The sequence below is a fragment of the Elusimicrobiota bacterium genome (genome assembly GCA_016182905.1).
GTDB lineage: Bacteria > Elusimicrobiota > Elusimicrobia > UBA1565 > UBA9628 > GWA2-66-18.
In genome coordinates this window covers 1-50,782 of record JACPFR010000036.1, presented here as the reverse complement: position 1 = coordinate 50,782, position 50,782 = coordinate 1, and the positions used below count along the sequence as shown (strand labels likewise).

Below are 50,782 nucleotides of genomic sequence, written 5' to 3'. Positions count from 1 at the left end.
GCCGCGCGACGGCGCGCGCGTGCTCGGCCAGCGCCGGCGGGGAGGCGGCGGAGCTTCCCTCCTTCTTCAAGGCGCCGAGGACGGCGCGCGACCGGCGCCGCGACGGCTTCCCGGGAGCGCGCATGGTCCTCATCGCGCGCTCCGGCGCCGGCGGCCGAGGCCCTTCTTGGCGGGGACGCGCACGCCCGCGCGCCGGGCCTTCGACAGGCCGATCGCGATGGCCTGCTCGACGCTGCGCGCGCCGTGCTTCCGCTCCCGGATATGACGTATCTCCTCGCGCACGAACTCCCCGGCCTGCGACGCGGGCGTTCGGCGCCGCCGCGCGCGTTCCAACGTGGCTTTCTCGGGCATGATCCGACCTCCTTGCTTCCGGACGCAATCTACCTTTGATGCGGACGGCCCTCCTATGGCGGACGCGTCACGGTTTCAGGACGCAAAAGCGGCATGGCCTCGAAGTAGAGCGCGACGTCGCGCATCTCCGCGCGGGTCAGGCGCGCGGCGACCGACGCCATGAGATGGGCGTACGCGGAGCCGCCCCGGATCCCGTCCTGGAAGAGCCGCAGCTGCAGCTCGAGATAGGCGGCGGGCTGGCCGGCGAGCGCGGGGTAGGCCGGCTTGACCGGCTCGCTCTTCGGGCCGTGGCACTTGAGGCAGGACGGCACCCGGCGCTCCCGGATGCCGCGCTCCGCGATCGCGCGCCCCCGCGCGACGGCCGCCTCCTGCCGCGTCCCGGCCGCGGCGGAAGGACGAAGGCCCGCATAGTACGCGGAGAGGAGGCGCATCTCCTCGGCGCCCATCGCCGCGGCGATCGGCCCCATGGTCCCGCTGCGGCGGGCGCCCCGCGCGTAGGCTTCGAGCGCGCCGCGCAGGTAATCCTCGCGCTGGCCCGCGAGCCGCGGGAACAAGGGGCTTCCCCGGCCGAGCCCGTCCTGGCCGTGGCACCGCGCGCAGGACCGCGCCGGCCCCGACGGAGCGCCGTCGCCGTGGACGAGGGCGCGGTAGCCCGGGCCGTCGAGGCGCGGAAGCTCGCGCAGGAACGCGACGACGGCCCAGACCTCGTCGTCGCGCCCCGGCGCGGGCCACGCGGGCATCCCGGTGAACTTCACGCCGTGCTTGACCACGTAGAACAGCTGCTCGGGCGTACGCCGTGCCGCCCGTTCGGCGAGATTCGGCGGAGGCGGAGACATCGCGCGCGCGATCGGAGATCGCGGGAGTCCCGGCGCTCCATGGCAGGAGCGGCAGCCGGTCTCGTAATGACCCGCGCCCTTGAGCAAGAGGCCGGGGACGTCGAGCCGCGCCGCCTCCACGCCCAGGCTGTGCGTCGCGATCGAGCGGCGCATGGCGAACTGCAGGAACGCCTCCGTGATCCGCCAATGCCCCGCGCTCGCTCCGACCGGCACGAGGCCGCTCGCGACGACGAGCAGGCTCGCCGCCGCCGCGGCCGCGAGCGCGGCGGCGACCGTCAGAGGCGTGAGCTTCATGCCGACGCCTCCCGCTTGCGGGCGCGGAGCAGCCCGGCCGTGAGCCGCAGCCCTCCGGCGAGGTAGACGACGCCGCCGACCCCGAGCATGATGGCGCCGCCGAGATGCTGGTCCTCGAGCGGAGTAAGCCCTCCGCCCGCGTGCGCGTAGAGCGCGCGCGGGGAAAGGGCGAGCAGGGCCCCGAGCAAGGTCATGTGCATCGAGGTCAGCAGCAGGGCCGCGATCCCGGCTCCGGCGCGCTCCTCGCGGCGGGCGCGGTCCCCGCCGAGGACGGAGAGCCAGACGAGGAGTCCGGAGGCGAGGAAAGCGCCCTGCTCGGCCGCGAAGCCGAGGGCGCCGTGGCGCGCCGCGTGGTGCAGGGCCGGAGCGTGGAAGGCCCAGACGACGACGAGCTCGACGAGCGACAGCGGCACCGGCGGGAAGAGCGCGGGCGCGCGCCGGACCGGATCGAACGGGCCGCCCGCGAGCCCGAGCGCCAGCAGCGGCGCCGCGACGGCGACGACGCCCATGTGCAAGGTCATGTGCGCCGAGAAGGACCCCCCCGCCAGGCGCGGCAGCGGCCCGAGCCAGAGGGCCGTCAGCGCGGCGGCACCGAGCAGGAAGGTCACCGGCAGTCCTCGAAGAAGACGGCGGCGGCCGCGACGAAGACGACCGCCGTCGCGCTCAGAACGGAGAGCAGCAAGGTCGCGAAGCCGAGGAACCGGTGGCGGTCGGCGGGCGTGTCGAAGTCGTGCGAGAGCGGCTCGCGGCCGAACCGGTGGCGGCGCAGGCCGCCGAAGCCGACCAGGAATATCCCCGCGAGCGCGGCGGCGGTGAAGACGGCGATCGCGAGCCGCACGGTCCCGAAGGAGCGCGCGCCGGCCTTCGCGCACCAGACCGCCGCCGTCGCGTAGCAGAGCAGGAAATGGCCGGCCCAGATCGCGGGCGCGGCGGCGAGCCTCCACAGGCTCTCCTTTTCCTCCGGCGGATTCTCGTTCATGCGCTCATCTCGCCAAGGGGAAGCCCGAGATCACGGCGACGGTGACGACGGTCGTGATCAAGGCGAAGTGCCAGTACAGCGCCGTGTTCACGATGTCCATGTCGTGACGCGCCGTCAGCCGTCCGGTCAGGCCGCGCGCGAGGCAGTACAGCTGCATCAGCCCGCCCGCCGCGACGTGGAGCGCGGTCCAGAGCGCGAGGACCCACACGGTCGCGGCGTAGACGTCCTTCGTCGGGTCCAGCCCGGTCAGCCTTGGGCCGGCGGCGAGGGCGCCGGCGCCGGCGAGGCCGAGGGCGAATGCGGCGGCCAGCCCCGCGTAATAGGACCTGGCCCGGCCCCTCCGGTTCCAGCGGGCCGCGAGCGACGTCAGCGCCCAGGACCCGAGCACGAGCCCCGCTCCGAGGCACGGCCAGAAGACGCCCGGCCCCGCGGAGTCCTTCGGCGGGAAATCGGGACGCAAGGTCCAGTAGAAGAAGTAGCCGAACACGAGCGACGCGAAGGCGGTCAGGTCCGCCAGCATCGTGATCAGCATCGCCCACCAGCCGACCGAGGACGGGCCCGAGGCGTACAGCGGCAAAGTCACGCCCAGGCCGACGTCCTTCTCGGCCCTCGCCGGGATCGCCGCGGTGCCGGTCCACATCCAATGCCAGACGACCGCCGCGCCGAGGAGCGCGCTGACGAGGGCGGCTCCCCACCGATGGTAGGTGCCGAGGACGAAGAATCCTCCGATCGTGAGCGCCGCCCAGAACGTGACGAAAGTCGGGCCGCCGAGCTGCAGGCACTGGACCGGCCGCGCGTCGATGACGGTGGTGACGATCGTCTCGCGCCTGACGTCGTCGGCGTCGGGAAGGTAGAACCGGCCCTGGTCCACGTCGCGCATGAAGTCCGGCTGGTCCCACAGCGGGTAGCGGCCGTCGATCTCGGGGATCGAGCGCACGCCCCAGGGCTGGGAAGGATTCTCCGCCAGCCACTCGAGCGTCCCCGCGTCCCACGGGTTGCGCTTGGACAGGGGCCTTTGGGACTTCGGCCGCAGGATGTCCCACGCGATGATCGCGAGCCCGGCCGCGAGGACGAAGGCTCCGATCGTCGAGAGCAGGTTGAGGCCGTCGAAGCCCATGCCCGCGGGATAGGTGAACACGCGCCTAGGCATGCCGCGCAGGCCTGTCACGTGCATCGGCAGGAATGCGGCGTTGAAGCCGGCGAACATCAGCCAGAAGGCGATCCGGCCCAGGCGCTCGGAGAGTTCCCGGCCCGCGATGAGCGGATAATAATAGTAGCAGCCCGCGATGACCGGGAAGAGGGCGCCGCCGACCAGGACGTAATGCAGGTGGCCGACGACGAAGAACGTGTCGTGCGCCTGGAAGTCGAAGGGCGCCAGCGCCAGCATCACGCCGGTCAGCCCGCCGACGACGAAGACCGCCAGGCCCCCGAAGGTGAAGAGCATCGGCGTCGAGCGGACCGCGCGGCCCGCGGCCAAGGTCGCGATCAGGCAGAAGATCTGCACTCCGGTCGGGATCGCCACGGCTTCCGAGGCCGCCGAGAACAGGCCGAGCGAGATGCCCGGCAGGCCGGTCGTGAACATGTGATGCACCCACAGGCCGAAGCTCAGGAAGCCCGTGCCGACCGCCGAGAGCACGATCCAGCTGTAGCCGACGATCGGCCGGCGCGCGAAGGTCGGCACGATCATCGCGAGCAGCGCGATCGACGGCAGGAAGACGATGTAGACCTCGGGATGGCCGAACAGCCAGAACAGGTGCTGCCACAGGAGCGGGTCGCCGCCGCCGGCCGGGTCGAAGAACGGCCAGCGGAAGGCGCGCTCGAGCTCGAGCAGCAGGCTGCCGGCGATCAGCGGCGGGAACGCGAACAGGACCATGACCGCGGCGACGAGCACGTACCAGCAGTAGAGCGGGATCAGGTTGATGCGCATGCCCGGGGGGCGGCACTTGAGCACGCCGACGATGAGCTCGACCGCCGCGGCGATCGCCGCGATCTCGATGAAGGAGAAGCCCAGCAGCCAGATGTCCGCGCCGATCCCGGGCTGGTAGGCCGAGGTCAGCGGCGGGTACATGAACCAGCCGCCCGCCGGCGCGGCGTTGAAGAAGAGCGAGCCGCACAGGAAGAGCCCCCCGATCAGGTAGCACCAGTAGCCGAACGCGGACAGGCGCGGGAAAGGCAGGTCGCGCGCGCCCAGCATCTGGGGCAGGAAGATGATCGCCACCGCCTCGAAGATCGGGATCGCGAACAGGAACATCATGACCGACCCGTGGACCGTGAAGACCTGGTTGTAGGCCTCGGCCGAGAGGAGATCGTTGCCCGGGACGGCGAGCTGCAGCCGGATCAGGAGAGCGAGCACGCCGCCGAAGAGCAGGAACGCGAAGGCCGTCGCCGTGTACCACAGGCCGACCTCCGTGTTGTTGACCTCCGACCAGTAGCGCCAGCCCTCCGGCGTGCGCCACGCGTCGAGCAGGCGCTCCTCCTGCGCGCGGCGCAGCTCCGGGGGAGGCTCGTGCTCGAGCGGCTCGGGATCGCGCGGGGTCATCGCAGCGATCCGAGCCAGGCGACCAGCTCGCGCAGCTCCTCGGGCGGCAGCATCCCGAAGTGCGGCATGGCCGCCCCGGGCTTCACGCGGTCGGTCCGCTCGAGCCAGGTCCTCAGGCCCTCCGGCCCGTTGCGCAGCGTCCCGGCCCCGACGCTGAGCCGTCCGCCCACGTGCGTCAGGTCCGGGCCCACCGCGCCGTCGGCCGTGGTGCCGCGCACCGCGTGGCAGGCGGAGCAGCCGTTGGCCATGAAATGCGAACGGCCGGGCGCCGCTCCGGCGAGCGCGGGCCGCCGCTGGAGGTCGAGCCAGCGGGCGAAGCCCTCCTTCTCCATGACGATCACGTCGAACGCCATCAGCGCGTGGGAGGCCCCGCAGTACTCGGCGCAGACCCCGCGGAAGGTCCCGGTCCGCGTCGGATGCAGGACGAGGCGCGTGCGCCGGCCGGGGATCATGTCCGTCTTCCCCCCGAGGGCCGGGATCCAGAAGGAGTGGATCACGTCGGCGCTGTCGAGCACGAACTCGACGGGCTCGCCGACCGGCAGGCGGACCTCGTTGGCCGCCTCCACCTTCCCGCCCGAAGGCGGATGGTAGACGACGCGCCACCACCACTGCTCGCCGGTGACCGCGATCCGCAGGCTTCCGGCGGGCGCGCGCGCCAGGAGGCCGGGGAGGATCCTGAGGCCGTGGACCAGCAGCGCCGCGAGGACTAAGGTCGGCACCAGCGCGCCCCCTCCGATGATCAGCCGCCTGGCCCGGCGCTCCGGGTACGCCTCCGGGCGGGCGCTGACGGCGTGGATCGTGAGGGCCGTCAAGGCGATGCACACGACGACCGAACCCCCGGTCATCAGCCAGAAGAGGCCGGCGATCCGTTCGGCGCCGACGCCCGCCGGGTCGAGCGCCGACTGGCTCCCGGCGCAGGCGGCCGTGCACAGTGTCATCCACGAGCAGACGATCATGCGGCGGTCGATCATGGCGCCGTGAATAGGCTGGGATATCCTCCGGAGCTACACTAGCGAGGATGGCGCCGGTCTACCATGACGGTCATGTCATGCTTTCGCGACGGGACGGGCGGACCCACTTATACAGGACCGGCAGCACGATCAAGGTCAGCAAGGTCGAGGTGAGGAGGCCGCCGATGACGACGGTGGCCAGAGGCCTCTGCACCTCGGCGCCGATGCCGGTGTTGAGCGCCATCGGCACGAAGCCCAGGCCCGCGACCAAAGCCGTCATGGCCACGGGGCGCAGGCGCGTGAGCGAGCCTTCCTTGGCCGCCTCCGCGTAGGTCCGTCCCTTCTCGCGCAGCTGATTGAAGAAGGTCACGAGCACCATGCCGTTGAGGATGGCGATGCCCATCAGCGCGATGAAGCCCACCGACGCCGAGACGCTCAGCGGTATGCCGCGCAGCGCCAGCGAGAAGATGCCGCCCGTCATCGCCAGCGGGATGCAGGTGTAGACGAGGACGGCGTCGCGCAGGTTGCCGAAGCTCCACCAGAGGATGACGAGGATCGCGAGCAGGACCGCGGGCACGATCAAAGAGAGCCGCGCCTGGGCGCGCTCCAGGTTCTTGAACTGCCCCCCCCAGGACATCGTGTAGCCCGGCGGCAGCTTCACCTCGCGCTCGACGGCGGCGCGCGCCTCCGCGACGTAGCTCGAGATGTCGCGCCCGGCGAGGAACACGGCGACCGCCGCGTAGCGCTGTCCGTAGTGGTGGGCGATGGTCGTGACCTCGTCGTTGGTCTCGAAGTCGACGACCTTGTTGAGCGGGATCGAGCCGCCGTCCATGCCGACGGGCAGGGACTTGATCGTCTCGACGTTCTCGCGGTGCTCCTCCTCCACCCTCAGCACCACGGGGAAGCGCCACTGCGCCTCGTAGAAGCTGCCCACCTCGCGGCCGGCCATGGCGGCCTCGAGCAGGCCGTTGACGCGGCCCAGGTCGAGGCCGTAGCGCGCGATGGCCCCGTAGTTCGGCCGCGCGCTGAGCACCGGGCTTTTCCGCAGCGCCGTCAGGGGGTCCATCTCGGCCTCGTCGGTCCCCGGCACTTCCTCGAGGACTTCTCTCGACCGCTCGAGCAGGTCGATGAGGACGGAGAGGTCCGGGCCGTAGATGCGCAGGCTCACGTCGGCCCTGCTCCCCTCCAGTATCTCGCCGAAGCGCATCTCGATGGGCTGGGTCTCGGCGATCTCCTGGCCGGGGACCTCCTTCTCGATCGCTTCCTTGATGGCCGCGTACACCTCCGCCTTGGAGCGCTCGCGGTCCCGCTTCAGGATCACGAAGGTGTCCGCGAGATGGACGCCCATCGGGTCGGTGGCGGATTCGGGCGTGCCCAGGCGGCCGAACACGCGCGCGACCTCGGGGAACTTCGCGATGACGCGCTCGCTTTTGCGCTGCATCTCGAGCGAGGCGTCCACGCCGATGTCGGAGTCGCGCGTGAAGTTGATCACGATGTCCCCCTCGTCGAGCGGAGGCATGAAGTCGGCGCCCATGCGGCCGTAGGCCAGGAGCGAGCCGGCGAGGAGAAGGCCCGCCGGGACCGCGGCCAGGACCGGCCGGCGGAGGCAGGCCACGAGCGCCGGTTCGTAGACCCGCAGCAGGCGCGCGTAGAGCGGGCTCTCGCCGCCGCCGTGGACGGCGGGCGCCTTGAGGAACAGGTAGGCGAGCACCGGCATGAGGAGCACGGCGACGAGCAGGGAGGCTCCCAGGGCCATCAGGACCGTGATCGCCATCGGGTGGAACAGCTTGCCCTCCACGCCCTCGAGCGAAAGGATCGGAACATAGACGAGCATGATGATGAGCAGGCCGAGCGAGACCGGCTTGATCACCTCGGCGGCGGAATCGATGAACAGCGCGAGCCGGGTCTCCCGGTCGAGCGGGCCCTTATGAGCCTCGAGGCGGCGCAGGGCGTTCTCGATCATCACCACCGCGCCGTCGACGAGCAGTCCGAAGTCGATGGCGCCCAGGCTCATCAGGCTCGCCGAGACCCCGAACAGGCGCATGCCGATCGCGCCGAACAGCATCGAGATCGGGATGGCGAGCGAGACGAACAGCGCCGCGCGCAGGTTGCCGAGGACGGCGAGCAGGATCACGACGACGAGGACCGCGCCCTCGGCCATGTTCACGACCACGGTCCTGAGCGTGGCGTCGACGAGGTCGCTGCGCGTGTAGAGCAGCTCGACCTCCACGTCGTCCGGCAGAGGGGCCTCCTTGAGGGCGCGCTCGGAGTCGATCGCCACCTGGCGGGAGTTGGCCCCGCTGAGCATGAGCATGATGCCCATGACCGTCTCCTCGCCGTTCTCCGTCGCGCCGCCCATCCGCTGGGCGAAGCCTTCCTTGACGTCGGCCACCGCCGACAGCGGGACGGGCTTGCCGCGCACGTCGAGCTTGACGGGGATGACGCGGATCTCGTCGAGGCTCCTCAGCCGGCCGGAGGCGCGCACGATCACCTGACGGCCCTTGGGCTGGATGTAGCCGCCGCCCGAGTTCTCGCCGACGCCTTCCAGGCGTTCGGCCACCTGCTCGATGGTCACGCCGACCTTTTCGAGGCGCTCGGGGTGGATATCGATGTGGATCTCCTTCTTGTAGCCGCCCGTCGCGTCGATCTCGGCCACGTTCTTGATCGAACGCCGAAGATAAGGCACGAGGACGAAGTCCTGGATGGTCCGCAGGTAGAGCAGCCGCTCGCGTTCGGGCTTGGCGGCGAGCGGCGTGCCGGGCTTGGCCTTGACGGCGTACATGACGACCTCGCCGAGGCCGGTGCTGATCGGGGCGAGGTGGGGCGAGAGACCGGCGGGCAGCTCGCCGCTCGCGCCCTGGAGCTTCTCGCTCACCTGCTGGCGCGCCCAATAGATGTCGGTGCCGTCCTCGAAGGTGACGACGACCTGCGACAGGCCGTACTTGGACAGAGACCGGACGTCTTTGACATGGGCGATGCCGCTCATGTCGGTCTCGATCGGGAAGGAGACGGTCTTCTCGATCTGCTCCGGGTCGAGCGCCCCGGTCTTGGTGTTGACCATGACCTGAACGGGCGTGATGTCGGGCACCGCGTCCACGGGCGTGACGGAGACGGCGTACAGCCCGGCCGCGCAGCCGAGCGCGAAGAAGAGGATCACGGCGAGCCGGTTCTTGAGAGTCCAGTCGAGAAGGCGAGTCATGGCGTTCTCCTAAAACGAGGCGAGCTTGGTCAAAGCGTCGCGGTCCGCGGTCAGGACGAACAGCTCCGCCGCCTTGGCGGCGAGGTCCGTCTGGGCGTCGAGGGCGCGGCCGAAGGTCTCGGCCGCGGAGCCGTCGAGCTCCAGGAGGGTCAGCAGGTCCACCTGGCCTTTGCTGAAGCCCTCGTCCGCCGCCCGCAGCTGAGCCTCGAGGTCCGTCAAGGTCTCGGGCGTGTACTTGAGGACGACCTGCCGCGCCGCCTCGTACTCCACCAAGGCGTGGAGCATGTCGGCCTGGAGCTTGCGTTCCGCGAAGCCGAGCAGGCGCTCCTCGGCGAGCTTTTTCTTCTCCGCGCTCCTGATCCCGGAGCGGTTGGCGTTCCAGGACGGGAAGGCGAAGCTCAGACCCACGCCGTAGGTCTTCTCCGTCTCGGCGGCTTTGGCCCTCTCGTAGGAGGCGACGAGAGAGGCGTCCGGCAAGCCTTCGCGCGAGGCCAAGGCCCGGTCCAGCCCCGCTCCGCGGACCGAGAGCCTTTGGACGCGGAGCTCCGGGTTATCCGCCAAAGCTTTGTCCAGCCACTCCTTCCCGTCGAGCCGCCGGGCGCCCGAGAGCCACGGGACCTCGACGTCGGGGGTTTCCCCCGGAGCGAGGGGCGCGTACGTCCTCAGCTTCTCGAGGGAAGCCTTCGCGCCGGCCTCGCTCTGGATCGCGTCGGCGGCGAGGTTGTTGAGTCGGTGCTGGACGATGCGGCTCTCCGCCTTCCGCTGCGGGGTCGGGAACACCCGGCCGCTCAGGTAGGACTGGATCAGTTCGAAGCGCTTGCGGCGGCTCTCGGCGAAGGCGGCCTTGCGGCGCCCCGAGGCGTATTCGAACGCGCCTTGGGCGACGGCGGCCGTGACGAGCACCTCCGACGCCGCGCGCTTGACGCGCGAGGACTCCGTCTCGAGGTCGAGAAGCCGCCCGCGCAGGCCCGGCTCCCCCGTCAGGGGCAGAGGCACGGAGGCGGACAGCTCGTAGGCCGGGCCGCTGCCCGCCGGCTCGCTCTTGCGGCCGAGCAGGATGCCGGCGGAAGGCCCCTCCCAGACGCGGGCCTGCGCCGCGGAGAGGCTGTTCTCCTCGACGCGCGCGTCCTGGGCGGTCAGGAGCGGCGTCGATTTCAGGGCCAGGCTCACCAGCTCCGCCAGCGCGTACCTTTTGGCTGACGGCGCGGCCTCCTGGGCGAAGACCGGTCCGGCGAGAAGAATGGCTGCGGCGGCGGCGAAAAGAGTGGACATGGAGCCTCGGTTGATGCGGGTCGCCCTGCCGGAAAACAACCGGCAAGAATGGAGAATGCGTCAGGGACGGCGGCGTCGGGGCGCGGCGGTCAGGCCGCGAGGCGGGGCGGGCGGAAGATCGAGGAAGGCGGCAGGTAGGCGTACGCGGAGCGTTCGTACGAGGCGTACTTCGCCGGAACGGGGGCGATCGCGATCTCGGCGACCCCCTGCGGGGCGAGGTGCGGGCCGCAGAAGCAGGCCTGGCAGGCCTCGGTGGTGTCGCAGAGGCCCGCGACTTCCTGGGCGCAATCGAACGCGAACAGGCCCAGAACCGCGAACACCAGCCCCTGAAAGATCCAGCGTCTCATCGGGCGGCAGTTTAACAGATGCGGCCGGGAGCGTCAAGCGAGCGTCACCCGTCGGCGATTGACGCCGCCGGGACAAATCCGATATATTTGGTCAGGATTCAATATTCGTCAGGAGGCGCGATGAGCAAGCTCGAGTTCGGGTTCCGCTGGCTGCACGTGTTCATGGGAATCGTCTGGATCGGTCATCTCTATTTCTTCAACTTCGTCAACCTTCAGCTCCAGGGCAAGATGGACGACCCGACCAAGAAGCTCGTCAACCCCCACCTGATGCCGCGGGCGCTGTGGTGGTTCCGCTGGGGCGCGATGGTCACCTTCCTGTCGGGCCTGGTCCTGTTCGCCCAGATCTTCATGTACACCCCCGACCTCGGCTGGGGCGCGAACCTGATCTTCAAGGGCGCCGAGGGCCTGACCGACCGCGCGCGCTGGATCATGTGGGGCATGACGTTCGGCTCCATCATGTGGTTCAACGTCTGGTTCGTCATCTGGCCCGCGCAGAAGAAGCTCCTCGGCGGCACGGCCGGCGACGCGGCTCCCGCCCTGCGCACCCGCGCGGCGCTGGCGTCGCGCATCAACACCTACCTGTCGGCCCCGATGCTCGTCGGCATGCTCGGCGCCGGCCACGCGGGCATGCCCTTCAGCTACGGGGCGCTGCTGACCGCGGCGCTGCTCGGCCTGGCGATGATCAAGGCCGCGTACGTGCACTCGACCTTCGTCGGGCAGACGGTCTGAGCGTGTCCGGCATCCGGAACAAGCCGTACGTGTGCGAGGAGCAGCCGGGCCGAAAGGCCTGGTGCGCGTGCGGCGAGTCGGAGAAGCAGCCCTATTGCGACGGCTCCCACGCGCGCAAGAACACCGGGAAGTCCCCCATCGTCGTGGAGCTCACCGAGGCCAAGAAGGTGGCCTGGTGCGGCTGCCGCCAGTCGAAGAACAAGCCGTTCTGCGACGGGACCCACCGGACCTTGCCGCCGCTGCCTTAAGAATACGCCGTAAAGAAAAGAAGCCCCGGCTCTCGCGAGTCGGGGCTTCTTCTTTTTGAGGGACTGTTTCCGGAAACAGTCCGCGTGAAGATCCGCGGACTCGCACCGGTGCGAGTCCGGGCTAGACGGGGCGCGACTTCACGAGCTCGAGGAACTCCTTGCGGGTGCGCGCGTCCTTCTTGAACACGCCGAGCATGCACGAGGTCGTCGTCGGCGAGTGGTGGCTCTCCGCGCCGCGCATCTCCATGCAGAGGTGTCGCGCCTCCATGATGACGCCGACGCCGATCGGCTTGAGCTTGTCGGCGAGCGTGTACGCGACGTCCGTCGTCAGGCGCTCCTGCACCTGCAGGCGGCGCGCGAAGACCTCGACGATCTTCGGGATCTTCGAGAGCCCGATGATCCTCTTGTTCGGCAGGTAGGCCACGTGCGCCCGGCCGAAGAAAGGCAGCATGTGATGCTCGCACATCGAGTAGAACGCGATGTCGCGCACGATCACCATCTCGTCGTAGCTCTCGGTGAACAGGGCCTCGTTGATCAGGGCGTCGAGGTCCACGCGGTAGCCGCTCGTCAGCTCGCGCAGCGCCTTGGCCACGCGGTTGGGGGTCTTGGCCAGCCCCTCGCGCCTGGGATCCTCGCCGAGGTCGGCGAGGATCTCTTTATAGTGGCTTTCGATGCGAGCGATGTCCGGCTCGGCGCCGAGGCGCGGCGCCTTGGACTTGATCCGGCTCATGGTCGCTTCCCCGGTCTATCGACGCGACCATTTCCTGCGCTATGCTCGGTCACAGCGCCCCCAGCCACTCGAGCAAGGTGCGCACCGGCGAGCCGGTCGCGCCCTTCGGGGCGTAGGTCGCCGACTCGCCGCCCGTGAAGGCCGTGCCGGCGATGTCGAGGTGGGCCCACGGCTTGCCGTCCACGAACTCCTGGAGGAACAGGCCGCCGATGATGGAGCCGGCCTCGCCGCGCGCCTTGGAGATGTTGAGGAGCTCGGCGATGTTGCCCTTGATGTTCTCCTTGTAGTCCTCGACGAGCGGCAGCTCGCAGAAGGCCTCGTCGGCGCGCTTGCCGGCGGCCTTCACCTGGCCGATCAGCTTGGGATCATTTCCCATGATGCCCGCGACCTTCGAGCCGAGCGCGATGACGACCGCGCCGGTGAGCGTCGCGAGGTCGACGATCGCCTGCGGTTCCTGCTTCGCCGCGAGGCACAGCGCGTCGGCGAGGACCAGCCGGCCCTCGGCGTCGGTGTTCCAGACCTCGATGGTCTTGCCGTTCATGGCCTTGAGCACGTCGCCGGGCTTGTAGGCGTCGGGCCCGGGCATGTTGTAGGTCGCGCCGATGATGCCGTGGACCTCGACCTTCGGCTTGAGCTCGGCGATGACCTTGAACACGGCGAGGACGGAGGCGGCGCCGGCCATGTCGCACTTCATGTCCTCCATCGACTGCGCCGGCTTCAGCGACAGCCCGCCCGAGTCGAACATCACGCCCTTGCCGACGATGGCGACGCGCTTCTTGGTCGCGGCCTTGGGCTTGTAGACCAGGTGGATCATGACGGGCGGCTGCGCGGAGCCGCGCGCGACGCCGAGGAAGGAGCCCATGCCCATGTCGGCGCAGGCGACCTTGTCGAGGATGGTGACGCTCACGCCGGCCCCCTCGAGGGTCGAGGCGAGGTCGGCGACGCTCTGCGGCGTCTTGTCGGAGGGGCCCCGGTTGACGAGGTCGCGCGCGAAGGAGACGGCGGACGCGTAGGTCGCCGCCTTGGCGCAGGCCTTCTCGAGCGCGACGCGCGAGCCGGAGTCCTGCACGACGATCGTCGCGGAGGTCAGCTTGTCGGCGTCGCCCTTCTTGTACTCCTCGAACTTGTAGGAGGCCAGCAGCAGGCCCTCGGCGATCGCCTGCGGCTGCTCGGAGCAGAGGACCGCGATCTTCTCGCGCTTGGAGCGGATCGCTCCGAGGAGCGATCCGGCCGCCCGGCGGAAAGTCTCGGAGTTCGAGCCCTTCTTCTTGCCCAGGCCGACGGCGAACACGCGGCGGTGCTTGCCCAGGACGTCGAGGTCGATCCGGCACACCTCCTTGACCCCGGCCTTGAAGCTCTCCTCGTGCAGCTTGGCGTTGAGCGCGACCTTCGCGGCGTTGGAAAGGACCTTGGCGCCGGCCAGACCGGCGTCCTCGTAGACGAAGACGGCCAGGTCGCGGTGGTCGGACTCGAGGGCTTTGAGCGGCAGGGGCGAGACGTTCATGGGCGGTTCTCCTCAGCGTGTATCAGGTAAGGGGCGGCGAAGGCGGCGACGACCGCTCCGGCGAGCGGGCCGACCCAGTAGACGTAATGCATGGACCAGAAACCGGCGGCCAGCGCGGGACCGAAGGCTCGCGCCGGGTTCATCGCGCCTCCGGTGAGCGGGCCGGCGACGAGCGAGCCGAACAAGGTGGCGGCCCCGACCGCGAGCGGGCCGACGCGGCGCGCGCGAGGCTGGTCGGAGGCGAAGACGGCCAGGGCGAGGAAGAAGGTGGCGACGGCCTCGACGAGGGTGGCGGCGCGGTAGCCGATGCCGACGGGAAGGCAGGAGCCGAGGTAGGCCGGCTCGGTCAGGAGCTCGGGCCGGCCGCCGGAGAGGACCGCGCGGAGGAACAGGCCCGCGCACATCGCGCCGAGCAGCTGGGCGCCGAGCGCGAAGACGCCGCGCAGGGCGTCCACCCGGCGCATGGCCAGCTCGGCGACGGCGATGGCGGGGTTGAAGCGGCCGACGGCCGACGGGAAGGCGTGCATGACCGTCACGGCGCCGCCGGCGTAGGCGAGCGCGACGCCCACGGGGCCGATCCTCCCCCCCGTCGCGTAGTCGAGGCAGAGCGCCCCGGCCCCCGCGAGCGTCAGCGCGAAGGTCCCGGCCAGCTCGGCGGCGAACGCCCTCAATCCACCCATCGCGGATGAGGATACTAAATCTCCCCATAAGTGGTGTCAGGCTCGCAAATTCGTCGAATTCCGGGCCGCAAGAATTCAAGGAATTTGCGAGCCTGACACCGGGTCCCACCGGGTCCCCGGTCAGAAGCGGTAGGAGAGGGACAGCTTGTGGGTGGAGCCGAGGCCGCCGGCGGGCGACCAGCCGTAGTCGAAGCCGAAGCGCTGGACGCCGAGGCCGCCGCCGAAGGAGACGCCCGTCAGGCCTCCTGAATCCGTGCTTTTGAGGCGGCCGTCGTAGCCGCCCCGGAGCGCGGCGGAGAGGCCCTGCTTCATCGGGACGCGCCACTCGAGGCCGAAGCTCGGGTAGAGCGAGCGGTCCCGCGGGGCGTTGAGGTCGAGGGTGACGACGAGGCCTTTGACGACGCGCAGGGCCTGGCCGACGGTGACGAGCATGGGCAAGGGGTCGCCGGCCTCCCGGAACTTGAGCTGTCCTCCGAGGTTCTGCGCGCTGAGGGACAGGGCGTAAGGGAACTCCCCCGGCAGCCAGGTGCGCCAGCGCGCGCCGAGGTCGACGGCGCCGGTCGAGGCCGTGCCCTGGATCTTCGAGGTCACGTACTTGAGGCCGACGCCGACGTCGAGGCCGCGCGAGACCGTGGCGCCCCAGGCGAGGAAGACCGCGAGGTCCTGCGGCGTGAAGCGGTCTCCGGTCGCCGTCGCGGTGTTGTCGATCTCGGAGAGGCTCCCGGAGTTCTGATAGAGGACGGCGACGCCGAGCGTGCCCAGCTGGTCGGGCCGCAGGTCGCGTTCCCGCCCGGTCTGGCGCCCGAACGGCGATTCCACGGGCTGGGCGTAGGCGATGAAGTCCTGAAAGGTGCCCTGGTACGAGGCGCCGTGGGTCATCGTCGCGTGGCGGTAGCGCAGGCCGGCGAGGCCGGCGGGGTTCCAGTAGATCGCCGTCGCGTCGTCGACGGCGGCGCGTACGGCGCCGCCCATGCCCGCGGCGCGGGCGTCCGCTCCGAGCTTGAGGAACGGCGCCCCGCTGGTACCCGCCTGGGTCGCGCCGAAGCCCGCCGCCGCGGCCGGGAGGGCCGCGGCGAGGAGCAGGACGGCGAGGATCGGTTGTCTCATCTCTCGATCGCGAACTTGACGACCGACTCTCCGCCGGCGCCGGTGATCCGGGCGAAGTACACCCCGCTGGCGCAGCGCTGGCCGCCGTCGGTGACGCCGTTCCAGACGACCGAGCCCGAGGAGGAGCCGTCGAAGGTGAACTCGCGGACGCGCTCGCCGGCGAGGCTCAGGATCCGGATGACTCCGGTCACGGGCAGGCGGTCGAAGGTGACGCCGGGGGCGTCGAAGCGGCCGTTCGTGCCCGGTTTCCAGGGGACCGGGTAGACGCGGACCTGCGCCAAGGCGGTCCCGATGGTCAGCGGAGCGAACATCGCGAACACGGAGAAGTGCGGCGTGAAGAAGGTGACGCGCCGCGTCGCGGGGTCGACGTAGGTCGGCAGCAGCTCCCAGCGGTTGACCGTGGTGTTCAGGGTGTAGACCTTGATCGCGGAGGCCGCGAGAGGCGGGTTCGAGCCGTCGATGATGTTGTCCCCGTTCGCGTCGGCGTAGGGCATCGAGACGCTCGCCGAAGAGCCGAGCGTCTGCGTGAACGGCGTCCCGCTCACGATCGGCACGATCTCGATGATGCTGTTCGGGACGAGGGTGAAGCCGGTGGGGATCACCGTGAGGCCCTCGTTGAGGACGGAGGCCGTGACCGTGATCGGATGGGCGAGCGGGTCCACGGAGACCGAGATCGTGGCGGGCGCGCCGAACGCGTTGGGCGCGAGGCCGATGAGGATCCCGTTGTTCGGGGACGGAGGCGTCACGGTGGAGACGTAGCTTCCCTCGAACTCGGCTAAGGCCTCCGCCGCGCTCAGGGCGCGGTTCTGGACGCGCACCGCGTCGATGCCGCCGAGGAAGCCCCGGTCGTAGGCGGTGGCGCCCGACTGGCGGTTGCCGATCGTGATGTCGTGGTTCGCCGCGGTGCGCGCCGGCACGGCCAGGACGGTCGAGGCGGGGCGGCCGTTGACGTAGAGCGTGGCGCTGCCGACCGAGGCGTCGTAGGAGCCGATCAGGTGGATCCAGCTCCCGACCGCGACGGTCTTCGTCGACGCGGCGATGAAGTTGAGCTTCGGGATGAAGCGGTACAGGCCGCTCGAGACGTCGAGGGCGAAGTTCTCCACCGTGGCGCTGCCGCGCACGACGATCCCGGCGCCGTTCGGCTGGGACAGGGTCGAGGGGTTCACCCAGGCCGAGACGGTCATGCTGCCGGTGAACGCGTACTGCGCCGCGTCGGGGACGCGCGCCAGGCTGCCCGCGAGGCCGGAGAAGGACGCCGCGGCGCCGAGCCCGGCCGGGCCGGAGACGAAGGTGGGCGTGGAGGTGCACAGCGCCGTCACGCAGGTCAGCTGCGCGGGGTTGGTGAAGCCCGAGGAGTCCGCCGCGGACGTGCCGGTGCTCTCGTCGAAATGCCATTGCCCGATCGAGCCGCCGGGCGGGACGTAGGCCGAGGGCGGGGACAGGACCGAGGTGATCGCGGGGTCGGGGATCGTGCGCGTGGCGGCGAAGACGGCGTAGGCGGTGCCGTAGACCTGGCTGCCGTTGACGGAGCGCACGCGCGCGTAGTAGGTGGTGCCCGGGAAGAGCCCGGTCGCCGTCGCGGTCGTCGCGTTGACGGTCAAGGTGGTGACGATGATGCCGTAGGTCGCGTCGGTGGTGACCGCGATCTCGTAGAACGTATAGGAAGGATTGATCCCGCCGTTCCAGGAGTAGGTGATGCTGCTCGCGAAGGCCTCGTTGACGGTCGGGGCCGTCGGGTTGTTGGCCAAGGTGAAGGCGGTGGCGGTGGCGCGCTGTCCCCCGCCGTTGGCCGAGACGGCCTCGACGCGGGTCGTGGACTGCGAGTTGGTCGTCAGGCCTCCCTGGGGGAAGGAGAGATCGCCGCCGGTGTAGAGGGTCGAGCCGGCGACGTCGAAGAGCTTGTAGTACTGGGCGCCCGGCACGGCGGTCCAGGTCCAGAGGATGGAGGTGTTCGACAGCGGAGCGCCGCCGAGGTTGGGCGCGCCGGGCAAGGTCGTGAAGGAGGTGCTGACGAACACCGAGCCGGTCCCCCCGAAGCCGTCGCTGGAGCGGCCGCTGACCGACTGCACCCGCACGTAATAGGTCGTGCCGATGGAGAGGATCGGGATCGTGATCGAGCTGCCGGTGAGGTCGCTGGCGACCGTCGCGGGCGTGGAGACGCCGGTCGCGAACGTCGGATCCTGCGAGATGGCGACCAGATAGCGCGTGTAGGACGGGTTCCCGTTCTGGTTCCAGCTGATGAGCGCGCTGCCGGTGGAGACGTTGCTCGGCACGACGCTGGCCGCCAGCGGCGGGTTCGCCAAGGTGTAGATGGACGTCGCGACGCTGAGGCCCGAGCCCCAGACGTCGGTGACGCGGAGCTTTCGTCCGACCAGCTGGTTCGACCCGCCGGCGACGTTCTCTCCGACGGTGAAGGTCGGATGCGCCATGCTGCCGGGCGGGATCAGGTTCGCGCCCGAGACGGCGTCGACGAGCTGATAGGTGACGGAGGTCGAGCCCGGGGGCAGGCAGACGCGCGGCGGTAGGCTCCAGTTCCAGGTGATGTCGTTCGGCGAGGTGGCGACCGCGGCCAGGGACGGAGCGATCGGCGGCAGATTGTCGATCGTGACGCCGTAGGAGGTGCCGAAGGCGGCCTCGCCGTCGATGGATTGCCCCACGAACTGCCAGCGGCCGTTCGCCGTCCAGGGCTCCGCGGGCGACGCTCCGGCCGTCGAGTAGGTGACGACGGCGGTGGTGCCGTTGACCGGGGAGCCCGCGTAGGTGCCCGCGGCGGTGCTGAAGGTGACGCCGGCGTCCGACGAGTACTTGTGGAACTGGGTCGTCCACTCCAGCATGATGTCGTCGTCCGTCAAAGTCGTGTTCACGAGGCGGACGTCGTCGATGGAGCCGTTGAAGTATTCCGAGCCGCCGCCGTAGCGGCCGATCTCGAGGGTGGCGTTGTTGGGATGCGTGGAGAAGGAGTTGGTGCTCGCCGCGACCGCCGTGCCGACGAGGACCCCGTCGATGTAGAACCGGCGGTCGATGCCGTTGCGGCGGACCAGATGGACGAGGTGCCAGCCGGCGAGGGTGCCGGCGGCGGTGAGGCCGCTGCCGCGCTCCAGGTCGGCGCCGGGGACGGCGTCGCGCGAATCGAAGTGGCGCAGGCCGCCGGTCGCGCCGACGCCGATGCCCCAGTACCCGGTCGCGCCCTGCTGCGAGACGATGCGGCCGTTGAAGGCGGAGGGCTTGACCCACGCCGCGAGGGTGTAGCTCGCCGGCAGGTCCCAGTTGGCGGAATTGGTCGTCGATCCGTAGAGGGTGGAGCCGTTGAGCTGGAGCGCCTGGGCGGACAGGCCGCTGGCGGCCAGGCCCGGCAGCGGGCCGGCCGGCGTGATGGCGACGCTGCCGCTGGCGGCGGGAAGCGTCGTCGTGCTCGCCAGGCAGGCGGCGCCGCCGATGGGCACCGGCACCTGGTTGCTGCCCAACCCGTACAGCGTCATGGTGTTGGCGCAGGCGGCGCCGGCCGTGTCGCGGTAGGTGCACTGCCCCGTCTGGAGCGCGGCCGAGCCGTTCCCGTCGATGTAGTGGTAGGTCCAGGTCTTGCACGAGTCCGCGCCGCCGTTGCAGCCGCCGGTGTAGCAGCTGGAGACCGTGACCGTGAAGTTGCCGTCGAAGCGCCACAGGCCGAGCGTGCTCGTGGGCAGGACGCTGAGGCGGCGCTGGCCGACCTTCAGGCCGGGGTCGAGGCTCTGGGCCTCGACGAGGACCGTCGGGGCCGGGTGGCTGGTCACCGTGCCCGCCGCGAAGCTGCCGTCGCACTGCAGGACCTTAGGAGTCAAAGTCGGCTGGACGGCGAAGGACGCCGCCGGGGCGACGAGGGCCGCCGCCGCGAGCGCGGCTGCGATGAGATGACCACGAGCGTTTCGCGAGGTGGGCGCCATCCTATTAGTAGAGGCTAGCTTCCGGCTGTTACGCAATCATTTCAGGCGTGAGATCAGGGCCAGGGCCTCGTCGCGGCTTTTGACTTCCCCCTCGGCCTGCGCCTCGCTGACGCGCTCGAGGAGCTCCCCGATCCGGGGTCCGGGCGGGATCTTCAGGGCCTTCATGATGTCGCGGCCGTCGAGCAGGCGTTCGGGGACCGGGGCGCGCGACAGGTCCCGCCACCGTCGCAGCAAAGTCGAGACGAGCTGGAGATGGTGGACGGTCTTGCGCGCGTCCTCCGGCTTGAACGTCGAGAGGTCGGCGCGCTTGACGTCGGCGGAGGTCGTCTTGAGGAGGCGCTTGAGGCGCGCCTCGGGAAGGTAGCTGGCGTGGTCGCCCCAGCAGACGATCAGCAGGCCCGGGGCGTCGGGGCCGAGGTCGCGGAAGAAGCGGTACGCCGCGCGCTCAGTCAGCGGTCCGCCGGCCGCCAGATGGCCTGGGCGCAGGTGCTGGCGCACGATGGCCGACGCGGTGCCGATCTGGTCCCGCGAGAGGCGCAGGCGGCGCAGGATCTTCTCCGTGAGGACCGCGCCCTTCGTGTCGTGCTCGAAGAAGCGCAGGCGCCCGTCGATCCTCTTCGCGGTCTCGGGCTTGGCGACGTCGTGCAGAAGCGCCGCGAGGAGCAGCAGGGCGCGGAACGGCGGGCCGCCGCGCAGCGCGATGTGCGCCTCCAGGTCGGCGGCGAGCGGCCGGTAGACCGTGCGCAGGTTCGCGAGCAGGAAATCCACGCGGGCGCAGACCTCGAGCGTGTGCTTCAGCACCCCGCCGGGGCCGTAGTAATCCTCGGCGCAGCGGCGCGCCGGCTCGAGCTCGGGGAAGACGGCCGTGAGCAGGGCGTGCTCGTCCATCAGGGCGAGCCAGGACGAGGCGCCGGGGACCGCGAGGAGCATGAGCAGCTCCGCGGCGACGCGCTCGGCGGCGGGGACCTGGATCAGGCGGCAGCGGCGCTGGATCGCCTTCAGCGTCTTCCCCTCGATCGTCAGGCCGAGCTGGGCGGCGAGGCGGAAGGCGCGCAGGAGGCGCAGCGGGTCGTCGCTGAGGTTCTCCTCGATGTCCGCGCGGACGAGCCCGGCGGCGAGGTCCTTGAGCCCGCCTCGCGGGTCGATGAACGCCGACTCGGGGAGCGAGGGCGGCAGCTCCTTCGTCAGCTCGAGCGCGGCCGCGTTCACCGTGAAGTCCCGCCGGGCGAGGTCCTCGAGGATGGTCTTGCCCTGGAGGCCGGCGACGTCGATCTGCTTGAGCGTCTTGCCCCGCGCGGGCATCAGGACGAGGCGGTACACGGCGTTCGTCTCGTCGAGGGTGACGAGCGTGCCCTTGAACGCGCGCGCGAGCTGGGCCGCGAGGGAGCGCGCGTCGGCGCAGGCCAGGTCGAGGTCGCCGAAAGGCCGGCCGAGGGCCGCGTCGCGGATCGAGCCGCCGACGAGCCACACCGGCTGCCGGGCGACGGCGAAGACCCTCGCCAGCGTCGCGCGCGCCTCGGCGCCCAGACGGACGCGCCGGGCGGACATCAGGACCTGGCGGCGGGCGGGGCCGCGCGTTTCTTCAGCTCGCGGTCGCGCAGCTCGCGCTTGAGGACCTTCTGGAGCGCGTTCTTGGGAAGGGCGTCGACGATCTCGACGTCGCGCGGGCGCTTGTAGGCGTCGAGGCGGTCCTTGAAGTACTGGAGCAGGGCCGACTTCTCGAGCACGCAGCCCTTCTTGAGGACGACGAAGGCCTTGATGACCTCGTCTCCGACCTCGTCGGGCACGCCGATGATCGCGCTCTCCTCGACGCCGGGGTTCTCGGCGATGACGGCCTCGACCTGCGCGGGGAACACCTTGAGGCCCTTCACGATGATCATGTCCTTCTTGCGGTCGCGGATCGCGAGGTAGCCGTCCTCGTCCAGGACGCCGATGTCGCCGGTCTTGAGCCAGCCGTCGGCGGTGAACGAGGCGCGGGTGTCCTCGGGCCGGTTCCAGTAGCCCTTCATCACGCAGTCGCCCGAGACGCAGATCTCGCCCTCGGCGCCCGTCGGCAGCGGATTCTCCGCGTCGTCGACGATCTTCACCCTCACGCCGTCGATGGCCGGGCCCACCATGCCGAGGCGGATCGCGCCGGGTGCGCTGATGGTGGCCACGGGGCTCGTCTCGGTGAGGCCCCAACCCTGGTCGATCGCGACGCCGATGGCGTCCTGGAACGAGTCGGCGACGACGTTCGAGAGCGGCGCGGCGCCGGAGACCGCGATCTTGACGCGGCGGAAAGCCCAGTATCGCAGGAACGCGCGCGTCTTCCAGTCCTTGGCCTCGCGGACGAGCGCGGCGTACACCTGGGGCACGGCGGCGAACAGGCTCACGCCGCGGCGGCCCATCGCCTTGAGCCAGGGCTTGGCCGGCGCGATCGCGGAGAAGACGACGCACGTCAGCGTCAGACGCAGCGAGGTCAGCACGATCCCGGTCCAGGCGAAGCTGTGGAACATCGGCAGGATGCACAGGGTGACGTCGGAGCGGTCGAGCACCATCCGGCGCAGCGAGGACTCGGCGTTCGTCACGAGGTTGCGGTGCGTGAGCATGACGCCCTTGGGGAAGCCAGTCGTGCCCGAGGTGTAGAGGATCGCGGCGACGTCGCTCTCGACGGCCGCGTCCGCGTGGTCGTCGGCGAAGACGGGCGACCGCAGCTCGTGCAAGGGCCTGATCAAGGCGGTCGGAGGCGCGGAGAGATCGGTGACCCAGAGATTTTTCAGCGCCGCGCATTTGGCCGCGGCCGCCGTCAGCCCGGGAAGGAAATCGCTCTGGGTGAAGACGCCCTTCGCGCCGCAGTCGCCGAGCATGTAGGCGAGCTCGTCGGCCTTCTGCACCATGAAGTTGATCGGCACGGCGATCGCGCCGAGGCGGTTGACGGCGAAGTAGGCGACGACGAACTCGGGGGCGTTGCGGTGGACGATCGCGACGCGGTCGCCCTTGACCACGCCGGCGCGGCGCAGGCCCGCGGCGACCTCGAGGACCTCCCGGCGCAGGTCGAGGAAGGAGACCTCCCGCTCTCCGAACACGAGGGCGGTCTTCCCCCCGCCCTCCTGGGCCGAGCGGTCGAGCAGCGCGTTGAGGGTCGACATGTTAGAGCTTAACGGCTGAACCACAGAGACACAAAGACACCAAGAAGAACGTAAGAAGAGTAAACGGCTCAGCCGTTAACCCGTTCTCCGTTGTTCTTGGTGTCTTTGTGTCTCTGTGGTTCAATCCGTTCTCCGTTATTTTTGTCGAGGGTCGAGGATGTCCCGGACGGCGTCGCCCAGGAGGTTCCAGCCGAGCACGAACAGGAAGATCGAGAGGCCGGGGATGAAGACGGTGTGCCAGTACTCGAAAGGGTTCCCGGACGACCCCAGGATCCAGTTCCGGGACAGGGAGATCAGCTGGCCCCAGTCCGCGTAGCCGACCGGCGCGCCCAGGCCGAGGAACGACAGGGCGGCCGCCGTGATCACGATGCGCCCCATGGACAGGGAGGCGACGACGAGGACGGGATAGATCGAGTTCGGGATGATGTGGCGGAAGAGGATGCGCGCGTCGGAGGCGCCGATCGCGCGCGCCGCGGCGACGAAGTCCCGCTCCTTGACGGACAGGACGTCGCCCCGCATGAGGCGCGCGTAGGACGGCCAGGAGACGGCGGTGACGGCGACCATCACGTTCTCGAGGCTCGGCCCGCGGACCGCGACGATGACGACCGCGAGCACGATGTCGGGGAAGGCGAGGATCACGTCGGTGAAGCGCATCAGGATCTCGTCGACCCAGCCGCCGTAGAACCCGGCCGCGCCGCCGAGCAGGATGCCGACGAACACCGAGAAGCCGACGACCTTGAGCGCGACGGAGAACGCGGTGCGCGAGCCCCAGACCATGCCGTAGTATAGGTCGTACTGCTGCTCCGTCGTCCCGAACCAGTGCTCCTTCGACGGACGCACCGGGTCGGGGCTGTAGCCGGACTGAGGGATGATGTAGGAATCCCGCGAGCCGGCCTCCGGCGGGGCCAGGACGGGCGCCAGGACCGCGACGGCCAGGAAGAAACCGATCAGGCCGAAGCCGAGCAGGGACATCGGCCGGTATCTGAGGACCTTCCAGGCGGACTTGAGCTTCGTCATCTCAGCTCCCCACCCGGATGCGCGGGTCGACGACCGCGTACAGCAGGTCGGAGACGAGGTTCGCGATCACGAACAGGAACGCGGCGAGCAAAGTCGAGCCCAGCACCCCGGGGATGTCGAGCTGCTGCGCGGCCTGCACGCCCCAGCGTCCGATGCCCGGGAAGTCGAAGACGGTCTCGGTGATGACGACGCCGCCGAGCAGGCCGATGAACATCAGGCTCGACAGGGTCACGACCGGGATGAGCGCGTTGGCCAGCGCGTGCTTGCGGATGATGACGCTCTCCGGCAGGCCCTTGGCGCGGGCCGTGCGCACGTAGTCCTTGCTCAGCTCCTCGAGCATCGTCGAGCGCGTGATGCGCAGCAGCAGGGCCACCGAGATGTACAGCAGGGTCGTCGCGGGCAGCACCATGTGCTTGGCCACGGTGAGGAAGCCCTGCCACTCGCCGTTGAGCAGGCAGTCCAAGGTGAGCAGGCCGGTCCAATGCCGGAAGGTCTCCGAGTGCACGAGCATGTCGGTCGTGAGGTCGTAGCGCCCCGGCGGGAACCAGTGCAGCTTCCCGTAGAAGACCATCAGCAGGAAGAGGCCGAGCACGAAGCTCGGCAGGGAGTAGCCCGTGATCGCGACGAAGCGCGAGGCGTGGTCGATGAACTTGTCCTTGTGCACCGCCGAGAGCACGCCGAAGTAGACCCCGACGATCATGATCGGGAAGAAGGTGATCAAGGTCAGCTCGAAGGTGGCCGGGAAGAACGCCTTGACGGCGGACGCCACCGGCATCTTCGCGGTCTCCGAGTATCCGAGCTCGCCCTGGGCGACCTGCTTGAGCCACAGGCCGTACTGCACGTAGACCGGCTTGCGCAGGCCGTGCTTCTCGATGACCGCCTCGAGCTGGGAGAGCTGGCGGGGGTCCTTGATGTACAGCGACGCGCGCATCTCCGGGGACAGGAATTGGAGGCAGGCGAACAGCAGCGCGGTGACGCCGAACATCACGAAGGGCAGGAAGGCGAGCCGCTTCAGGCAGAACTTGAGCACAGTGGTCTATTCCTTGGAGATCGGGTAAAAGTAGCTTCCGTAGGGCGAGTCGGGGAAGATGGGGTTGTGATACCACCCCTTCACCCACTCGCGCTGGGTGCGGTAGCGGACGGCGTCGATGATGTAGAGCTGCGGCGCCTCCTCGAACGCCAGGTCCTGGAGCTTCGCGTAGAGGTCCTTGCGCCGGGAGGCGCTCGTCTCGGCGTTGGCCTCCTCCACCAGGCGGTCGAACTCCGGGTTCTTGAACTTCTGCGTCGCCGGATAGTCGCCCTTCGAGTGCAGCATCGGGAACGCGAAGTTGTGCGGGTCGGGGTAGTCGGCGTTCCAGCCCATCACGAAGATCGGGAGCTTCGACTGCTTGTAGTTGTCGAGGAAGGTCGGCCACTCGACGGCGCGCACGTCGATCTTGAACTTGGGGTTGAGCCCCTCGACGTTGCGCTTCAGGATCTGGCATACCGTCTGCCGCGGGAGGTTGGCGGTGTTGAAGGCGATGGTGAACTTGAAGCCCTGCTCCCAGACCTTCCCGCCCCACGCCTTGCGGAAATGCTCCTCGGCCTTCTTCATGTCGAGCGAGTACTTCCGTCCCTTCGGGTTGTGGCCGGGGAGCGACTTCGGGATGGGGCCCGTCGCCTGGGTGCCCTTGCCGCGCATCACGTCGCTGATGAAGCCCTTGTAGTCGAACGCGTAGGCGAACGCCTTGCGCACGTCCTTGTCGGAGAAGAAGTCGGCGGGAATGCCCTTGCCGTCGAGCTTGCCGCTGCCGAGGAAGGAGTTGCCTTGGGCGTTGATCTGGTAGGTGAAGAACACGACCGGGCTCATCTCGACCGTCGGAAGGTCGTCGATGACCTTCACGCCCGGGATGCCCTGCAGCTGGGTCAGCAGCGGGCGGTCCGCGTAGATCGCGTCGGCGTCGCCGGCCTGGAGCATCAGCTTGCGCGTGCCGAACTCGGCGACGCCCTTGATGACCACGTTCTTGAGCTTCGCCGGCGCGCGCCAGTACAGCTCGTTGCGGGCCAGGATGAACTCCTTCGTCTTGCGGTCCCAGCGCTCGAGCTTGAACGGCCCCGTGCCCATCGCGCGCTCGAAGAAGGGCGAGGACTCCTTGCTCGGGTTGTTGTGCTTCTGCCAGGTCGCCTCGGTCCCGTCCCAGTCCCCGTTCTGGACGGCCCAGGCCTTGGGGAGCACGGGGGCCCACGAGGCGAGTATGGTCAGCAGCGGCGCGTACGGCCGCGGCAGGCGCAGGATGAGCTTGTCGCCCTGCAGGCTCACGGCCCTCTGGAGGTCCTTCCAGACGTCCGGCAGGATCTTGCCGTCCTCTCCGCGGGTCGACGCGTACCCGAGAAGGGGCTCCATCAGCAGGGCAGAGGGGCCCGCGGCGCGGTCGAACAGGATGAAGCGCTGGATGGACCACTTCACGTCCTCGGGGGTCATCGGCGTGCCGTCGTGGAACCGGACGCCCTTGCGGATCGGGATGGCGTAGGTGCGCCCGTCGGGCGAGATCCCCCCGTTCTCCTGGCTCGGGACCTCCGCGGCGATCAGCGGGATCAGCTTCGAGGTCGAGGTCTTCTCGAACTGGAACAGCGGCTCGTACAGGTTCATGCCGAGCATGTGGCTCGCGGTGTCGTACGAGTACGCCGGGTCGAGGCTGTCGGCGTCCGAGATCGTCAGGTAGGTGTAGACGCCGGGGTTCTTGACCTCGCCGGCGGCCGAGGCCGGGACGGTCGCCAGGAGGAGCGCCACGACGAGGAATAGCCGCATCACGGGCCGTATTCTAGCAATCATTGCGCGGACTTATGGAGGTCGTAGTAGTACGCTCCATAGGGCATGTCCGGGAAGGTCGGGCGGTAGACGAAGCCCTTCACCCAGGTCCGCTGGGCCCGGTAGCGCACGCCCTCGGCGAGCATCACGTGCGGGACGTCCTCGTCGACCAAGGACTGCATCCTCTTGTACAGGGCGGCGCGCTTGGTCTCGTCGGCCGTCGCGGCCGCCTCCTCGATGACGGCGTCCACCGCCGGGTTCTTGTAGCCCTGCTTGCCGGCGTAGTAGCCCGCGGAGTGGACGATCGGGAAGGCGAAGTTGTGGGCGTCGGGGTAGTCCGCCTGCCAGGCCGCGAGGAACAGCGGGATCTTGTTGGCCTGGGTCTGCTCGAGGTAGGTCGACCACTGGATCATGCGCAGGTCGACCTTGAACCTCGGGTTCAGCGCCTCGACGTTCTTCTTGACCATCTGGGCGATGGTCTGGGCCGGCGCGGAGCCGGCGTTGAAGACGAAGGAGACCTTGAACCCCTTCTCCCATACACGTCCTCCCCAGGCCTTGCGGAAGTGCTCCTCCGCCTTCTTCGGGTCGAGCGCGAACTGCGGCTTGGGGCTCGTCCCGCCGGGAAGGGTCGAGGGGATGACCCCCGAGGTGCGCCGTCCCTTGCCGCGCAGGATGTCCTTGATGTACCCGTCGTAGTCGACGCTGTACGCGAACGCCTTGCGCGCGTCCTTGTCGGAGAAGAAGTCCGGCGGCACGCCGTTGCCGTCGAGCCGGCCGGAGCCGATGTTCTGGTTGGCCGTCGGGTTCATCTTGAACGTGAACATCAGGATCGACGAGCGCTCGAGGTTCTGCAGGCCGTCGATGACCTCGGCCCCCGGCACGCTCTGCAGCTGGGGGAAGTACATCTGCGGCCCGTACACCGCGTCGGCGTCGCCGGCCTGGAGCATCAGCTTGCGCGTGTTGAAGTCGTCGACGACCTTGATGACGACCTGGCGCAGCTTCGCGGGCGCGCGCCAGTAGCCGTCGTGCCGCGTCAGCACGGTCTGCTTGTTCGTCTTGTCGAAGCGCTCGAGCTTGAACGCGCCGGTCCCGTCGGCCTTGTCGTTGGGGATCATCGTCTCGCGCCGGGGGTTGTTGAACCGCTCGACCGTCGCCGCCTCGCCGTCCCATTGGCCGTTCTTCATGCAGAAGTCCTTCGAGACGATCGCGCCGAAGTTGGCGAGTATGCTGAGGAACGGCGCGAAGGGCCGCTCGAGCCTGATCACGAGGACGCCCTTGTCGACCGTCACGGCCTTGAACGCCCGCTCGACGACCTTCGGGTCGAGCTTCCCGCCCTTGCGGGTGCCGTTCACGCCGAGGATCGGCTCGAGCAGCAAAGAGGCGGGCCCGCCGTCGCGGTCGGTCAGCAGGAAGCGCAGGATCGAGTAGCGCGCGTCCTCGGGCGTGAGGACCGTCCCGCCGTGGAACTTCACGCCCTTGCGGATCGGGAAGCGGTAGGTCCGGCCGTCGGCGGAGACGAGGCCGTTGGCCTTGCTCGGCACCTTCTCCGAGATCATCGGCATCAGGTCCTTGGCGGCCAGGCCGAAGCCCTTGTAGGCGAGCAGGTACTCGTAGACGTTCGAGAGGATGTTGTGGCTCGCCGTGTCGTAGGACCACGCCGGATCGAGGCTGTCGGGGTCTCCGATCGTCGCGTACACGAAGACGTCGGGGTTCTTGACCTCGGCGGACGCGGGGACGGCGAGGAGCGCGGCGAGCAGGATCGATCTCATGGGATTTTGGTGACCTCGTACAGCGTGCCGTAGGGTTGGATGGGGTGATACAGCCAGCCGAGCACCTTCGCCCGGCGGACGACGATGCTGTAGCTGTCCGCGGTGAAGATCGCGGGCGCGTCGTAGATCGCCAGGGCCTGAAGCTCCGCGTACAGCGCCTTGCGCTTGGCCGGGTCGATCTCGGCCGCCGCGGCCTCGATCATCGCGTCGGCGCGCGGGTTGGAGTAGCCGAGCATCGAGGCGAAGTAGCCGCGGGAGTGCAGGTACGGCTCGACGGCGTTGTGCGGGTCCGGGTAGTCGAGGATCCAGCGGTACACGAACGCGGGCAGGCGCCGGGCGCGGAACTCGTCGAGCAGCTTGGACTCGGGCAGAGCGCGGCACTCCACGCGGAACTTGGGGCTGACCTTCTCGACGCCCTCCTTGAGCAGGCGGCAGGCGATGCGGCGCTCGGAGTTGCCCTCGGTGTAGGCCAGCGACAGGGCGAAGCCCTTGTCCCAGACCTCCCCGTTCCTCGCGCGCTTGAACGCGCCCTCGGCCTGATAAGGAGAGAACGGCCAGGGCTTCTGCTTCGGGTTGTAGCCGAACAGCACCGCCGGCACGGGCCCGTGCGCCTGGATGGCCTTGCTCCGGTAGCCCTCCTTTATGAAGGCGTCGTAGTCGAAGGCGAACGCGAAGGCCTTGCGCACCTCCGCGTCGGCGAAGAAATCCGGCGGCACGCCGTCTCCGAGCCGGCCGCTCCCGAGCCAGGGGTTCTCCTTCGTCTCGACGGCGAGGTTGAACAGCACCGTGTTCTGGGCCTCGAGCGAGGGCAGGCCGTCGGCCACCACCACGCCGGGCAGGCCCTCGAACTGGTCCAGGTAGCGCCGCTCGACGAACGCGACGTCGATCTCCCCCGCCGCGAGCCGCCGTCGCCGTTCGCGCGATTCCGCGACCGTCGTCAGGTTGACCCGCGCGAGGCCCGCGGGCTTGCGCCAGTAGGCGTCGTTGCGCGCGAGCGCGATCTTCCCGCCCTCCCGGTCCCAGGACTCGAGCCGGAAGGGGCCGGTGCCGTTGACGCGGGAATAGAGCGCGGAGGCTTCCTTGGCCGGATTGCGGTGCTTGACCCAGGTCTCCTTGCGCCCGTCCCAGCCGCCGTTGGCGGTCACGTGGCTTTTCGACACGACGTGGGCGAAGTTGGCCAGTATGCCCAGCAGCGGGGCGAAGGGCTTCTTCAGGCGGAGCACGACGGAGCCGCCCTCGGTCGCGATGGCCTTGTCGGCCAGGTCGAAGATCACGTCGGGCGGCAGCTCGCCGGTATGACGCACGCCCAACAGCCCCGTCAGCAGGAGGTTCGACGGCCCCCCCTCGCGGTCGAGCAGCAGGAAGCGCATCAGCGAGTACTTCACGTCCACGGCCGACAAGGCCGAGCCGTCGTGGAACTTCGCGCCCAGGCGCAGCGGGAAGGCGTAGGTCAGGCCGTCCTTGGAGAGGAAGCCGTTGGCCAGGGACGGCACGACGGTCGCGACGCGCGGCTCGAAGGAGTCGAGGGAGTCCCCCGCGAAGTCGATCAAGGTCTCGTAGACCTGGTCGACGACGAACAGCGAGACCGCGTCGTAGGCCCAGTGCGGGTCGAGCGTGTCCACGTCGGCGCCGAGGGCGTAGTCGAGGACGGCGGGGTCGTTGGAGGCGCGGGCGCCTAACGGGCAGGTCAGGAGCAGCGCGAGCGCTATTCTCAGCACCGGCGTATTCTAGACTATTTCAATCCTGGTTGAGCGGGGAGCGCATCATGGCGCACATCTATCTAGCACTAAACTGGAATTATAACTGCGCATAATTTAAATAACAATATTTAATTTAACAATTTATTTAAATTAAATCAGGCATTGACAACTAGCACTAATCAGGCTACACTGGACCCATGTTCCCGGTCCTCCCGTCCAAATCAACGCCGACGCTCGAGCAACTGGCGCTGGACGTCGCCTCCTCCGCCGCCGCGCTCGGACGCGGCTTCCACCCCCTCATCCTCGAAGAGATCGCGCGTTTCATGGCGAAGATCAACAGCTACTACACGAACGCCATGGAGGGCAACCCGTCCAGGCTCAAAGACATCGAGGCGGCGCTCAACAAAAAACTATCGAAGGACCCCCTGGCCCGCAATTATCAGCTGGAGCACTTGGCCCACCTCCGCGTTCAAGAGGCGATGTTCGAGCGTCTGCGCCTCGAGCCCGGGCTTCGGGTCTGTTCCGAGGCGTTCCTGTGCTGGCTTCATGAGCGGTTCTATCTCGAGCTTCCCGAGGCGATGCGGTTCGCCAAGACCGAGGGCGGAGACCTCGTCCCGGTCGTGCCGGGCGAACTGCGCGACCGGGGCATCAGCGTGGGCCGGCACGACGCCCCCGAGAGGCGGGCGGAGATCCGGGGCTTTCTGGCCAAGTTCGAGGAGTTCCTCAGCCCCGAGGCGCTTGCCGGGACGCGCAGGCTCCTCGGCATGGCCGCCTCTCATCACCGCTTCCTGTGGATACATCCTTTCTCGGACGGGAATGGAAGGGTCGTGCGGCTCTTCACGAGCGCCTACGCCGCGCGCATCGGCGTGGGCGAAGGGCGGCTTTGGAGCGTCACGCGGGCCTTCGCGCGGAACCGGGCCGACTACGACGGGCATCTCGCGAACGCGGACCTTCCCCCCCGGAACTCGCTGGACGGACGCGGGCCTCTCTCTGAAGAGGCCTTGGCCGATTTCTGTGATTTCTTCCTGCGGGCCTGCCTGGAGCAGATCCGATACATGGATTCGGCGCTCACGCTGACGGAGCTCGAGCGGCGCTACCGACGCTACGTCGACGGCCTCTTGGGCGAAAAACTCGTCTCCAGATCCGGCGCCAAGGTCCTGGCGCGGCTGTTGACGCAGGGCGAGGTGCCTCGCGGCGAGGTGGCCGCGATCTGCGCGGTGAAGACGCGGCGGGCGTCCATCATCATCAAAGAACTGCTCGACGCGCGGGCCGTCCGCAGCGAGACGGCCTACGGGGCGCTGCGGCTCAATATCACCGTGGATATGGCCGCGGCGCTGTTTCCCGACCTCGCGCAATAGTCGGCGTCCGGTCTAAGCCCTCTTCTTCTTGTCCGAGAGCCACTTCTCCCCGCCCACCAGCAGGAGCAGGACCGTCAGCACGCCGAAGGCCAGGACCGAGGTCAGGTCGCTGCCGGCGACGCCGGCGAAGCGCTCGCTCATGTCCAGGTGCGCGGAGACCTTCGGGCTCATCGTCAGGATGGCCACGATGATGCCGGCGATGGCGCCGCCCGCGATGTAGCCGGAGGAGAACAGGACGCCCGGGCTCATGTCCGACTCGGCCTCGGTCTTCTTGGTCCACTTGTCCGCGATCCAGCGCATCAGGCCGCCGACGAAGATCGGCGTCGAGGACGACAGCGGCAGGTACACGCCGACCGCGAACGGCAGGGACGGCACCTGGCACAGCTCGAGGACCAAGGCGATGCCCACGCCGAGCAGGACCAGCCCCCACGGGAGCTTGCTGGTCAGGATGCCGTCGATGATCAAGGACATCAGGCGCGCCTTGGGCGCGTTGTACTTGAGGACCTTGGTGCCGTCGAGGCGCGTGGTCTCCACGCCGTTGATGCCGGGGTCCACGAGGTACTTGATCTTGCCCGCCTCGTCGACGAGGTATTTGCCTTGCGGCAGATCCGCCACTTCTCCCTCGCCCACGTGCCAGACCTTGTAGGTCGCGGCGTCGATGGCGGAGTCGGAGCCCTGCAGGCCCTCGGTGACCGTCAGGTCGGCGACGGGGGCCGTGATGGCTGGGAAGTCCCGCTTGGCGTAGGTCGTGCTCGCGTTGTTGAGGAGCAGGAGCGTCAGGCCGATGACGAGCGCCGAGCTCAGCGCGCCGACGAGCAGGCCGAGCTGCTGGTAGCGCGGCGTGGCGCCGACGAGGTAGCCGGTCTTGAGGTCCTGCGAGGTGGTGCCGCCGTTGGAGGCCGCGATGCAGACGATGGCCGCGATGGAGAGCGCGGTCAGGCGCGCGCCCTTGCCCACCCAGCCGCCGTTCGGGTCGAAATGATTCAGAAGGACGAAGATCAGGCAGGTCAGCAGCAAGGTCGCCACCGTCATGCCCGAGATCGGGTTGGAGGACGAGCCGATCTCGCCGGTCAGGCGCGAGGACACGGTCACGAACAGGAAGCCGAACAGCACGATCAGCATGGCGCCGATGATGCCCTTCACGCCGAAGCCGAGGCCGAGTCCCGGGGCCGCCGCGATCGCGAGCACGAGGAACAGGCTGCCGACGACGACGACGGAGTTGGGCATGTCCTCGTCGGTGCGCAGCTTCGGGCCGGCGGCCTTCGCCGTGCCGCCCGCGAGGATGTCGGCGATGCCGGACTTGAGCGAGGAGTAGATCGTGGGCAGGGCCTGGAACAAGGAGATGATGCCGCCGGTCGCGACCGCGCCCGCGCCGATGTAGAGGATGTAGGACTTCCAGATCTCGGCCGGGGACATGTCGTGGATGAGCTTCGTGGCCGGGAACAGCGGGGCCGTGAGGCCGTCGCCGAACAGCTTGATGGCCGGGATGAGCACCCAGGAGGCCAGCACGCCGCCGGCGACCATGACGCAGGAGATCTTGGTGCCGATGATGTAGCCGACGCCGACGAGCTCGGGGGCCACCTCGCCGCTGATCGCGGCGCCCTTGAAGAAGTTGAGCATGCGCTCGGGCGTGTCGTTCCAGAGCTTGAGGCCACTCATGAGGACCTTGTACACGGACGCGATGCCGAAGCCGGTGAACACGGTCTTGGCGCTGGAGCCGCCCTTCTCGCCGACGATGAGGACGTCCGCGCAGGCCGTGCCCTCGGGGTAGGGCAGGACGCCGTGCTGCTTGACGATGAAGGCGCGTCGCAGCGGGATCATCATCAGCACGCCGAGCAGGCCGCCGAGCGAGGACACGATGAGCACGCGCGCCGCGTCCATCTCGTAGCCCAGGATCATCAGCGCGGGCATCGTGACGCCGACGCCGAAGGCGATGGACTCGCCGGCGGAGCCGACGGTCTGCACCATGTTGTTCTCGAGGATGGTCGTCTGGCGGGCGCCGGTGAGCTTGGAGAAGAGGCGGAAGAGCGTGATGGAGAGGACCGCGATCGGGATGGACGCGGACACCGTCATGCCGACCTTGAGCACGAGATAAAGAGAGGAGGCGCCGAAGACGATGCCGAGAAGCGCGCCGACGATGACCGCCGACCACGTGTACTCCGCCATCTCGGTCTTGTCGGAAACGTAGGGCTTGTGCGCTTCTTTAGCGTGCGTGGTCATGAGGGGTCATCTCCATTAGAGGGCGACGAGCGCGGCTTCGCTGCGCTTGTCCTTGAACGGGAGGACCTCGCAGGCGGTTTCGTGTCCGGGCTTGGCCACGATGAGCGGCTGATCGTTGACGCGGCAGGTCTCCTTCATGTAGCGGCACCGCGGATGGAAGCGGCAGCCGGACGGCGGCTTCAGCGGCGAGGGCACGTCGCCGGTGAGCAATATCCGTTTGCGCCGCTTCTCGATGGACGGATCGGGGACCGGCACGGCGGACAGAAGGGCCTCGGTGTAGGGGTGCTGGGGGTCGTTGAACAGCGTCTCGGAGTCGGCCATCTCGACGACCCGGCCGAGATACATGACGGCGATGCGGGTGCAGAGATGCCGGACGACGGAGAAGTCGTGGGAGATGAACAGATACGCCAGTTTGCGCTCTTTCTGAAGATCCTTCAAGAGATTCAAAATCTGGGCTTGGATCGAGACGTCGAGGGCGGAGACGGGCTCGTCGGCCACGACGAGCTTCGGGTCCAACGCCAAAGCACGGGCGATGCCGACTCTTTGTCTTTGACCGCCGGAGAACTCGTGAGGATGCCGGGGAAGATAGGACTTGGCGATCCCGCAGTCGTCGAGCAGCTTCGCAAGCTTTTGGGCCCTTTCCGCGGGATCCTTGTGCATGTCATGGATGACCCACGGTTCCGTGATGATGTCCTCGACGGTCATGCGCGGGTTGAGGCTGGAGTAGGGATCCTGGAAGATGACCTGCATCTGGCGGCGCATCGTCTTGAGCTCGGCGGCGTTCATCTTGGAGACGTCGGCGCCGTCGAAGAGCACCGAGCCCTCGGTGGACTTCTCGAGCGCGAGCACGAGCTTGCCGAGCGTGGTCTTGCCGCAGCCGGTCTCGCCGACGACGGCGAAGCTCTCCTGCGGCATCACGTCGAAGGAGACGCCGTCGACGGCCTTGACCGTCGTCTTCTCTCCGAAGAAGCCCTTGCGGACGTCGAAGTGCTTCTTGAGGCCTTTGACCCGCAGGAGGGGCGCCGGGCTCACTTGGCCGCCCCCGTCGACTCGTGGCGGTGGGACTTCTCCGTGGACTCCCCCTCGATCAGCCAGCAGTTGGACATGCGCTCGCCCGCCAGGTGGAACTGGGGCGGGTCGTCCGTCTTGCAGCGCTCCATCACGCTCGGGCAGCGCGGCGCGAACGGGCAGCCGACGAAGCCGCCGCTGAGGTCCGGCGGCTGGCCCGCGATCGCCTCGAGGCGCTCCTTGCGCACGTAGATCGAGGGCACGGAGCCGAGCAGGCCCTTGGTGTAGGGATGCTTCGGGGTATTGAATAATTCGCCGATAGGCGCATGCTCGACCGGGCGGCCGGCGTACATGACCACGACGTCGTCGGCCATCTCCGCGACGACGCCGATGTTGTGCGTGATCAGGATGATGGCCATGTGGTACTCGCGCTGGAGGTCCTTCATCAGCTCGAGGATCTGGGCCTGGATGGTGACGTCGAGGGCGGTCGTCGGCTCGTCGGCGATGAGGACGTCGGGCTCGCAGGACAGGGCGATGGCGATCATCGCGCGCTGGCGCATGCCGCCGGAGAACTGGTGCGGGTAGTCGTTGACCCGCTCCTCGGGATGCGGTATGCCGACCTTCTTGAGGAGGTCGACGGCCTTGGCCCAGGCCTTCTCCTGCGAGACGCCCTGATGCAGGACGACGGCCTCGGCGATCTGCTCGCCGACCCGGATGACGGGGTTGAGGCTCGTCATCGGCTCCTGGAAGATCATCGCGATGCGGTTGCCGCGGATCGCGCGCATCTCCTCGGCGCCCATCTTCAGCAGGTCCCGGCCTTGGAACAGGATCTCGCCGCCGACCACCTTCGCGGGCGGTTCCGGGAGAAGGCGGAGGATGCTGAGCGCGTGGACGCTCTTGCCCGACCCGGATTCGCCGACGACGGCGAGGGTCTTGCCGGGATGGAGCTGGTAGGTGACGCCGTCCACCGCCTTGACGGTCCGCTCGCGCGTGATGAAGTGCGTCCGCAGGCCGCGGACGGAGAGGACGGGCTCGCTCACCGAAGGATCACTTAGATGGAGGTGGTGACGAGGCTCTCGGTGGAGAGCACGCCGGGGGTCGCGCGGATGTCGCGCACGACGACGTTCGAGAGGGTGCCGACGTCCTCGGTCTCGATGTCGAGCACGAGGTCCCAGCGGCCGAACACGGCGGTGACGTGCGAAACGCCCTTGATTTCCTTAATACGGGAAAGCGCGACCTTCTCTTTGCCCGCCATCAAACGCACCAGCACCAGTCCGGTCACCATTTCGCGCCCTCCTGAATCGAACGGTTGTCGAGGTTCGCAGTATATCAAAATTTACCGGAAACGACGGTGATTCAAGTAGAATCTCGTCTTCATGCGCCTTCGAAACACCGTGGGCCGGGGCCTCGCCCTCCTCCTCGCCGTCGCGGGGCTGTACGCCGCCGTGTTCGGCCTCTGGACCGTGCGCGGCAAGAGCCGGGAGCTCACGCTCGCGGCGTCGAAGGCCGACCATCTCCACTTCGACATCGTCGAACTGACCTTGCTGTCCGGCGACCGGTCCCTGGACGAGTCCTTCGCCGCGGCGCCGCCGCGCTTCGTCGTCATGCGCGGCACCGAGACCGTGACGACGATCGCGGGCATCCGCGAGATGCGGGCCGTCCGGATCGCGCCGGGCCGCTGGACCGCGAAGTGGCCCGTGCCGTGGAACGCCCCGTCCGGCGCCTACCGTCCGGCGCTCGTCGGCCGGCCGGACCTGGCGGCGCGCGTGCAGGTCGCCTCCTTCCGGGTCTCGCGGCGGACGCCGAAGCCGATGCCCAAGGGCTTCGTCGCGGCCACGCTCGAGAGCGCGATGCCGCTCGCCTCGATGCGGATCAGGGGGCCGGACGGGACGACGACCGATTGGCGCGGCCTGCTCGACTGGGCGCAGCACCTCGGCGCCGACGCGTTCTGGATGCTCGGCGGCCAGACGCCGGGGCGAGGCAAGGACGAGATCTGGGCGACCGACAACTTGAAGCTGATCCCCGAGGTCGCCAAGGAGTGCAGGAGGCGCGGCCTGCAGTTCGGGGTGTACGCGATGTTCTCGCTGACGATGTCGAAGGCCCCCCTCCCCGGATACGAGTATGGGCTGGAGATCAAGGACGGCGCGCCCGTCGTCACCCGCGCGATCTCGATCCGCGACGGCAAGCGCCTGTCGGACGTCGCCGCGTTCCTGAAGCCGTTCGCCGACGACCCGAACGTCGACTGGGTGGGCCTGGACTACATCCGCAACGCGCTCGGCGGCTACGAGCTCGTCGACGACTTCGTCGCCGAGATGCCCGGCGTGGCCGTCCCCCGGGAATGGCGCGCGCTGACGCGCGACGAGCGCATGACCTGGCTCGCGCGCAAGAAGATCATGCGCCGCGACATGGGCTTCGTCGAGGCCTGGGAGTGGTGGCGCGCGCGGCGCGTCGCGCTGATCGTGCGCGAGATCAAGGCCCGGCTCGGCGACAAGCCTCTCTGGGCGTTCACCTTGACCTGGGAGAAGGGCTGGCATCACGGCCAGGACCCGGTCATGATGAACGACGCGGGCGTGGACATCGACGCGCTCATGTTCTACGAGGCGGACAAGGCCCAGTACGCCGCGATGATGAAGAGCTGGAACGAGTACGTGAAGACTTCCGACGTTCAGCTCCTTCCGGGGAACATCTTCGATTGGGGCCTGCACCAGAAGGACGAGGCCGGCCCCGGCGAGTTCGGCCGCCGGATGAAAGCGGCGGTCACGGGGGTGTACGGCGACGGCCCCGCGCGGGGCGTATTCTTTCACGACATGGCCCGGTTGATCTGGGGCCGCCTCGGGCCCTGGGGCACGAAGGGCTGGGCCGACGAGGCCCGCAAGATCTCTCAGTTCGTCAAATCGCAGCCGGAGAAAACAAAATGAAAGCCCTGATGCTCCTCCTCGCGCTGTCGCCCGCCGCGTTCGCCGGCGGCGAAGCCGCCGCCGGGAAGTGCGTGCCCCAGACCGTGCCGGCGTCCAAAAAGACCGCCCTCGTCTTTCCGGATGGAAAAAAAATAAAGATCGATCTCGTCGACACCCCGATGACGCGCGAGATCGGGCTCATGTGCGTGACGAGGATGCCGCGCGCCTACGGGATGATGTTCGTGTTCCCCCAGGACATGTACCTGAACTTCTGGATGAAGAACACCCTCGTGCCGCTCGATATCCTCTGGCTCGGCCCGGACAAGCGGATCACCGAGATCCACGAGAAGCTCCGCGAGTCCACGGTCGACACGCCGGACGAGAAGATCGTCACCGCCGGCGGCCGGGGCCAGTTCGTCCTCGAGCTCGCCTCCGGCGAGGCGTCGCGCCGGAAGCTCAAGATCGGCGACCGGCTGAAGTTCGAGGCCGCGATCCCGGATAAATGAACCGGTGCCAGGCCTCCCATTATCCCATTACTCCGAGTAATGGGATAATGGGAGGCCTGGCACCTAGCGCGTGGCACCTAGCGCGTCTTGGCGGGCGGGAGGCGGAGAAGCTCGATCTCGGGGTGCTTCTCCGAGAGGTACTGCAGGGACCAGGGCGTCGGGAACAGGATCATCTCGTTGCCGTCCTCGTCCTTGACGCGCGCGGACTGCATGGGCAGGGCCACCGCTTCGACGGCGCCGGGCTTAGTGTTCGGCCCGATCCAGCGGGCGAGGGTCCAGGCCATCGGCTCGAGGCGCGACTCGACGCCGTATTCCGACTGAAGGCGGAACTGAGCGACCTCGAACTGCAGCGGCCCGACCGCGGCGAGCAGGGTGGTCTTCGCGTCGCCCATGTCGCGCGGGACGAGCGCGCGCACGACGCCCTCGCGCAGGAGCTGCTCGAGGCCCTTCGCGAACGGCTTGTACTTCGAGGGGTTGGGGTTGCTGATGCGGGCGAAGCACTCGGGCGCGAAGCGGGGGATCTCGTCATAGACCACTTTCGGGTCCTCGCTGAGGGTGTCGCCGATGCCGAAATCCGAGTAGCCGACCAGGCCGATCACGTCCCCCGCGTACGCCTCTTCGATGATCTCGCGGTCGCGGCCGAAGATCTTATGGGCGTTGGCCAGACGGAACGACTTGCCGGTGCGGGAGTGGGTCACGGTCAGGTCGCGCGTGAACTTCCCCGACACCACGCGGACGAAGGCGATGCGGTCGCGGTGCTTGGGATCCATGTTGCCTTGGATCTTGAACACGAAGCCGGAGAAGGAGTCGCGCGCGGGCTGGATGAGGCCGGCCGTCGAGGCGCGCGCGGCGGGCGCGGGGGCGTGCTGGAGCAGGGCCTCGAGCAGCAGCTGCACGCCGAAGTTGTTCACGGCCGAGCCGAAGTAGACGGGCGTCGTGCCCCCCTTCAGCGCGTCGGCGGCGTCGAAGCCGGCTCCCGCGGCCTCGAGCAGATGCACCTGCTCGACGAAATGGTGGTAGGAGTCCGCGTCGAGCGCGTCCTTCACGGCGGGGTCGTCGATGCCCGCGACCTGCACCGGCGCCTTGTAGGCGCCGCGAACCGTACGCTCGAACATGTGCGCCCGCTTCGTGGTCCGGTCGTAGACGCCCTTGAAGCGCTGGCCGACGCCCATCGGCCAGTTCACGGGGTAGGGGTGCAGCTGGAGCTGGTTCTCGAGCTCGTCGAGCAGCTCGAGGAGGTCCTTGGTCTCGCGGTCGAGCTTGTTCATGAACGTCAGGATGGGGATGCCGCGCAGGCGGCAGACCTCGAAGAGCTTGAGCGTCTGGGGCTCGATGCCCTTGCCGGCGTCGATGACCATGACGGCGGCGTCGACGGCGGTGAGCACGCGGTACGTGTCCTCGGAGAAGTCCTTGTGGCCGGGCGTGTCGAGGAGGTTGATGCGGTGCCCCTCGTAGTCGAACTGGAGCACGGTGGAGCTGACCGAGATGCCGCGCTTGCGCTCGAGCTCCATCCAGTCGGAGGCCGAGGAGCTCTGGTTCTTGCGCGCGGTGACCGAGCCGGCGAGCTGGAGCGCGCCGCCGTAAAGCAGGAGCTTTTCGGTCAGCGTCGTCTTGCCCGCGTCGGGGTGCGAGATGATCGCGAACGTGCGGCGGCGGGCGACTTCGGTCGTGATGTCGGCCATGGGGATCGGCGCCTTAAGCGTCGAAGCGGTAGCCGAAGCCGCGGACGGCGACGATCTTGTCGGCGACGGGGCCGATCTTGTTGCGCAGGTGGGAGAGGGTCACGTCGATGACCTTCGTCGTCAGGTCGATGCCCGAGTCGTACCCCCAGACGTGCTGGAGCAGGAAGTCGCGGGTCAGCACGCGGTTCTTGCGGTAGACGAGGAACCAGAGCAGGTCGAACTCCTTGGCGGAGAGCGCGACCTCCTTCTCGCCGATGTGGACCTTGCGGGAGGCTCGGTCGAGCTTGACGCCCCCCGCCTCCACCGTGGTCGGCTCCTCGACCTTGCCGGCGCGGCGCAGGATCGTCGCGACGCGCGCCACGAGCTCCTCGGTGTTGAAGGGCTTGGCGACGTAGTCGTCGGCGCCGACGCGCAGGCCGGCGATCTTGTCCGCGACGTCCTTCTTCGCGGTCAGGATTATCACGGGTAGATTCGAGAGCTTGTCGTCACCCCGGATCTCGGCGAGGAGGTCGACGCCGTCCCCGTCGGGAAGGTTGCGGTCCAGGAGCAGGAGCTCCGGCGGCTGCTTCTTGAGGCGCGCGCGGGCCTTCGCCAAGGTGTCGACGGTCTGGGCCTCGTAGCCCTCGCCCTTGAGCACCTCGAGAATGAGGTCCGCCGTGGCGGCCTGGTCCTCGACGACGAGAATCTGCGCCTTGATCATCGCCGGAAGTATAGCAGAATTCGCCGAAATGTCACGACTTGGTGTCAGGCATTCCGCTTTTTTCACTTTCGCGGCCGCGAAAGTGAAAAAAGCGGAATGCCTGACACCCTCCTCCCTACAGGGGGATGTTGCCGCGGTTCTCGTGGGTGCCGGGCACGCGCTTGTCCTTGAGGAAGCGCAGGGCGCGCACGATCTTGTAGCGCATCAAGGAGGGCTCGATGACCTCGTCGATGGAGCCGGTCGAGGCCGTCTGATAAGGGGAGGCGAACTTGGCCGCATATTGTGCTGAGAGCGTAGCTCTCAGCGCGGCCTTGTCCGCGTCGGTCTTGCAGGCCGCGATCTCGCGCGAGTAGAGGATCTCGATGGCCCCCGCGGGACCCATGACCGCGATCTCGGCGCAGGGCAGGGCGAAGTTGAAGTCCCCCTTCATGTGCTTGGAGCTCATCGCGATGTAGGCGCCGCCGTACGCCTTGCGGAGGATGACCGTGATCTTCGGGACCGTGGCCTCGGCGTAGGCGAACAGGATCTTCGCGCCGTGGCGGATGATGCCGCCGTGCTCCTGGGTGACGCCCGGCCAGTAGCCCGGCACGTCGACCAAGGTCAGCACCGGGATGTTGAAGCAGTTGAGGAAGCGGATGAAGCGCGCGGCCTTGTCGGACGCGTTGATGTCGAGCGCGCCGGCGACGTGCGCCGGGTTGTTGGCGATCACGCCGACGACCTCTCCGCCCATGCGGCAGAAGCCGGTGACCATGTTCTTGGCGTAGCCGGCCTGCACCTCGAAGAACTTGTGCTCGTCGGCGATCTGCCAGACGATGTGGTGGACCCGATAGGACTTGCGCGGGTCCAGGTCGCACATTTTTTCGAGAAGCGGGACCGATCTCCGGATCGGATCGGGATTCGCGACTCGAGGAGGCTTCTCCCAGCGGTTCTGCGGCAGATAGCTCAGCAGTTCCCGCACCTGGCGGAAGCAGTCGGGCTCGGACTTCGCCACGAAGTGGCAGACGCCCGACTTCGCGCTGTGGGCGTCCGCGCCGCCGAGGCCGTCGAAGGTGACCTCCTCCCCCGTCGCGGCCTTCACGACGTCCGGCCCGGTCACGAACATCTGCGAGATGCCCTCGACCATGAAGATGTAGTCGGTCAGCGCGGGCGAGTAGACGGCGCCGCCGGCGCAGGGCCCGAGGATCACGGAGATCTGCGGGATCACGCCGGAGCACTTCACGTTGCGCTGGAATATCTCGGCGTAGCCGTCGAGGCTGTCCACGCCCTCCTGGATGCGCGCCCCGCCCGAGTCCAGCAGGCCGACGACCGGCACGCGGTTCTCGTACGCGAGGTCCATGACCTTCACGATCTTCTTGGCGTGCGCCAGGCCCAGGGAGCCGCCGAGCACGGTGAAGTCCTGCGCGTAGACGCAGACCTCGCGGCCGTTTATCTGGCCGAAGCCCGTTATCACCCCATCGCCGGGGATGTCCTTGTCCTTGAGGCCGAAATCCGTCGCCCGCGTGGAGACGAGCAGGTCGAGCTCCTGGAAGGTGCCCTCGTCGAGCAGGTAATGGATGCGCTCGCGGGCGGTGAACTTGCCGCGGGCCTTCTGCGCCTCGAGGCGCTGAGGGCCGCCGCCGGCGGAGGCCTTCTCGACGGCCGCCCGGAGCCTGACGACGCTCGCGGCGGCGGGCCGGGGAGCGGCCTTCGCCTTTTCCGGATTCTTCACCGCTTCCTTTTCCATCATGATCAATCTCCCGTGTAGGCGACGGCGATGCGCGCGCCCTCGACGCCGTCGTAGTCCAGCCGCACGCGCGGCGAGCCCAGGTCGGCCCAGGCCTTCGCCGGCGCGCCCGTCAAGGTCACGCCGTCCGCTTCGGGCCGGACCGCGCGCGCGTCCGCGTCGAGCCCGAGGCCCAGCAGCTTCAGCGCCGCTTCCTTGCCGGTCCAGAGGCGCGCCTGCGCCTCCGGGTCGTCGGGCCCCGCCGCGAGTTCGCCGGGCGACGCGACGAATGCGATCACGTCCGCCGGCCGCGGCACGATCGTCTCGATGTCCACGCCGACGAAGCGGCCCGGCGCGGCGACCGCGGCGGCGCCGCCCTGCGCGCAATGCGAGATCGAGAAGGACGGCGCGGGGGCCGGGGCGCCCTTCGGCAAAGTCAGGCGCGGGCGTCCCGCCTCGTCGTTGGAGACCCGGAGCTCGGCCGGGTCCGCCTCCCAGCCGTATTCGTCGAGGAAGTGAGCGGCGAGCGCGCGCTTGGCGGCGAGGCGGCCCGCCACGCGGTCGAGCTTGCGCCGCTCCGGAAGGGTCTCGAGCTCGACGAGCTCCTTGGCGCCGAAGCGCGCGCGCAGTTCGGCGGGCTCGGACAGGGTCCTCTCGGCCTCGCGGCGCGGACAAAACGCGAGGCGGTACGGCGGCCGGCCCGTGGTCATCTAAGTATTATACTTCTTCGCACCCCGACTTGTCCCGATCGCGGCGCCGCTAAAAGTCCGATTGACTTGCTCCCCCCATACGGATACCATTCTGTTACATATGATGGGACTATGGGCGGACGGCTGGTTCTATATCTCGTCGGCGGGGCTCCTGATCAGCGGGATCCTCTTCTTCTTCCTCCTCGGCCAGTACCGCGTCGCCTCCGAAGCGGCCGACGCCACCGAGGGCGAGCAAGGCGCCGAAAAAGAGGTCTCCGCCCCCGCGGCCATCCGTCCGGTGTACATCCCCGAGGAGGCCGCGTCCCCCAAGGTCGCTTCTCACACGGAAAAGCCCGAGGTGAAGGCGGAGGCCGCTCCCAAGGCGAGTCCCGAGTTCACGGGCCCGGAGCGGCGGAAGGATCCCGCGAACACGACCGGGGGCATCAGCCCCGCCGTCGTCTATCTCCAGAACATCAAGGTCGAGCTGGCCGACCTTCATAAGGACCTGCGCGCGCTGTCCAAGCGCGTCGACGACGAGCTGTCCTCGGTGTCCACCCGCGACGAGGCCCTGATCGAGCGCCTCGGCGAGCTGACCCGCGCTGTCGAAGGGCTGAAGGCCGCGGCGCCCGCGCCGGCGGCCGAGACGGAGGAAGCGTCGAAGCCCGCCCGGAAGGCGCGCAAGGCCGAGAAGGCTCCCGAGCCCGCGGCCGAGATCGTCGTCGAGGCGCCGGCGCCGGCGGCGCAGGTCGTCGTCGAGGCCCCGAAGCCCGCGGCCGAGCCGTCCATCGAGGTCCTGCCTCCTCCCCCGGCCGAGGAGCCGGCGGCCGCTCCCGTTCCGGAGGTCAAGGCCGGGCCGTCTCCCGACGAGACGATCCGCATGGAGCTCGGCGCGCTGGTCGCGCCGCCGCCCGCGCGGACGGAGCCCGAGGCCCCGGCCGCGGCCGAGCCGTCCAAGGAAGAGGCTCCGCCCGTCGAAAAGCCTCGGCGGGGGCCGGTCTGGCCCGTATAACCGCTTTCGCGGTTATTTTTTTCATAACCGCGATTCCCGTCCGCGCCGGCCTCTTCCCCGGCGGAGCGTTCTCCTCGCGCGCCAGCGGGACCACGAGCGCCGCCTTCCTGCGATCGCCGGGTGGCGCCCGCGCCTCGGCCATGGGCGGCGTGTCCGCCGCCGCCGGCGCCGGCGCCGAGGCCGTGTTCCTCAATCCGGCGACGCTGTCGCGCGTCGCGGCCGAGGCCCCGAGCGAGGTGGCCTTGGGCTACGACGCCCTGCTCGAATCCGCCTACTCCGGCTCCGTCGCCTACGCGCGTCCCCTCGGCCGCGACGGCGCCTTCGCGGCGGGCCTCCTGTACGCGTCGCAGGGCGCGCAGACGGCTTACAACTCCATCGGCGACGCGACCGGCAAGTTCACGCCGACCGACCTGGCCCTCGGCGCCTGGTACGCGCGCCGCCTCATCGGGCCGCTCTCGCTCGCGGGCGGGCTGAAGATCATCCGCTCGGCGATCGACGACCGCAGCGGGACGACCGCCGCCGTGGACTTCGGGCTGCTCGCCAAGCAGGTCGCCGAGATCGGCGACGGTCCGCTTGACGTGGGCTTCTCGATCCAGAACATCGGCCCCCCTCTCAAGCTCGGCGGCTCGTCCGACCCTCTCCCCGCCCGCATCCGCGCCGGCGGCCTGTGGCGGGTCGCTCCGACCCTCGACGCCGGCCTCGACGTCAACATCCCCGTCGACCAGGACCCTTACGCCTCCCTCGGCTTCGAGGGGCGCCTGCCGGCCTCCCGGATGGGCTCGACGAAGCCCTGGGTCATCGCCGTCCGCGGCGGCTACGACCAGAACCGCACGCGCGACGTGGACGGCCTCACCGGCTTCTCCGCCGGCGCCGGCTTCGACTTCTCGGCGCTGCGCCTCGACTACGCCTGGGTCCCCTTCGGCGACCTCGGCACCGTCAACCGCATCACCATCGCCTTCCGCTTCTGAGCGGCGTCCGGCGGCCGTTTCCGGAGACGGCCGCCTGAAAACGAAACCTCCCGCTCCGCCTTTACGTAATATTGGATGCCGTGAGCGAACCCCTCGACACCGACGCCGATCTCGTCCGCCGCTGCCTCTCCGGCGATGACGGCGGCTATGCCGCCTTGCTCGGCCGGCATCAGGACCGCGTCTACTCCTTTCTCCATCGACTGACCGGCGACGCGCACGACGCCGAGGATCTCGCCCAGGTCGTTTTCCTCAAAGCCTTCCGTTCCCTGGAGACCTTCGACTTATCCCGGCCGTTCCACTCCTGGCTGTTCGCCGTCGCCCACCACGCCGCGCTCGACTTCCTCCGCGCCAAGAAGACCGACCTCTCGCTCGACCACGACGAGCACCCGATCGACCCGGCCGACGAGTCGGACGGGCCCGAGCGGCTGGCGGAAGCGGCCCTGGACGGCGCCCTGGTCGAGCGCCTGGTCTCGGCGCTGCCGCCGCTCTATCAAGAAGCCCTGCTGCTGCGCCACGGGGAGGGCCTGAGCGTGGAAGAGGTCTCCGCCGCTTTGGGCGTTCCCGAAGGGACCGTGAAGATCCGCCTGTTCCGGGCCCGCGAGCTGATGCGCCGGAAATGGGAAGCCTTCGAAAAAGATGAAACCCGCGGGGCGCCCCGTCCGTAATGAGAGGTAGAGCCATGGACTGCGAGAACGCCCGACGCCGGATCAGCGACAGCCTCGACGGAGGACGGCCGGACGCCGCCCTCGCGGGGCATCTGTCCGGCTGCGCCGCCTGCGCGCGGGTCCTGGCCCGCTCCCGATCTCTGAACGCGGCGCTCGCCTCGCTGCCCCAGCTGCGCCCGAGCGCCGCGTTCAGCACGGTCGTGCTCGCCTCCCTCAAGCGGGCGAGGGCCGCGGAGTCCATGCCCGCGTGGCCGCTCGCCGCGGCCTGGGCGGCGTCGTCGCTGGCGCTCGCCGCCGGAGCGATGCGCCTGTCCCTCTCGATCCCGCGCCTGGCGGCGGCCTTCGCCGAAGGCGCCGCCATGCTCGAGCTCGCCGGCCGCCTGGCGCTCCGCGTCCTGCCCGCGCCGCGCGCCGGCGCCGAGCTGTCGGCCGCGGCGCTGCTGGCCGTCGCGCTGTTCCTCACGATCTCCCTGCCGCACAACCGAAAGACCCGCCTCATCGGAGCCAAATCATGAACGACCGACTTCTGCTCGCCGCCGTCCTCCTCGCCGTGACCGTCCCCGCCCGGGCGATCAAGCTCCAGCTCGGCGACGACAAGGTCCGCAAGGGCGACTACACCGTGGAGAAAGGCCGGACCTTCGACGGCGACGTCGCTGCGGAAGGCGCGGTCACCGTGCAGGGCGTCGTCACCGGCGACTGCGCGGCCTTCGGCGGCCCGCTCGTCATCGAGGGCGAGTGCCGCGGCGAGGCGGCCTCCTTCGGCGGGCCGGTGCGCCTGACGGGGAAGGTCGGGGGCGACGTGTCTTCCTTCGGCGGCCCCGTGGACTTCGCGGGCGCCGCCGGCGGCGACGTGTCCTTGTTCGGCGGCGACCTGACCGTGCGCTCCTCGGGGACCATCGAGGGAGAGGTCTCGATCTTCGGCGGCCGGCTGAAGCAGGAGCCCGGCGCGACGATCAAGGGCGAGCTCCACAACTTCAGCTCGCCGATGATCGGCGCGATGGTGCCGGGCGTCGCCCTGGCGGCGATGCGCGCCGACCGCGGCGCCAAGCACGGCCCCGCGCCCCGCAAGGCCCTGATCTCCGGCTTCCTCCTCGGGCTGTGCCTGCTCCCGTTCCTCGCGACCTTGTTCTTCCCGAAGCAGGTGGAGACGATCGCCGCGGCCGCTTCGGCGGATTTCTGGCGCGCCCTCGGCATCGGCCTGCTCGTCGAGATGGCGATCGTGCCCGGGACGCTCGCGCTGGCCGTCTCGGTGATCGGGATCCCGTTCATCCCCGTGGCCTACGCCGCGCTCACGGCGGCGGTGGTCATGGGCACGGGCGCGTTCTTCCTCCTGATGGCCCGTCGCGCCTGCCTGAACCTCGAGAAGCCCGTCCCGTCCACGATCAAGGCCGTCGGCTGCGCCGGCGCCGCGACCGCGGCGATCTCGATCGCGGGAGGGCTGCTGCCGGTCGTCGGCGGCATCCTCGGCCTCGCGCTGTTCCTGACCTTGTGCTGCGGGATGACGCTCGGGCTCGGCGCGGTGTGGCTCACGCGCCTCGGCACGCGGCCGGCGACCGTTCCCGCGAACGGCTAGAGGGCTTCGACGCAGACGGCGATGCCGAGGCCGCCGCCGACGCTGATGGCGGCGACGCCGCGGCGCCGGGAGCGGCGGCGCAGCTCGAGGAGCAAGGTGTGGACGAGGCGCACGCCGGTCGCGCCGAAGGGATGGCCGAGCGCGATCGCGCCGCCGTTGGGGTTGATGCGCTCGGCGTCGATGCCGAGCTCGGCTTGATCGAGCAGGACCTGGGCGGCGAAGGTCTCGTTGATCTCCCAGACGTCGACCTCGGAGGCGCGCCAGCGGGCCTGCTCGAGGGCCTTTCGGACCGCGGGCACGGCGGCGTAGGCCATGCGCTCCGGCGGGACGCCGACCAAGGCCGAGGACACGAGCCGGCCGAGGGCGCGGCCCTTGGCGGTCTTCGCCGAGGCGAGGATCAGCGCGGCGCCCCCGTCCACGACGCCGTGCACGTTCGCGTGCGTCATCGTCGCGGTCCCGTCGCTGAACAGCAGCTTGGCGGTCGCGAAGCGGTCCGGCGAGGCGTCCTCGAGCACCGCGTCGTCGCCGGCCAGGCCGGCGACGGGGACGATCTCCGCGGCGCGCAGCTTGACGGCCGCGCGCGCCCGCGCGTGCGACTTCCACGCCCACGCGTCCATCGCCGCGCGCGCCAGGCCCGCCTCGCCCGCCCGCTCCTCGGCGGTCTTGGCGATATGTTTTCCGCAGGATATGTCGGTGAACGACGGCACGAAGATGTCCCGCCGCAGGCGGCTCGGCGCGTCCGCGCCGACGGCGGCCGCGCTGGAGGCTTCGCCCCGTGAGATGGCGCTCGCCGCGGTGGTGAGCGCGAGAAGTCCGGTGCCGCACGCGAGATTCACGGCGACGCCGGTGGTCTCGGAAGGGCAGCCCGCGCGGTGGCCTACATATCTGGCTCCGTAGCACCCGTAAGGTCCCGCTTGATACATATTGCCGAAGGCGATGAATTGAAGATCACGAGGTGATAAGCTCGCGGCCGATAGCGCCCCTTTGAGGGCCGCGGCGGCAAGATCCTGAGGATCGAGCTCTTTTAAGGCTCCCCCGGGAGTCCCCCTCCCCGTCGCCCCGAAGCTCCACGCGGCGAAAGGGGTGCGCGCTCCGGCCATGATGAGGATATCGTTCAAGGGACCCTCCTGAGGGTCGACAGCATCGATGTATGGATCTTGCCGTTGCTCGCCAGAGTGCGCTTTCCCATCGAGCGCCAGTCTTTCCAAACATTTCCGTTGAAATCCGTCACCTTCCCGCCGGCCTCCTCGATAAGAAGCAGACCCGCCGCGACGTCCCAAGGGTTCAATTCGAACTCCCAAAATCCATCAGCACGTCCGGCCGCGATCCAGGCCATGTCCAACGCGGCGGAGCCGGACCGGCGAACATCGTGACTATTCTTCATGAAGGCTTTGAACCGAGCCAAATAATAATCGGCCCGCTCCGCGCGGTCATACGCGAAGCCCGTGATCAGTAAGGAGTCCTTCATAAGGGGCGTCATCGATGTCCTCAATCTTTTGCCGTTCAAAAACGCGCCTTTATCCCGTTGGGCGAGGAAAAGCTCCTTCCTGAACGGATCGTAAACCCCTCCGAGCCGAGGCGTTCCGTTCTTCAACACCCCGATCGACGTGCACGCCACCGGATACCCATGCGCGTAATTCGTCGTCCCGTCGAGCGGATCGATGATCCAGAGATATTCCGCTCCCGTGATCCTTTCCTCGTTCTCCTCGGCTTTGTAATCGTCCCCGGGGAAGCGCTTTCTGATCGCGTCGAGGACCGTCTTCTGGCTTTCCAGGTCCGCGATGGTGAGCAGGTCGGCTCGCCGCTTCTGCTTATACCCGACCTTGCCGAAGTGCCTGGTCAGGACCTTTCCCGCCGCGAGCAACGCCGACTTGAGGAGCGAGGCGCGGGTCACGGGCGCCCCTTCAGGCCTTCGACGACGGCCCGCGCGAGCGACTCGGGATCGGGCCGCTTCGCGACCGCGGCGGGAACGACGCCTTTCGCGCGCAAAGCCGCGGCGGTGGTCGGGCCGATGGCGACGGCCGCGGCCAGGGAGAGCTTCAGGTCGGGGACGGCGAGGACGGCGGCCGAGGGAGAGGCGAAGGTGACGGCGTCGGCGCCGAGCGCGAGGGCGCGGCGCAGCCGGCGCATGCCGTCGGGATCGGGAACGGTCCGGTATGCGGGGACGACGGTGACGCGGGCGCCGGCTTTACGAAGACTTCGCGGGAGGGTGTCCAAGCCGCGCTCGGCCCTCGGGATCAGAACGCGCGAGCCGCGCGGGACGCGCAGGATCCGAGCTAGGCCGGCGGAGCGCGCGTCTTCAGGCACCATGGTACAAGCCCAACCGTTTGCAGCAACGGCTTTCGCCGTCGAACGGCCGACGGCGGCGAGTACTCGAGGAGAGACCGGCTTTTTCTCGGCGAGGAGTTTTCGGCAGCGCAGGAAGAAAAAATCAACGGCGTTCGCGCTGGTGAAGGCGACGGCGTCGTAACGGCGGAGGTCGAGGATCGCGCGGTCGAGCGCCTTCCAAGATCTCGGAGGAACGGTCCTGATCAGGGGCGCGAACACCACGCGAGCGCCTTTCGCGGCTAACGCCGCGGCGGAGCCGCTTGATCTCGCGCGCGGGCGCGTCACGATGACGGTTCGGCCGGAGAGCAGGAGCGCGCGCACGCCCCGATTATATATCCTTAAAAGCGACCCATGCGCGGATCGCTCGTCTTCGCCGCTCTCGTCACGGCCTCCCTCGCGCTCGGGCTTCTCCTCGCGCGGACGACGGGGGTCACGTACGACGAGCCCCCGTACCTCGGCTTCGCCTGGGCCTACCTCCACGGCGGGCCGAAGGCCGCCGCGCGCGAGTACCCGCCGGTCCTCTCCTACCTGCGCGGCGCCGCGCTCGCCGCGGCGGGGGCCGGCGCGCCGTCGCCGCCTCCGGGACTCGTCGCCGGGCCGGTCGAGCCGCACGTCTTCGGCCAGCTGTTCCTTTTCCACAACCGCGTCCCGCCGGAGACCCTGCTGTTCTGGGGCCGCGCCGCCGGTCTCCTGCTCTTCGCCGTGCTGCTCGTCGTCCTTCGCCTGTGGGGCGGCCTCTTCGCCCTCGCCTTCGCCGCGTTCGACCCGAACCTGCTCGCGCACTCCTCGCTCGCGACGACCGACGGGGGCTTCACCGCCCTGTTCATCGCCTCGCTGGCGCTGTGGGAGGTCTCCCCCGCCGCGGCCGGCGCCGTCGGCGGGCTGGCCCTGGGCTCGAAGGCCACGGGCCTGATCCTCCCGTTGATATTCCTGTACGCGGGACGCGCGCGGCTGAAGTCCGTGCTGATCGCGTGCTCCGCGTTCGCCGCCGTCGCCGTCCTCTGCTACGCCCCGACGGGGGTCGGCGGCCTCTTCGACATGCTCGCGTTCCGGACCGCGCAGATGGCCTCCCCCGCTCCGACCTACCTGTTCGGGAAAGGCTACCCGCAAGGCCATCCGCTGTATTTCCCGGCGATCCTTCTCGTCAAGACGACCTTGCCCCTGCTGCTGCTCGGGGCCTGGGGCCTGGCGGACGGGCGCTTGTGGACGGGCCGCGAGGAGCGCCGCCGCCTGATCCTGGCCGCCGGGGCCGTCATCCTCGTGTCCGCGATGTCCGCGCGGCGCCAACTCGGCGTGCGCTACGTGCTGGCGCTGTACCCGCTGCTCGCCCTCGGCGCCGGCGCCGCCGCCGCCGCGCCGTGGCGCCGCGGCGGCCGGCCCCGGCTGGCGG

40 protein-coding genes and 2 pseudogenes are annotated in these 50,782 nt (G+C 69.1%); 11 read left to right on the top strand and 31 right to left on the bottom strand.

All coding sequences use genetic code 11. The features are described from left to right. From HYV14_12110 to HYV14_12075, 8 genes and pseudogenes are all read right to left on the bottom strand, one after another. A pseudogene (locus HYV14_12110) lies at nucleotides 1-351 on the bottom strand (transcription elongation factor). Between the two features lie 53 nt (nucleotides 352-404). Next, nucleotides 405-1,481 carry a c-type cytochrome gene (locus tag HYV14_12105; GenBank protein ID MBI2386743.1) on the bottom strand — a complete coding sequence of 359 codons (1,077 nt, stop codon included), beginning with the start codon at nucleotides 1,479-1,481 and terminating at the stop codon, nucleotides 405-407. Next, entirely contained in the window at nucleotides 1,478-2,272 is a 795-nt protein-coding gene (locus HYV14_12100) for a cytochrome c oxidase assembly protein (protein ID MBI2386742.1), read from the bottom strand. Before HYV14_12100 ends, HYV14_12105 begins: the two co-directional genes overlap by 4 nt. A 192-nt stretch (nucleotides 2,273-2,464) precedes the next feature. Then, nucleotides 2,465-4,999 (bottom strand): cytochrome c oxidase subunit I, encoded by a 2,535-nt coding sequence (gene ctaD / locus HYV14_12095; protein MBI2386741.1) that lies wholly within the window; start codon nucleotides 4,997-4,999, stop codon nucleotides 2,465-2,467. Beyond that, nucleotides 4,996-5,937 (bottom strand): cytochrome c oxidase subunit II, encoded by a 942-nt coding sequence (coxB, locus tag HYV14_12090; GenBank protein ID MBI2386740.1) that lies wholly within the window; start codon nucleotides 5,935-5,937, stop codon nucleotides 4,996-4,998. The genes ctaD and coxB overlap by 4 nt, the downstream gene beginning before the upstream one ends. A 103-nt stretch (nucleotides 5,938-6,040) precedes the next feature. After that, entirely contained in the window at nucleotides 6,041-9,148 is a 3,108-nt protein-coding gene (locus HYV14_12085; protein MBI2386739.1) for an efflux RND transporter permease subunit, read from the bottom strand. Nucleotides 9,149-9,157: 9 nt separating this feature from the next. Further along, entirely contained in the window at nucleotides 9,158-10,420 is a 1,263-nt protein-coding gene (locus HYV14_12080) for a TolC family protein (protein ID MBI2386738.1), read from the bottom strand. A gap of 89 nt (nucleotides 10,421-10,509) precedes the next feature. Continuing rightward, complete coding sequence (locus HYV14_12075) at nucleotides 10,510-10,767, bottom strand: hypothetical protein (protein ID MBI2386737.1); 258 nt, start codon at nucleotides 10,765-10,767, stop codon at nucleotides 10,510-10,512. A gap of 120 nt (nucleotides 10,768-10,887) precedes the next feature. Between HYV14_12075 and HYV14_12070 the strand changes: the two genes are divergently transcribed. Both HYV14_12070 and HYV14_12065 read left to right on the top strand, forming a co-directional pair. Continuing rightward, complete coding sequence (locus tag HYV14_12070; protein MBI2386736.1) at nucleotides 10,888-11,496, top strand: urate hydroxylase PuuD; 609 nt, start codon at nucleotides 10,888-10,890, stop codon at nucleotides 11,494-11,496. A gap of 2 nt (nucleotides 11,497-11,498) precedes the next feature. Further along, a complete protein-coding gene (locus tag HYV14_12065; GenBank protein ID MBI2386735.1) occupies nucleotides 11,499-11,744 on the top strand; it encodes a CDGSH iron-sulfur domain-containing protein in 246 nt (81 codons plus the stop codon). A 121-nt stretch (nucleotides 11,745-11,865) separates the two neighbouring features. Here the strand turns inward: HYV14_12065 and folE are convergent, their stop codons facing one another. From folE to HYV14_12005, 12 genes are all read right to left on the bottom strand, one after another. Next, complete coding sequence (gene folE / locus HYV14_12060) at nucleotides 11,866-12,474, bottom strand: GTP cyclohydrolase I FolE (protein MBI2386734.1); 609 nt, start codon at nucleotides 12,472-12,474, stop codon at nucleotides 11,866-11,868. 49 nt (nucleotides 12,475-12,523) lie between these two features. Next, nucleotides 12,524-13,978, bottom strand: a complete 1,455-nt coding sequence (locus tag HYV14_12055) for a leucyl aminopeptidase (protein MBI2386733.1) — start codon at nucleotides 13,976-13,978, stop codon at nucleotides 12,524-12,526. Further along, nucleotides 13,975-14,658, bottom strand: a complete 684-nt coding sequence (locus HYV14_12050; GenBank protein ID MBI2386732.1) for an aquaporin — start codon at nucleotides 14,656-14,658, stop codon at nucleotides 13,975-13,977. The genes HYV14_12055 and HYV14_12050 overlap by 4 nt, the downstream gene beginning before the upstream one ends. Nucleotides 14,659-14,778: 120 nt before the next feature. Then, nucleotides 14,779-15,765 (bottom strand): PorV/PorQ family protein, encoded by a 987-nt coding sequence (locus HYV14_12045; protein ID MBI2386731.1) that lies wholly within the window; start codon nucleotides 15,763-15,765, stop codon nucleotides 14,779-14,781. Then, a complete protein-coding gene (locus HYV14_12040) occupies nucleotides 15,762-19,685 on the bottom strand; it encodes a LamG domain-containing protein (GenBank protein MBI2386730.1) in 3,924 nt (1,307 codons plus the stop codon). The genes HYV14_12045 and HYV14_12040 overlap by 4 nt, the downstream gene beginning before the upstream one ends. Nucleotides 19,686-19,721: 36 nt before the next feature. Continuing rightward, nucleotides 19,722-21,233, bottom strand: a complete 1,512-nt coding sequence (locus HYV14_12035) for an HD domain-containing protein (GenBank protein MBI2386729.1) — start codon at nucleotides 21,231-21,233, stop codon at nucleotides 19,722-19,724. Beyond that, a complete protein-coding gene (locus tag HYV14_12030) occupies nucleotides 21,233-22,813 on the bottom strand; it encodes an AMP-binding protein (protein MBI2386728.1) in 1,581 nt (526 codons plus the stop codon). Before HYV14_12030 ends, HYV14_12035 begins: the two co-directional genes overlap by 1 nt. A gap of 135 nt (nucleotides 22,814-22,948) precedes the next feature. Continuing rightward, nucleotides 22,949-23,830: an ABC transporter permease gene (locus tag HYV14_12025; GenBank protein MBI2386727.1), complete on the bottom strand. Its 882-nt coding sequence runs from the start codon at nucleotides 23,828-23,830 to the stop codon at nucleotides 22,949-22,951. A gap of 1 nt (nucleotide 23,831) precedes the next feature. Beyond that, nucleotides 23,832-24,860 carry an ABC transporter permease gene (locus HYV14_12020; protein ID MBI2386726.1) on the bottom strand — a complete coding sequence of 343 codons (1,029 nt, stop codon included), beginning with the start codon at nucleotides 24,858-24,860 and terminating at the stop codon, nucleotides 23,832-23,834. Nucleotides 24,861-24,866: 6 nt separating this feature from the next. Beyond that, nucleotides 24,867-26,621 (bottom strand): ABC transporter substrate-binding protein, encoded by a 1,755-nt coding sequence (locus HYV14_12015; protein ID MBI2386725.1) that lies wholly within the window; start codon nucleotides 26,619-26,621, stop codon nucleotides 24,867-24,869. A 17-nt stretch (nucleotides 26,622-26,638) separates the two neighbouring features. Next, nucleotides 26,639-28,387, bottom strand: coding sequence for an ABC transporter substrate-binding protein (locus HYV14_12010; GenBank protein ID MBI2386724.1), 1,749 nt, complete (start codon nucleotides 28,385-28,387; stop codon nucleotides 26,639-26,641). After that, nucleotides 28,384-30,105 carry an ABC transporter substrate-binding protein gene (locus tag HYV14_12005; GenBank protein MBI2386723.1) on the bottom strand — a complete coding sequence of 574 codons (1,722 nt, stop codon included), beginning with the start codon at nucleotides 30,103-30,105 and terminating at the stop codon, nucleotides 28,384-28,386. Before HYV14_12005 ends, HYV14_12010 begins: the two co-directional genes overlap by 4 nt. A gap of 179 nt (nucleotides 30,106-30,284) precedes the next feature. On the opposite strand from HYV14_12005, the gene HYV14_12000 reads away from it, so the two are divergent. Further along, the gene (locus HYV14_12000; protein ID MBI2386722.1) at nucleotides 30,285-31,445 is read left to right on the top strand and encodes a Fic family protein; all 1,161 of its coding nucleotides are present in this window, start codon (nucleotides 30,285-30,287) and stop codon (nucleotides 31,443-31,445) included. 12 nt (nucleotides 31,446-31,457) lie between these two features. Here HYV14_12000 and HYV14_11995 read toward each other — a convergent pair whose 3' ends face one another. Genes HYV14_11995 through HYV14_11980 form a run of 4 tightly spaced genes read right to left on the bottom strand, consistent with a single transcriptional unit; the run spans nucleotide 31,458 to nucleotide 35,958 of the window. Beyond that, nucleotides 31,458-33,665, bottom strand: coding sequence for an oligopeptide transporter, OPT family (locus tag HYV14_11995; protein ID MBI2386721.1), 2,208 nt, complete (start codon nucleotides 33,663-33,665; stop codon nucleotides 31,458-31,460). A 15-nt stretch (nucleotides 33,666-33,680) separates the two neighbouring features. Beyond that, the gene (locus tag HYV14_11990) at nucleotides 33,681-34,763 is read right to left on the bottom strand and encodes a dipeptide ABC transporter ATP-binding protein (protein ID MBI2386720.1); all 1,083 of its coding nucleotides are present in this window, start codon (nucleotides 34,761-34,763) and stop codon (nucleotides 33,681-33,683) included. After that, entirely contained in the window at nucleotides 34,694-35,713 is a 1,020-nt protein-coding gene (locus HYV14_11985; protein MBI2386719.1) for an ABC transporter ATP-binding protein, read from the bottom strand. The genes HYV14_11990 and HYV14_11985 overlap by 70 nt, the downstream gene beginning before the upstream one ends. An 11-nt stretch (nucleotides 35,714-35,724) precedes the next feature. Continuing rightward, on the bottom strand, nucleotides 35,725-35,958 hold the full coding sequence (locus tag HYV14_11980) for an Lrp/AsnC ligand binding domain-containing protein (protein ID MBI2386718.1): 234 nt from the start codon (nucleotides 35,956-35,958) through the stop codon (nucleotides 35,725-35,727). A gap of 91 nt (nucleotides 35,959-36,049) precedes the next feature. Here HYV14_11980 and HYV14_11975 point away from each other — a divergent pair, with 91 nt between their 5' ends. Together HYV14_11975 and HYV14_11970 are read left to right on the top strand one after the other, a co-directional pair. Further along, nucleotides 36,050-37,591 (top strand): hypothetical protein, encoded by a 1,542-nt coding sequence (locus tag HYV14_11975; protein ID MBI2386717.1) that lies wholly within the window; start codon nucleotides 36,050-36,052, stop codon nucleotides 37,589-37,591. Further along, nucleotides 37,588-38,076, top strand: coding sequence for a DUF192 domain-containing protein (locus tag HYV14_11970; GenBank protein MBI2386716.1), 489 nt, complete (start codon nucleotides 37,588-37,590; stop codon nucleotides 38,074-38,076). Before HYV14_11975 ends, HYV14_11970 begins: the two co-directional genes overlap by 4 nt. Before the next feature lie 77 nt (nucleotides 38,077-38,153). Here HYV14_11970 and HYV14_11965 read toward each other — a convergent pair whose 3' ends face one another. The 4 genes from HYV14_11965 to HYV14_11950 all read right to left on the bottom strand — a co-directional run bounded on the left by HYV14_11965 (nucleotide 38,154) and on the right by HYV14_11950 (nucleotide 42,870). Then, nucleotides 38,154-39,758, bottom strand: coding sequence for a peptide chain release factor 3 (locus HYV14_11965; protein MBI2386715.1), 1,605 nt, complete (start codon nucleotides 39,756-39,758; stop codon nucleotides 38,154-38,156). A 13-nt stretch (nucleotides 39,759-39,771) separates the two neighbouring features. Next, the gene (locus HYV14_11960) at nucleotides 39,772-40,458 is read right to left on the bottom strand and encodes a response regulator transcription factor (GenBank protein ID MBI2386714.1); all 687 of its coding nucleotides are present in this window, start codon (nucleotides 40,456-40,458) and stop codon (nucleotides 39,772-39,774) included. 115 nt (nucleotides 40,459-40,573) lie between these two features. Continuing rightward, nucleotides 40,574-42,181, bottom strand: coding sequence for an acyl-CoA carboxylase subunit beta (locus tag HYV14_11955; protein ID MBI2386713.1), 1,608 nt, complete (start codon nucleotides 42,179-42,181; stop codon nucleotides 40,574-40,576). A gap of 5 nt (nucleotides 42,182-42,186) precedes the next feature. After that, on the bottom strand, nucleotides 42,187-42,870 hold the full coding sequence (locus HYV14_11950) for a 4'-phosphopantetheinyl transferase superfamily protein (protein MBI2386712.1): 684 nt from the start codon (nucleotides 42,868-42,870) through the stop codon (nucleotides 42,187-42,189). A gap of 100 nt (nucleotides 42,871-42,970) precedes the next feature. Between HYV14_11950 and HYV14_11945 the strand changes: the two genes are divergently transcribed. From HYV14_11945 to HYV14_11925, 5 genes and pseudogenes are all read left to right on the top strand, one after another. Further along, the gene (locus HYV14_11945) at nucleotides 42,971-43,858 is read left to right on the top strand and encodes a hypothetical protein (GenBank protein MBI2386711.1); all 888 of its coding nucleotides are present in this window, start codon (nucleotides 42,971-42,973) and stop codon (nucleotides 43,856-43,858) included. Beyond that, a pseudogene (locus tag HYV14_11940) lies at nucleotides 43,846-44,538 on the top strand (PorV/PorQ family protein). Before HYV14_11945 ends, HYV14_11940 begins: the two are co-directional and overlap by 13 nt. Nucleotides 44,539-44,906: 368 nt before the next feature. Further along, the gene (locus HYV14_11935) at nucleotides 44,907-45,491 is read left to right on the top strand and encodes an RNA polymerase sigma factor (GenBank protein MBI2386710.1); all 585 of its coding nucleotides are present in this window, start codon (nucleotides 44,907-44,909) and stop codon (nucleotides 45,489-45,491) included. 14 nt (nucleotides 45,492-45,505) lie between these two features. Then, nucleotides 45,506-46,006, top strand: coding sequence for a hypothetical protein (locus HYV14_11930; protein MBI2386709.1), 501 nt, complete (start codon nucleotides 45,506-45,508; stop codon nucleotides 46,004-46,006). Further along, the gene (locus HYV14_11925; GenBank protein ID MBI2386708.1) at nucleotides 46,003-47,064 is read left to right on the top strand and encodes a polymer-forming cytoskeletal protein; all 1,062 of its coding nucleotides are present in this window, start codon (nucleotides 46,003-46,005) and stop codon (nucleotides 47,062-47,064) included. The genes HYV14_11930 and HYV14_11925 overlap by 4 nt, the downstream gene beginning before the upstream one ends. Here the strand turns inward: HYV14_11925 and HYV14_11920 are convergent. Genes HYV14_11920 through HYV14_11910 form a run of 3 tightly spaced genes read right to left on the bottom strand, consistent with a single transcriptional unit; the run spans nucleotide 47,061 to nucleotide 49,713 of the window. Then, nucleotides 47,061-48,182: a thiolase family protein gene (locus tag HYV14_11920; GenBank protein MBI2386707.1), complete on the bottom strand. Its 1,122-nt coding sequence runs from the start codon at nucleotides 48,180-48,182 to the stop codon at nucleotides 47,061-47,063. The genes HYV14_11925 and HYV14_11920 overlap by 4 nt on opposite strands. Continuing rightward, nucleotides 48,179-48,958, bottom strand: a complete 780-nt coding sequence (locus tag HYV14_11915) for an inositol monophosphatase (protein MBI2386706.1) — start codon at nucleotides 48,956-48,958, stop codon at nucleotides 48,179-48,181. The genes HYV14_11920 and HYV14_11915 overlap by 4 nt, the downstream gene beginning before the upstream one ends. Beyond that, nucleotides 48,955-49,713, bottom strand: coding sequence for a uroporphyrinogen-III synthase (locus HYV14_11910; GenBank protein ID MBI2386705.1), 759 nt, complete (start codon nucleotides 49,711-49,713; stop codon nucleotides 48,955-48,957). The genes HYV14_11915 and HYV14_11910 overlap by 4 nt, the downstream gene beginning before the upstream one ends. Nucleotides 49,714-49,743: 30 nt before the next feature. Between HYV14_11910 and HYV14_11905 the strand changes: the two genes are divergently transcribed. Beyond that, a partial coding sequence (locus HYV14_11905; protein MBI2386704.1) for a hypothetical protein occupies nucleotides 49,744-50,782 on the top strand: 1,039 nt, incomplete at its 3' end.

What these genes read in the sequence shown, in the direction of transcription:
- HYV14_12010 (MBI2386724.1), bottom strand. Translation starts at nt 28,387, where the DNA reads ATGAGATCGATCCTGCTCGCCGCGCTCCTCGCCGTCCCCGCGTCCGCC.
- HYV14_11930 (MBI2386709.1), top strand. Translation starts at nt 45,506, where the DNA reads ATGGACTGCGAGAACGCCCGACGCCGGATCAGCGACAGCCTCGACGGA.
- HYV14_12000 (MBI2386722.1), top strand. Translation starts at nt 30,285, where the DNA reads ATGTTCCCGGTCCTCCCGTCCAAATCAACGCCGACGCTCGAGCAACTG.
- HYV14_11955 (MBI2386713.1), bottom strand. Translation starts at nt 42,181, where the DNA reads ATGGAAAAGGAAGCGGTGAAGAATCCGGAAAAGGCGAAGGCCGCTCCC.
- HYV14_11970 (MBI2386716.1), top strand. Translation starts at nt 37,588, where the DNA reads ATGAAAGCCCTGATGCTCCTCCTCGCGCTGTCGCCCGCCGCGTTCGCC.
- HYV14_12075 (MBI2386737.1), bottom strand. Translation starts at nt 10,767, where the DNA reads ATGAGACGCTGGATCTTTCAGGGGCTGGTGTTCGCGGTTCTGGGCCTG.
- HYV14_11975 (MBI2386717.1), top strand. Translation starts at nt 36,050, where the DNA reads ATGCGCCTTCGAAACACCGTGGGCCGGGGCCTCGCCCTCCTCCTCGCC.
- HYV14_12080 (MBI2386738.1), bottom strand. Translation starts at nt 10,420, where the DNA reads ATGTCCACTCTTTTCGCCGCCGCCGCAGCCATTCTTCTCGCCGGACCG.
- HYV14_12050 (MBI2386732.1), bottom strand. Translation starts at nt 14,658, where the DNA reads ATGGGTGGATTGAGGGCGTTCGCCGCCGAGCTGGCCGGGACCTTCGCG.
- HYV14_12030 (MBI2386728.1), bottom strand. Translation starts at nt 22,813, where the DNA reads ATGTCGACCCTCAACGCGCTGCTCGACCGCTCGGCCCAGGAGGGCGGG.
- HYV14_11995 (MBI2386721.1), bottom strand. Translation starts at nt 33,665, where the DNA reads ATGACCACGCACGCTAAAGAAGCGCACAAGCCCTACGTTTCCGACAAG.
- HYV14_12035 (MBI2386729.1), bottom strand. Translation starts at nt 21,233, where the DNA reads ATGTCCGCCCGGCGCGTCCGTCTGGGCGCCGAGGCGCGCGCGACGCTG.
- ctaD (MBI2386741.1), bottom strand. Translation starts at nt 4,999, where the DNA reads ATGACCCCGCGCGATCCCGAGCCGCTCGAGCACGAGCCTCCCCCGGAG.
- HYV14_11950 (MBI2386712.1), bottom strand. Translation starts at nt 42,870, where the DNA reads ATGACCACGGGCCGGCCGCCGTACCGCCTCGCGTTTTGTCCGCGCCGC.
- HYV14_12070 (MBI2386736.1), top strand. Translation starts at nt 10,888, where the DNA reads ATGAGCAAGCTCGAGTTCGGGTTCCGCTGGCTGCACGTGTTCATGGGA.
- HYV14_11980 (MBI2386718.1), bottom strand. Translation starts at nt 35,958, where the DNA reads ATGGTGACCGGACTGGTGCTGGTGCGTTTGATGGCGGGCAAAGAGAAG.
- HYV14_11965 (MBI2386715.1), bottom strand. Translation starts at nt 39,758, where the DNA reads ATGGCCGACATCACGACCGAAGTCGCCCGCCGCCGCACGTTCGCGATC.
- HYV14_12055 (MBI2386733.1), bottom strand. Translation starts at nt 13,978, where the DNA reads ATGAACGTCTCGCCCCTGCCGCTCAAAGCCCTCGAGTCCGACCACCGC.
- HYV14_12105 (MBI2386743.1), bottom strand. Translation starts at nt 1,481, where the DNA reads ATGAAGCTCACGCCTCTGACGGTCGCCGCCGCGCTCGCGGCCGCGGCG.
- HYV14_11945 (MBI2386711.1), top strand. Translation starts at nt 42,971, where the DNA reads ATGATGGGACTATGGGCGGACGGCTGGTTCTATATCTCGTCGGCGGGG.
- HYV14_12085 (MBI2386739.1), bottom strand. Translation starts at nt 9,148, where the DNA reads ATGACTCGCCTTCTCGACTGGACTCTCAAGAACCGGCTCGCCGTGATC.
- folE (MBI2386734.1), bottom strand. Translation starts at nt 12,474, where the DNA reads ATGAGCCGGATCAAGTCCAAGGCGCCGCGCCTCGGCGCCGAGCCGGAC.
- HYV14_12045 (MBI2386731.1), bottom strand. Translation starts at nt 15,765, where the DNA reads ATGAGACAACCGATCCTCGCCGTCCTGCTCCTCGCCGCGGCCCTCCCG.
- HYV14_12040 (MBI2386730.1), bottom strand. Translation starts at nt 19,685, where the DNA reads ATGGCGCCCACCTCGCGAAACGCTCGTGGTCATCTCATCGCAGCCGCG.
- HYV14_11960 (MBI2386714.1), bottom strand. Translation starts at nt 40,458, where the DNA reads ATGATCAAGGCGCAGATTCTCGTCGTCGAGGACCAGGCCGCCACGGCG.
- HYV14_12025 (MBI2386727.1), bottom strand. Translation starts at nt 23,830, where the DNA reads ATGACGAAGCTCAAGTCCGCCTGGAAGGTCCTCAGATACCGGCCGATG.
- HYV14_11925 (MBI2386708.1), top strand. Translation starts at nt 46,003, where the DNA reads ATGAACGACCGACTTCTGCTCGCCGCCGTCCTCCTCGCCGTGACCGTC.
- coxB (MBI2386740.1), bottom strand. Translation starts at nt 5,937, where the DNA reads ATGACACTGTGCACGGCCGCCTGCGCCGGGAGCCAGTCGGCGCTCGAC.